The following is a 48,015-nucleotide window of genomic DNA, read 5'->3' as shown; positions in this document are numbered from 1 at the left end:
GCGAGGAAGCTGTGCCACGTCGTCTACGCCGTCATGCGCGACGGGAAGCCGTACGACCCGGCCAAGTAGCCCCGGTTGGCATATCCGCCCTAGCCGCCATCGCATCTGCGATGCGCCCCATTGCGCCCAAAAGCATTCGATGTTCGGCTGTCAAAGTGCGTTAATCGGATAAACCTACTCGGCTTCAAAAAACTTCGGATTATCCCTTGACTTCATATAGCTGGTCTCCTTTCTTGAGCGAAGCGGGCCCTTCCCGCCTCATTGTTTGCTTTCTGCCGCCGAAGATGTCGGCAGCTTGGTGCCTTTTCGATGTCGGACTGCGCTCTTTGGCTGGCCTTATTGGTTCCCGCTCAAGTCGGCCGCAACGATAGCGACGGCAACAGACTGGGGGTTGCCCGACGGCGCACCGGTTTCGGGGTCGCAGCCCTGTACGGTCACGGTCGCCGATCCCTCATGGGCATCCGGCGCTTCGCACCATTCGACGACCTCGCCGGGGGCGATAAGCCCGGAGCTGTACAGCTCGACGCCGTCCTGCGAAAGGGTGAACGTTTGCGAGAACTTGTTTTCCGCCACATTCGACACGTTAACGCGCACTTTTCCATCCGATAGCTTGGGCTTTGCCGACACGGAAATCGTCATGCGCGACTCCTCCGCCTGGCGGTTGAGCTCGGCAATAACTTCTTCGTCGCTTTTGCCCTCGTGGGCTTGCACAGTCGCGCCGGGGTCGGCCTTAGGTTGAGAGAATTGCCACATCGCGCAGCTGCCGATGGAAAGAAGCAGGAGAAGGAGCAGTATCAGAATAATGATGCGCCGCTTCTTTTTGCGCGAGTTATCTTCTTGTTCCGTTTCGCTCAATCCCCCACCCATTAAAGCACAGTTGCTTTTCGAGAAACCGCATGTGAGAGCCACGTCTTCGAGATTCGTTCATTCGGCCCCGAAACAAGGGGCATCGCGCACCTCGAGCATTTCCAAATCCCACTATTGGTTTTGCGCCTGGATTATGGCAGAGCAACTCCCTCACTGCAAGAACTTCGTCTGCTAGCGGTATGCCAGCCATACAAAAAGCCCATATTGCTCTGGTGATTCGCGCACTATTTCTGTTCAGCGGCGCTGCAGCGAGGCGATTACCCTAGCAGAAAAGCTAATCGCGATGCGACACGTAATACCCCGCGTCCTCCACCGCACGTTCGACGGCGTCGCGGTCGATAGGGGCTTTCGCCAAAATGTGAGCCATGCCCGACCCCAGGTCGACCCTCGCCCATGTCCCCGGCTGCGCATTGAGGGCGTTCTGCACGCGCCCGACGCACTTTTTGCAGGTCATCCCCTTCACCTTAACGTCAAGCGAGAAGGGATAATTCGCCTCGTCAGTGTCTTCCACCGTAACAGCAGCCACCTTCTTCGCCTTGGGAGCTTTCGGGCCGCCGCCGCAGCAGTCATCCTTGAGCGAGAACACACGGTAGGCTCGGCGAAGCGCGAAGACCATAAGGATTGCGATAGCGACGATGAGGATCAAGGTTGGTGCGTTCATGCAGCAGCTCCTCCGAAAGCCTTCGCTTCTTGATACGCAAGAAGTTTCCCGTTTGATACTTTCGACAGTGTAGCACGAGAAGTTAGCGAGGGAAAACCGTCGCGAAAGAAGACGCCACAGAGTATCCATTACCCTCTAGGGGTATATGAGAATGCACGAGCCAGCAGTGGTTCGGCGCCGAGGGGCGCAGAAGGCGGTTGAAGCTCCCGACCGACTATTCCCCCAGGTCCTCGGCGAACCCTACGCGGTAGTTCGCGAACACCACCCCGTCACCTGCCTGTGTGGCGTCCAAATCGACATCGGCCGCTATCGCGAAATCGCTGTCGCCCTCCGCATCGTGGAAAATCTGGCGCACATGCCATACGTGGGCCGACTCCTCGTCGGACTCGTCGAGCACGAGATAGGCCTTCGAGCGCGCATCCGCATCGAGAAGCACCTCTTCGTGTGCGTCGTAGAACTCGTCGAGCGCCACCGCCCAAGCACGCTCGCCGAAGCCCCAGTCCGCATCCATCTCGCCAAGCGTCGCAACGTCGCGGTGCGCCGCCGCACGCACACGGCTGAACAGGGCGTTCCGCACAAGAACGGTAAGCCCGCGACGATCGCGTACCACCGGCTCGTCCTCGGGCAAAGGCGGCGCGGCATCGAGCGCGGCGCCCGCGTTTTCCCACTCGTCGACCAAGCTCGAGTCGACCGAGCGCACGATAAGCCCCAGCCAAGCGACGACGTCCTCGAGCCGCTCGTCGCGCTTGCCCTCGGGAACCGTGCGGTCGAGGGCGCGAAACGCCTCGGACAGATACCTGAGAAGGGCACCCTCGTAGCGCGTGATCCCCAGCTTCTGGATATACCCCTTGAAGTCCGCGGCGCTCTCCAGCATGTCGCGCAGCACCGACTTCGGGCGCAGGCAGAAGTCGCGCGCCCACGGCACGCCCTCGCAGTATTTCTCGAAGGCGGCATCGAGCAGATCTTCGAGGGGCTTTTCGTAGGTCACGTCCGCGATACGCTCGAGGCGCTCCTCGTATTCCACGCCGTCCATCTTCATCTCGGCCATTGCACGGTCGCGCGCACGGCGCTCCTGGGCGCGCAGCACCTGGCGCGGGTCTTCAAGCGTCGCCTCGACCATCGACACCACGTTGAGCGCATAGTCATCATCTTCAGGGTCCAAAAGTTCCAAAGCCGCAAGCAAGAAGGGTGAAAGCGGCTGGTCGAGCGCGAAGTCTTCAGGAAGGTCAACCGTCACATAGTAGCTCGCGCCCCCGTCGGGCAGATCCTCTTTCACGACCACGCCCGCGGCGATGAGCGTGGCGAACACCTCGTCGGCACGCTGCGAGAGCGCCACCTTCTCCTCGTCGGTTTGCAGCGAGTCGGCAATGAGCTCCTCCACGCGGGCGCGGGCGTCGCCCCCCTGCTCCACCTCGGCGAGCACCATCGAGTGAGTGACGCGCATGCGGGGCGTAAGCTTCTCGGGAACTGATTCCACCAGGCGGTTGAAGGTGTCCTCGTTCCAGTTGACGAAGTTCTCGGGCGGTTTCTTCTTCTTGATCTTGCGGAGCTTCTTCGCATCGCCCGCAGCCTTCACCTCGGCCTTGTGGTTCTCGATCTCGTGCTCGGGCGCCTCGGCGATGACCACGCCTTCGGTATCGAAGCCCGATCGCCCTGCGCGCCCCGCGATCTGGTGGAACTCGCGCGAGCGCAGACGGCGCATCTTGTGGCCGTCGAACTTCGTGAGCGCGGTGAGCACGACGGTGTGGATGGGCACGTTGATGCCCACGCCGAGCGTGTCGGTTCCGCAGATGACGGGGAGAACGCCCTGCTGGGCGAGCTTTTCCACCAGCAGGCGATAACGGGGCAGCATCCCTGCGTGATGCACGCCGACACCGCAGCCGAGCAGGCGCTTCAACGTCTTGCCGAACGCGGTGGTGAATCGCGCGCCCTTCATGGCCTCCTTCACCGCCTCGCGCTGCTCCTTCGTCGCCACGCCGTAGCTCGCCAGCGCCGACGCGCTCGAGAGCGCCGCGTCCTGCGAGAAGTGGACGATGTAGAGCGGCCCCTCCCCTTTTCGCAGCGCAAGCTCGACCGTGCCTTCAAGCGACGTGAGCGCATACTCGTAGGAAAGCGGAACCGGGCGCGGCGCGTCGATGATGCGAGAGACGTCCTTGCCCGTCTGGCGCTCGAGCAGCCCTGCAATCTGGTCAACGTCGCCAAGTGTGGCGCTCATCAGCAGAAACTGCACATTGGGAAGCGCAAGCAGCGGCACCTGCCAAGCCCAACCGCGATCGGAGTCGGAGAAAAAGTGGAACTCGTCCATGGCGACGCTCTCTATGGGGGCGTCCTTTCCCTCGGCGAGCGCCTGATTCGCGAGGATCTCCTCCGTGCAGCAGATGACCGGGGCCGACGTGTTGATGTGCACATCTCCCGTGATCATGCCCACGTTCTCGCGGCCTAAGATGTCCACCAGGTTGAAGAACTTCTCGCTCACAAGCGCCTTGATGGGCGCCGTGTAGTAGGAGCGCTCGCCGAAGCACATCGCGATGAAGTGCATGCCGAGCGCGACGAGCGACTTGCCCGAGCCGGTCGGCGTTCCCAAGATCACGTGATCGCCGACCATGATGGACATGAGGGCCTCTTCCTGATGAGGCCACAGCTCGATACCGCGCGACTCGACCCAGCCAATGAACGCCTCGTAGGCCTCTTCCTCTGTCAGGTTAGGGTTCTCGTCGTAGAGTTTGCATGCCAGCGCACCAAGCTCGCCGGGCTCATGCGCGCGGGACGCGTCCGCAAGCTGCGCGACCTCGCTCTCGGGAGTCGTGACGTGGACAGATACGCCGTCGTTGGTTCGTTCAGACAAAAGTCGCTCCTCGTACAGGTTCGCCCGCGCGACAAAACGGGCGGACCTGCTGGCCCGCCCGACTCAGTCACCGCGAATTCGCATTCAGTTCTTCGAAGTGTAGCGCAGCGCAGCCGAATGATGCTAACACTGCTCAAGAATGGCACGCAGATACTGCTTGTAGCTCTCCGCGAGCGACTCCGGCCCCTCGATGCGGACCATGCCGTTGCACCGGACAAGCCATCCGTAAAACGCAGGGCCCTCTTCAACCCGGGCCTCGATGCGCGCCGTGCCGTCACCGAGGTCGGTGGAGGCGACGTCGCGTCCGAAGCGGTCGACGACGGCGTTCATGGCATGGCCATCGGCGATAAGCGTCGCGTCGACGAACGCACCGCCAGCCGCACCGACGACCGCATTGTTGAGCCGCTCGACCGAGAAATCGCTTTGGCGGGGAACCTTCGCCGCCCGCTCCTCGGAGACTTCCACGTAATCCATGCGCCCGACGCGAAAGCCCTCGAAGGTGTCGATTTCGGGATTGTAGGTGACCAGGTAGTACACGCCTTGGTTCACGATGATTTCCACAGGCGTCTCCACGTAGCGCTCGCCGCTGCGGCGCATGACCTTCTCTTTCGCGGCGTTGTAGCTGAAATAGCGGAACGACACCTTGCGCTTGCCCGCGATCGCCTCCAGGATGCGGTCGACATTGTAGAGCAGCGAGTCGCCCTGGATTTTGATGCGCCCGCTTACGGAAAGGTGACGGTCAAGCAGGTCGCGCTCGCGCTTGGGCGCGAGACGCTTGATCGAGCGAACGAGCGCGTCGGACTTGCGCTGCGTCAAATGGCGCGAACTCTGCACGGCGTCCACGATAAGCATCAGATCGTCAAGCTCGATAGATCGCGTGACAAGGGCGTACTCGAGCGGCGCTCGCTGAAACGTCTGGATATCGAGGCCGAATTCCCGCAGCGACTCGATGTCGCGATAGACCGACTTGCGCTCCGCCATGATGCCGTGAGCCTCGAGGCGTTCGAGAATCTGCGCCATGGTCAAGCCGGCGACAGCGTCGGTCTCCTCCACGAGCATCTTCGCAATGTAGAGGAGCTTGAGTTTTTGCAAATTGGCCGCCACGGGACACCCTCCCTTTTATGCCTCAGTTACCACACTGATTATACTTCTTTGTTTCCCCAGGTAAACTAGCATTCGTTACAAAAATCACGTCGATTATGACATTTACCCGTCCCAAAGTTGTCTCAGAAGACGTCAAATTATCGGAAAGGGCGCAAGCGAGCAAGGTCGGCTATAATCGCAAGGCAGATGCAACCGGACGACGACTTGGATGTGACTTCATGAACGCAGGCACCCTGGCAGGCAACGATTCCCTTCGCGCGGCGCTGCGCCACTACGACGAGGTCCGCGAGACCTACCTTCGCGCGCTCGCCGAGCATGGCGTGGAATTCGCGCCCGCAGGCTCCTCCGATGCCGAGATCGCCCAACTGCGAGACGAGCTTGCGCAACGCGGAGCCGAGTTCCGTAACGCAGGTGCGTCAATTCGCATGGGCTGGATCTCGAAGGCATGCATCGAGTGCACGGGAAACAAAGGCTCCGAAACGTTTTCCACCACGTTCAGGTGCCATCGCGACTGCTATTTCTGCTTCAACCACAACCAGGCGGACTACGACAAGTTCGTCCGCGAGGGCTGCCCATGGGAAGAGGGCCTCGCCCGCGCCGCCGAAACCTACAAAAACGGCCTCGCCGTCATCGGGCTCACGGGAGGCGAGCCGCTTTTGAGCTTCGACGCGTCGATCGCGTTCCTCAACCGCGCGCGCGAGCTTTTCCCCGAAGCGCACAAGCGCATGTATACCTCGGGCGACCTGCTGACGGAGGACATGGCGCGAGCGCTGCGTGACGCGGGGCTGCAAGAGATCCGCTTCAGCGTGAAGGATTTCGACCCCGAGCCCATGCAGCAGCGCGTGCTCGACGCGATGCGCCTGGCGAAGCGCTACATTCCCGACGTCATGGTGGAGATGCCCATCATCCCCGGCACCGAGGCGCGCATGAAAGAGCTGCTCGCGAGCTTCGAGGAGATCAGCATCCGCGGTATCAACATGCTCGAGTTTTGCTTCCCCTTCCACAGCTGGGACGAGTTCGCGCGCCGCGGCCTTGTCGTGCGCAACCCGCCCTTCGATGTCATGTACGACTACGGCTACTCGGGCGGCCTTCCCATCGCCGGCAGCGAGCAGCTTGCGCTCTCGCTGATGATATGGGCACACGACCAGGGGTTCTCGTTTGGCATGCACTACTGCTCGCTCGATAACAAGCATCGAAGCGAGATGCGGCAGCGAAACGAGCGCGCTGCCCATGTGCACCCCTGCTTCACCTTCGACGAGGGGGACTTCTTCCTGAAGACGGCAAAGGTGTTCGGCCCCGACCGCGAGGTGGCGCGCCCCGTCCTCGCCACGGCCGGCTGCGATACGATGGTCGACAGCGATGAGGAGGACTCGACGACCTTTCCCTTGCGCTATCTGGAGTTTCTGCGCGGCGTGAGCGTCACGCCGGCCGTTGCGTATGCCGTGCTCGAATCGGACGAGAACGGCTCGTATATCCAGGAGCTTGACCTGCGCGTAGCTGAATAGCGCGCTTGGGATGCCCCGCAGCCTCCGTAGCCCAAGAACTAGAGAATACGATGATCCACCGGTGCAAACGCGTCGCCAAATGCCGCTTTCGCACCGGTGGACCTTGGTGGCTTCCTACAGCGCAGCCTCGATTGCGGCGAGCAGCTCGTCGTACTCCTCGAGCGTGGGGACATCGGGGTTCTCGGCCTTCGTCGACGGCGCACCCTTGAACAGCCAGCCCGCCTTGCTTGCGCGAATCATTCCCAGGTCGTTGTACGAATCGCCTGCAGCGATGGTTTCCATCCCGCAGCTCTGCAGCGCGCGAACGGTCGTGAGCTTCGTCTGGTCGCAGCGCATCTTGTAGCCGGCGATGGCGCCGTCCTCGCCCACCTCGAGCGAATTGCAGAAGATGGTGGGCCAGCCGAGCTTGCGCATAAGGGGCTGCGCAAACTGTTCAAAGGTGTCAGAGATGATGATGACCTGCGTCTTCTCGCGCAGCGCATCGAGGAACTCGCGGGCGCCCTCCATTGGGTCGATTGTGGCGATCACGTCTTGGATCTCGGCCAGACCAAGTCCATGCTCGCGCAGGATGTCCAGGCGGAAGTTCATGAGCTTGTCGTAGTCGGGCTCGTCGCGCGTCGTTCGCTCAAGCTCGGGGATGCCGCTCGCCTTGGCGAACGCGATCCAAATCTCGGGGACGAGCACACCTTCCAAATCCAAGCAAACCACGTTCATAGGACATCCTTTCCTTATGCAGGCTCAAGGCGTTGGAGGATTCCAGCGCGACGGAGGTTAGGGCCCGCAGCACGCGACGTCGCGAGCTGGGAGGGCACTGCCCTATGATAGCCTATCGAAAACGTCGGCATTCAAGCAATCGGCTGGACGGCGCCCGCATACGACGTCGATGGCGCTTTGCATCGTTCGCTCGCGAAGCTCAACTGTTCGGGGTGCCGTCCCGCCGCCCGCCTCGAACCGTGCAACAAGGCCAATCCTGTCGTAAACGGCACGAGCGAGGTCATTTCCCTCATATCACTTGAACTGCCAGGCAGACCGTGCATAATGTTCAATTCGAATGGCTTCTACGATATCCCACATACCCTCTTCAACTGCACGGAAAACATGGGGGTCTCCTCGCTGCGCAAGTGGCAGTGGGTTCATTTCGCAAGCTCAATTGAAGAGGTGGCTGGCATCCTAGTTCCATGCTAGCCGTATCATTTCTCCGAGTTGCCAGGAGCACAAGCAATTATGAGCATCCTCGACAAACAATACCCGACGAGCGTTTATCGGCTCACCCTCGCCACAGCCGCCGCCATCTGGGGCCTCGGCTTCGTGATCGGCAAAAGCGCCATCGCCACCGTTGGCGCCACCTGGTTCACCGCCATCCGTTTCTTTGGGGCGGGCATCGTTTTGCTCATCATTTTATTTCCCCATATCAAGCGAAATTTCTGTCGAAAGACACTGAAGGCGGGCATGATCATAGGTGTGGCCACGTTCCTCGGGTTCTGGACTCAGTTTCTGGGCCTGGGCATGACGACACCATCGAAGAACGCCTTTTTGAGCGCATGTTATTGCCTTACTGTGCCGTTCATCTGGTGGGTGGTCTCGCGCCGCCGCCCGTCCGCCAAAGTGTTTATCTCCGCGGCAATATGCGCCATTGGCATCGGGATGGTGTCACTGACCGACAGCTTCTCCATCAGCCTGGGAGACGGCATCAGCATTCTCTCGGCGTTCCTCTACGGCGCCGAAATCGTGATCATCGGTCTGGTCATGCGCGACAACGATATCCTGACCACCACCGTCGTCCAGCAATTCACCAGCGGCATCTTGGCCCTGCTGCTCGCTTTGACCACGCAGCCCATGCCAACGGCGGCGCAGGTGACCACTCCCGAGTTCATCGGCGCCATGGCCTATGTTGCCGTCCTCTCGGCGGCCTTTGGAGCCGTGGCGCAGAACACAGCACAGGCACATGTGTCCCCTTCCGAGGCGGGCCTGCTCTGCTCGCTTGAAAGCGTGTTCTGCGCCCTGTTTAGCGTGGCATTCTTCGGCGAGGCGCTCACGCCGAGAATGGCGTTGGGATTCGTGCTCATCTTCGCCTCCATCGCGGCAACTCAGCTTGGCGACAAGGGAGGCGGCGCCGCTGCTGCTGCCGCCGACTCCGCCCTCGACGAGTCCGTCGCCGACGGGCCAGCGGCCACCACAAGCTGGGAATCCAGCGAGCCCGTCAAACGGAACCGTGGAAGAATCGCCCGCTGAACTGCGAGTATCGCAGCTAGCAAGGCACCTTTTGGCTACTAAACGAGAAACCCCGCATTCTCGATGCCAAGTCCGCGATTGGCCGCGGAGCATAGGTCATGATAGCGGTTAAGCCCGACGGCGAAACACGAGATAGCTATTCAGGGCGCCCGTCCGGCCGTCCGCTTCGAACCGCGCAACAAGGCTTGCCCAGCCGTCGACGACACGAGAGAGGTCGGCCACTTCCCCATCCGAGAAGGTGTGGCAATAGCGGTATGCATGCTGCCTGTTCTGCCATCCAAGCAGGTAGTCGCCCTCATCGAGCGCGGGCAGCCCATACTCCACGCGAGCTTTCGCCGTCGTTTCTACCGCCTTTGCTGCAAGCTCGGGACTCTTCGCGAACTGCCAAAGCGACACCGCCACGTGCCCGCCGGGACGCACGCTCTTGACGAGCGCCCGCAGAAGCGCCGCCCGCGAATCGGCACCAGGAATGTGGTGGAAGAACCCGAAGCACACCGCCATATCGACAGGCGGCGCTTCGATTGCGCGCTCAATCGAACCGTCTATCAGCGAGTTTGCGATATCAAGCTTCTGGAAGGCAACGTTGTCGGCGTCGCCCGCGAGCCCGTCGCGCGCAAGCTGCTCGCAATCGTCCACCGCGAAGTAGGCTATCGCCGCACCGGGCAGCGCCTCTTGCAGAAAGCGAAGGAAGCGCCCGTTGCCGCACGCCACATCGAGCACACGCAGCGGATCGCGAGGAATTTGGCCGGCGGCGAAAGCGGCGCCTTCGAGAAGCGCGCCCTTTGGGAAAGCCGCACTCGCATCCGACGACGGCTCAGCACCGATCCCCATCTCGTTGAGGCAGCGCCTCCAACCCGCCCACGAAGCGCGGCGGGTCGACGAGAACGACGAGGCGTTCTCGCGGTAGAAAGTCGAGGTTATGTCGCACAGTTTTCGGGCGGTTTCAGTATCCATAAGTCATCCCGTGCATTGTATCGCTTCGCGACGCAACGCGCCGTCCGCAGCGGGCCGACGATCCGCCAGCGCGCGCCGGGTCCGCATAGCGTACAATGCCGCTTATGCAGAAAACCCTCGAAACCATATTGTCAGCCCTGAAAGAGCAGGGCCAGCCGCTCGACGCGAACGCACTCGACCGGATTATCCGCGCGCGCAACCGCGAGCTACGAGGACCCGTGCGCGCGGTGGCAAAGAAGAAGCTCCTCCCCTTCTACCAGCAAACGAAGAAACGCAATCCCGACCTGTGGCGCAGCTGGGGCATCGACGACGCACTCGAAGCGCTCCTCGTGCGCACCCTGCGGATGAAGCCCATGCGCACCGCATCGGGTGTGGCGACCGTCACGGTGCTCACCAAGCCGTGGCCCTGCGCAAGCGCCTGCCTCTACTGCCCGAACGACATCCGCATGCCGAAAAGCTATCTGGCAGATGAACCTGCCTGCCAGCGAGCCGAGCGCAACTGGTTCGATCCCTATCTTCAGGTGGCGCTGCGGCTGCGCACGCTCGCCGACATGGGACACACGACCGACAAGGTCGAGCTCATCGTCCTCGGCGGCACCTGGACAGATTATCCGCGCGCATACCGTTTTTGGTTCATGCGCGAACTTTTCCGCGCGCTGAACGAGGCATCGGACGCAAACGTGCAACGGGCGAGCATCACCGAGCGGCGCGCCTTCTACGAGCAATGCGGCATCAAAAGCGAGAGAGACGACCTTGCCGCATTTACTCGCGACGAGCAGGCGCGGGTCACTTGCGGCGAACTCACCTACAACCAAGCAGTCCGCGAACTCTACGGGGACGATGCGGGGTGGCGGCAGGCGAGCAACAGCCAGACGGCCGCGCTCGCAGACGTCACCCTCGAGCATGCGCTCAACGTGCAGGCCGCGCATCGCTCGGTGGGACTTGTCATCGAGACGCGCCCCGATTGCATCACCCCCGGAGCGCTCACCGAGATGCGGGCACTCGGCGCAACAAAGGTTCAAATCGGCATTCAAAGCCTTGACCAGCACATACTCGATGCGAACCTGCGCCGCATCTCCCTCGATCGCATCGGGCGCGCCTTCGAGCTCGCAAGGCTGTTCGGCTTCAAAATCCATGCGCACTTCATGGCCAACCTTTACGGGGCCACGCCCGAGAGCGACGTCGCGGGGTACCGTGCGCTCGTGACCGACAGGCGCTTCCTCCCCGACGAGGTGAAAATGTACCCTTGCGCGCTCGTCGACGGCACGGGTCTTGTGGAACACTGGCGAAACAGCACGTGGAGACCCTACGCCGAGGAGGAGCTTATTGGTGTTCTGGTTGCAAACATGCAGGTCACGCCTCCTTACGTGCGCGTGTCGCGCATGATCCGCGACATCTCCTCGCACGATATCATGGCGGGCAACAAGAAGGTGAACCTGCGCCAGATGGTCGATGGCGAGCTGGCGCGCCGCGAGGCAGCGGTGGCCGAAATCAGGACGCGCGAAATCGGCACGCGCGGGGCAGACTTGAGCAAGCTTGAACTCGCCGAGTTCCCCTACGAGACCACCGTATCGAGCGAGCGTTTCCTGCAATGGGTAACGCCCGAAGGGAAAATTGCAGGTTTCTTGCGCTTGTCGCTGCCGAAAGCCGATGCGATCGCAGCTGCACGCGCGGAGGCAGAAAACGAGCGCGGGGCGATCGGCTCAACGGGGTGCGAGGCAATGCCATTCGAAGGCAAGGCCACCTCTCACCAGGCCTCACGAGATATTACGCCCGCAAGCGCAAGCGCGCAAGCAGAACGCTCCACCCATGACGCCTTCCCTCTAGCTGCAGGCGAGGCCATGATCCGCGAGGTACACGTGTACGGCGCCGTCGCTGCGCTCGGACATGCAAGCACGGGCGCGCAGCACACGGGGCTGGGCCGCAAGCTCGTCGCTCGGGCATGCGATATCGCGCGAGAGGCAGGCTACGAGCGCATAAACGTCATCAGCGCGGTGGGGACGCGCGAATACTATGCGACCCTCGGCTTCGAGCAACACGGCCTCTACCAGCAAAAAGAGCTTTAAGTTTGCAAAGCACGCAGGGGCAGCCCCTTGCGACCGTCGATTCCGCAGCTCTTGATGCCAGCTCCTCCCAAGAAGCGGGAAAGAGACGCTCGCCCAACCTTTGTCCCGCGCCCGTGGCAAGCCTACCGTGCCCGCAGTTCCCAGAAGGCAACGGCGCTGGCTGCAGCCACGTTCAGTGAGTCGACGTCGTGCGCCATGGGAATCTTCACCGTGTAGTCGCTTGCGCCGATCGTGGCTTGAGACAAGCCCTCGCCTTCAGTTCCGAGGACGATCGCGAGCTTCTCGCAGGAGCGAAGCGCCTTATCGTCAAGCGAGATGGACTCGTCGGACAGGGCCATCGCCGCGACCTTGAACCCCAGGTCATGAAGGAGCGGAACCCCCTCCCCCGCCCAAGACCGAATGCTTCCGATCCGCGTCCAGGGAACCTGGAACACCGTCCCCATCGACACGCGCGCGGCACGGCGGAAGAGCGGGTCGTGGCACGACGGGGTCACAAGGACCGCGTCGACTCCAAGCGCGGCGGCCGAGCGGAAAATCGCCCCGATGTTGGTCGAGTTCCCAATGTCCTCGAGCACCGCCACTCGACGTGCACCCAACCTGCCCAGCAGCTCGGTCACACTTGGTAAAGACGGGCGCTCGAATACGGCAAGCGCGCTTCTGACCACCTCATACCCAGTGATTTCCTTGAAGAGCGCCTTCGGCGCGACGTAAATCGGCGTCGAGGCATCTACCGCAAGCGCTTGTTCCATAACGGGCATCGTGTCCTCAAGCAGCTTTTCGGGCAAAAGCATCGCGCGCGGGACGGCGCCAGCAGCCATCGCGCGCTCGATCACCTTGAGCGACTCGCCGATGAACAGCCCTCTCTCGCGCAGTTCCGCGTCGGCCGTGCGGGTGAACAAGGAGAGGTCCCCGTCCCTCTCGACATCCGCGTTGCCCGTCTGCTCCAATGCGATTATCGGCATTGCTCTCCCCTCTTGCGACATCGCCTACCGGCCACCAATCCACGCCTCCCACGAGGCTGCCTCGCGTTGCGCCTGCGCGTAGCCCGCATCGTAGGACGCGCAGAGCTTCTCCCAGTTCGTCTCTTTGTTGTCGACGGGCATCTCGTCGGGATAGAAAACGCAGGCCAAGCCCTCCTGCTCGAGCCGCTCAACCTCGTCGCACAGAGCGTTATAGCGAGATGGCCTCTCGATGGTGCGCTCGGCAACCAAGGGATGGTTCCGAAAAGCGGCGCGGAACACGGCGCGCGGCAAAGCGCCAAGGGGCTTTTTGCGATATCCCCGCGGCTGCGTTCTCACAATGAAGAAGCGCTCGAAACCGTCACGACGCGCCGCATCAAGACAGATTCCCCAGCTCGTTCCCATTCCGCCGTCCATATAGGTGCGGCCGTCAATCGTCGTCGGAGGCATGAACAGGGGCATGGTCGAACTGGCGCGCACGCGCAGCATCATGTCGCGCATCGTCGGCATATCCGCTTTCGTCCACGCCACGGTCTCGCCGGTTTCCCAATCGAATCCCTCGATGTGCACCTCGGCCTTGTTCGCGAGGAACGTGTCAAAGTCGAAGGCCATCACCTCGTCGGTGCCCGCCAAATCCTCCGCGATTCCCTCATAGAGGTGATGCGCGTTGAAAAACCCTCTGCCAGATAGGAAGCTACCGACACCTCCGAACTCAGGGTCGCGCACCAAATCGGTGAACGAGGCGCGCGAGCGCTCGATATCGCGCGACACGTAGTTGACCGTATGGCTTGCCCCGGCGGAAATGCCGTAAACCTTCGGGAAGTTCAGCTCGCGCTCGAGCAGCGTCGTCACCACGCCTGCCGTATAGCTTGCGCGCATGCCACCGCCCTCGAAGATGAGCGCGACATCGTCTATGTTGGGTTCGTGTTGAGACATGGCAGGGATTATACCCCGACGAGACCCCGATTGTTGGCTGCATCCATGCGATTGGCCGCGCTTGCGAAACCTCTATTTGCTGCTTTCAGATGCGGTGCCGCTGGAAGCAGACGACGACCCCGATGCGGAGTCCTGGCTAGACGAGGTATTCCCGCCGCTCGTGCTCCCCTGCTCCCCCGATGAGGATGTGCCCGCATTCGGGCTTGAGGAGGTCGAGGTGCCGCTTTGCCCCTGGCCGCTTTCTTGTGTCCCCGATTGAGAGGACCCTGACTGATTTTGTGAGGTCGAGCTGTTAGCATCCGAGGAGTCGCTTTTCGTCGTATTCGAAGCTGCGCTCGACGCGGACGCGTTCTGGGAGTCGCTACTCGTTTCGGACTCAATCGCATGCTGCTTGTCCGCCTGTGCATCTTGCTGCGCGTCCGAATCCTGGTTCCCTCGGACAACCTGTTCGATTGCCGCTGGCTTCGCGCCAAGACCCTGGCCTTGCGTGGTCAGCATGACAAATCCCGCGCTCACCGCCACCGCGACGAGTGCGGACACTATCGACACGGCGATCACGCCTCGCTGCATGCGCTTATCATGCTCGCGCTTCTCGCGAACATGCTGCGCAGTGATGTCCCCAGCGAGCGACTTATCACCCAGGTGAGGCGTCGCCGTGGCGCGGCCGGGCACTCCCCCAGCAACCACACGCCCCGAGGCGAGCTGATCGACGGCCCTCATCGAAGCGCCCGCAAACTCAGCTTGTTCGGTTTGCCCCGCTTTCGGGCCGTCGGCTCGCACATCTTCTTCCGTCGAGGCTGTGCCAACCTCCTCCGCCCCAAATGGGACCGCCTCTAAACCTTCCAACCCCTCAGCGTCGCCAACGCCGTCAGTACTCGACTCCTCATCCGAGCCGTGCATGCCGCGCAGCTTAGTCGCCGACTGCTCCAGGAAGCGCTTGTATACCTGCGACGCGACCGTCGAGACGACCGAGCCAACCGCAACGCCGATCACCGACCCTGCGATGCCAATCTGCGCCGACAGCAGCATCGACGTCACCGCGGCAAGCGCGCCCGCCGTAAGCTGCGCGCCAGAGAGCCCCTCGAACAAGCTCTTCGCCGTGAATGATGTGTCCTTTGCCCGTTCAGCCATGTTCAACCTCGTGCTTATCATCTTCTCGCTTGCTTTCCGAAGGTAGAACATATCCTCCTCATGTGGTGGGAATTTGAACCAGGGGAACTCTTCGCCAGATTGATACCCAACCCTCACAGATAAGTCACTTTCGCCCCGCTGCAAGGCTCTACCGCGATCGAAGCCGCCAAGAAAGTTACCTAAGCGTATACTTGCCGTAGTGTTTCCGATTGAAAGGATTCTCGATGGAAAAGCCTATTCTTTATTACTGGGCGCCCTGTTCAACCTGCTCGGTGGCGGTGAACCTCGCCGATGAGCTGGGGATAGAGCTCGACAAGCGCGACGTCGAGCAGGAAGCCCCCTACCAAGAGCTGCTTGCGCTCGGCGGCGACGCAAACAAGATTCCCTATCTCTACGTGGGCGGCGAGCTTATCGAAGGACAGGAAGCAGTGCTGGCGAAACTCGAGGCCATGAAATAAAGGGCCTCATCGCCTTGTGCCGAGCGGCCATCCGAGAGTGCGCTTCCCACCTCGGGCGGCCGCTCGGTTTTGTTCCACCGGCCGCCACCGGCCTGCCCGTTTTCCCGCCATTGTGCTAACCTCCGAACATAAGTTGCAGCTCTCCCGTTTGGAGGTATCTATGAATCAAACCGAAGGCCCTATCGCCTACACCGCCATCCCCGACGAGGTCACCCGTAATGCGCATGCGGCCTTTGCCTCGGACCCAGCCGCGCGAATCGCAAAGAATGCCGTTTCCGCAAGCCCGATCCGCAAAGTCGCTCGCGTTCCCGAGGCGCTCAGCCTCGATGCGGGCACCTTCGATGTCCAACTCTCCCAAGGCGACATCACCAACCAGAAGCGTTCGGGCCGTTGTTGGATGTTCGCAAGCTTGAACACCATGCGCTTTCGCATCATGAAGAAGCTGAACCTGAAGACGTTCGAGTTATCGCAAGCCTATCCCCTCTTCTGGGACAAGTACGAGCGCGCCAACTGGTTCTTCCAGAACATCATTGCCACCGCAGATGAGCCTGTGACCTCGCGAGATGTTTCGTTTCTTCTCCTTGACCCGCTCTGCGACGGCGGGCAGTGGGACATGTTCCGATCCATCGTGAAGAAATACGGCGTCGTGCCGAAGGACGCCATGCCCGAAACGCACTGCTCGTCGAACACGGGAGATATGGATGCCTTCCTTACTCGCTTCCTTCGCGCTGGCGCTAAAGCGCTTCGCGATATGATCGCGGGCGGTGCCGACAAGGAGACCCTTGCCGCAAAGCAGGCTGAGCTTCTCGAGCAGTTCTACCGAATGCTTGCAATTTGCCTCGGCGAGCCGCCGAAGTCGTTTGAAGCCCGTATCCGCGACAAGGACGACAAGCTGGTCGTTTTGGGGACCTTCAGCCCAAAGCAGTTCTTTGACGAATACGTAGGCATGAACCTCGACGACTACATCTCGGTCATCAACGCTCCGACCGAAGACAAGCCGTACTATCGTTCATATTCCGTAAGGTTCCTTGGTAATGTTGCCGAGGATGGCGGGGTCCACTACGTGAACCTTCCCATCGAGTCCCTGAAAAGAGCGGCTATCGCCCAGCTCAAGGACGGTCTTCCCGTATGGTTCGGCTGCGATGTCGATCAAAACTACTTGCAGGATGACGGAATGATGGGTATCGGTACCATGGATGCCGACGGGCTGTTCGGCGTGCCGGTAATGGCGGGCTTGGACAAAGCGGCTCGACTCGATTATGGTGAATCGCTCATGACACATGCGATGGTGTTTCAGGGAGTGAACTTCGACGGCGAGGGTAAGCCCACGCTTTGGCGCGTCGAGAACAGCTGGGGCAAAGACCACGGCCACGATGGCTACGACCTCATGACAGACGATTGGTTCTCGGAGTACGTCTATCAGGTTGTCGTTGACAGGAAATACCTTACCAATGACGAGCTTGCAGCCTACGATAGCGACCCCGCTATCCTTGCACCTTGGGATCCCATGGGCGCTCTTGCGTAATATTTCACCAGCTTGATTCACGATTTCGACACAATTGTGATGTTAGTGGTGACAAACCGAATCTGGCACTATTACAATATGGCCACTCTTTGCACTGCATTGCCGCACAACCGTTGCGACAAGCTTTTACAGCGCAAACTGATCAGGCCGTGGCGTTGAGCTATGGAGCCGGGCCGGCGGGGACGTCGGCAGCAGATGCACCTTTGAGCGCGCCTGCGGGACAGTTGCCGTTCCGCAGGCGCGTTTTGTATTTTCCGAACGCGAGCGCGGGTAGCTAAGAGACACTGTTCCCTACCCAAGGAGTTCGAATCATGGCAGAAAACATCGAATCCAACCCTATTAATGATGAAGACCCGAAGTCTCGCAAGGACAGCCGCATTCCGGATAGGCAAAAAGTTACCCGGCAAGTCGCCACTGTCGGAGTGGGCGGAAATATCTTCCTTGCAGCCTTTAAGCTGTTCGCGGGCATTTTCGGCAATTCCACCGCGATGATATCCGATGCGGTACACTCGCTTTCGGACGTGGTCGCGACCGCTATCGCCTTTGCGGGAGTGAGGCTTGCTGAGCGCGACGCCGATAGCGACCACCCCTATGGACACGAACGGTTCGAGAGCGTCGCCTCCCTCGCTTTGGGGCTTATTCTCCTGTTCACCGGCTTGGCAATCGGATATTCAAGCCTGGAAAGCATCGCAACGCGGTCTTACCTCGACGCGGCAACGCCAAGCCTGATTGCACTCATCGCGGCAACGGTCTCCATCGTCGCCAAGGAGGGCATGTTCTGGTACACCCGCCATTGGGCGCGGGCCATCAACTCGAGCGCGTTCATGGCCGATGCATGGCACCATCGATCTGACGCGCTCTCCTCTGTTGGAGCGCTTGCCGGCATCGGCGCCTCGATGCTCGGATTTCATGCAGGAGACGCAATTGCCAGCTTGGTCATCTGCGTCATCATATTGAAGGTCGCATTCGATGTCTTGAAGGAATCGCTTAGCAGCCTAACTGATACCGCTTGCGATTCGGCATTCGAACATGAGCTCGTAGATGTTATTAGCAGCACGCCGGGTGTCATCCGAATCGACGATTTTCGCACGCGAAAGTTTGGAAACAAGGTATATGTTGACGCAGAAATCGCCGTTGATGGTTCTCAAACGCTTACCCAAGCTCATGAAATCGCTGAAGCCGCTCACGATGCCGTTGAGTCTCACTTTGACAATGTGAAACACATTATGATTCACGAGAACCCTGCATAGAAACTCTGATTTCAACCTTGGCGTAATCTAGCAATTGAGTCTTTTGAGGCCGTCACGTTCTTCGTGGCGGCCTTATCTATCTTGAAGCTTAAACATTTCTAATTGATTAATCGCAATTCATACGATGTGTCGCATAATGCGGATCGTCTTCCCAAAGTCGAAGCTTCCCCACCGCTCTTGTTTTCGCTAAATCGATAATTCTCTGGTTTGATGATCCTTTAAACCTGAGCGTGATGTCATGTTTATCTTGTTCGAATGGGCCATCCACCAATATATCAATGAGGGACATAATCTCCTGGGTTTCCTTGCAGCAGCATCGTGACTTAGCGTCGAGAAGATTCTCGTATAGCTCCCCCGTGAAGCACCAGATGGATTTGTCGGGGTAGTGTTCTTTCACTCTTCGAAGAAACGGCAACAGTCCCGCTTGATTTTCGGGCTCCATCGGCTCACCCCCCAGGAGAGTTAGGCCATCAACATATGAAGCGCTCAAGCTATCGAGTATTTTGCCCTCAACCTCACGAGTAAATGGCTTACCTGCCGAGAAATCCCACGCTTCTGAGTTAAAGCAACCAGGGCAGCCTCGACGACAGCCGGATACGAACAACGTCGTACGAACACCCTCTCCATTTGCAATATCGAAGTATTTGATTGTGGAGTAATTCATTTATTCACCTCTCCCTTGGTCTCTCTGGATTATCTCATTTCTTCGCCTCTTCTGTTGTCTCGATTCTAAGTCCATTTCTAGTCGAAACTCATTTCGTTCTTCTTGACCTTTTTTCTCCCTATTATGCCAAGACTCTACCTTCCATTGATTCCTGTCATCTCGAATACGCTAATGAGCAATCAAAGTGTCGCTGTGCAGTCGCTGCACATCACTAAACCTGCTCCACCTATCTTATGCTTGACATTGTGCGATCCCCTACTGTGCAGCCACTGCACAGTGCTTAACTACTCGTTATCAAGCAACATTCGAAATTGAGATTTCAGTTACTGTGCAGTAGCTGCACAGTAACGCATAAGACAAATAATCAACAAGAATGCGATAAGTTGCAGACACTGAATGATGTAGGAGTAAATTTCTTGCAATTAGTAAAAATAGTAAGCGATAACACTTGTAGTATAAAAATGAAGCGTATAGAATGATGCAAACGACAAAGTGTGCAGCGACTGCACAGAGCCAAAATCAAACGAAACACAAACACAGCAATGATAGGATACGGCATGTCGAAAGATCAGTCGGAAACGAAAGAGGTCAAAATGGCCACCAAAGGTAAGTCGAAAGGCGGAGAAAAGCAACAGCAATCGCTTTCTCTGGGCAGGGAGACCGTAGAAGAGCTCGAAAGAGAAGCAGAGCGACGCGGCCTCAACAAATCTCAACTTGCCGATTTACTTCTCAACGGACAGCTGACGCAATCCGCAGAAAAGCCGACTATTATTTCGATCATGAGCTACAAAGGCGGCGTTGCAAAAACCACGACTTGCACTTGCCTAGCAGTTTGCCTTTCCGAAATGGGATACAAAGTCCTAGTGATCGACATGGACGGCCAGGGAAACGTAAGCCAGAGCCTTAGAGTGTATGACCCTCGCTCAGAAGAAGCCTGCATCGCAGACGTTCTTTATCAGACAACACCGAACGGACAAAGAAAAAGCCTTCGGGACGTCATGAAGCCGACAGATTACAGCAACGTCTTCTGTGTTCCTTCGAATTTCCGTTTCGCAGATGCAGATACCCGCCTCAAAGCAGAAATCGCTGGCGGCGTCGATACGCGACTGTGCTATGCAATTGAAGACCTCGTTGAGGAAATGGCGAAAGAAGGCGAGGATCGTTTCGATTACATTATCATCGACTGCGGTCCGCGCTTGGATATGACGACCACGAACGCAATCGTAGCGCTTGAAGCCGGAAACAATGCTTCGCACATTATCATCCCCATCAAAGTTGACGGTTTTGCGATTGCAGGACTTTCGCAGACGATTGATACCATTAACAGGACCGCAAAAGAACGCCGCCGACTCCCGCAGCATTGGAAGATTCTGCAAACGATGATCGAACGAAAGACCTCTGCCTACAAAGTCGGATGCGAATTGCTTAAAGAAGCAATTCCGAACGCAGAGTACTTCAATACCAAGATTGAGAAAAGTACAGTGGTCCCAGAGGCAAGCCTTGCAATGGAACCGTTGATTACCTACGCGCCCGACAGCAAACCTGGAATGCAATATCGTTTGCTCGCTCAAGAAATCGAGGAAATGAATGCCTAAGAAAAAGCTGCAAGCGGCAATCGCTCGGAATGGGGGAGCAGTGGCAAATGTTGTCACGAAACATGAGAAACTCTCTGAAGAAGAGCTACGAGTTGCCGCATTTAATGCAAGAGACAACCAGAATGCATCGATTACTGACAAGATGGCCAACGATAATCGACGCAATACGCTACTGAGCGAGATGGGGTTTGACTGGTTTGACATCGAAGACATCAAACCAAATCCGAAAAATGCCTACAAGATAACGGAAGAGGATGTAAAAAACCTCGCAGGATTAATCTACAACAGCAAGGAAGTTGAGCCCCTCATCCTGCGCGAAACCGAAAACGGCGTTCAAATCGTCGATGGCGAAAGACGCTGGCGCGCCTGCAAGCTTCTCGCAGAAAAGTATGGCGACGCATGGCGAATGGTTCCCGGCCGCTGCCACAAACTTGGGTCGCTGAGCGATGAGCAAGCAGAGTTCATCATGCACTCAAGCAACATGGGGCAGAGAAACATCACGCCTTCCGAGCGAGCCCAGGGTTTCAAGGTGCTTGCCGACAAACTCGTCGAGTGGAGAAAGGACGACCCAAGCCTGAAGGGCCGCAATACCAAAACAGTTCTCGCAGAGCATTTCGGAGTGTCGGAAAGAACAGCGCAAGTACTGCTAAACATTGCACGCAATCTGGCAAAAGAGGGTAACGACCTACTCGACGAAGGCAAAATTACCCAGACTCAAGCAGAAGCAATCTCCAAACTACCAGGAGACAAGCAAAATTTCGTAATCGAATCAGTTAAATCAAACAACTACGACAGTGATGAGATAACAGCACTTGTGCAGGAGATCAAAGAAACTGATCTTCCGGTAGACCCAGACAAAAGCAACGAAACAGCATTAAATCAAAGGCAGGTAACTTCCTCAAACCAGCATCCAAGAAAGCCGAAGGACATCAACGGATATCTCAAGACAGCTAAAAACGCTCTGCGAAAGGCTGACAAAGTCTCAGGAGAGGCAGACTATAAGCTAATCGGTGAGATTAAGAAGCTACTAAGAGAGATAGAACAGCAACAAGAAGCACTCGATAAATTGAGGTAATCATACGACCCAACTCGAGTTGAGAGAATAAAGGGGTGAAAGGCGGACTACAGATAAACACGTATGACAAAAAATTGCATAGTTGCTGAGAATCTTGTTAGGCTTGTTTTCATGTTGTTTGTTAAAAGAGACTTCTTTCTCTCGGTTACATGTGTTCTGTAAGTCATGGTTAGGCCAGGTAGTGATGCTGTTCGGCCTATTGAATGCGAATGCGCGATTGGTTGTCAATCGCATCTGTAACAGCTTTTCATTTTCCAGATGCGATTGACCGATGCTGCATAACACAATTCTTCTATGTTGTTGCACAACAAAAGGAACTGCTATTTGCAGCTTCGGAAGTGAACTGAAGTGCTGTCGTCTTGCTCGCGAAAGAACGCTCGCAACAGTTCTCAATGAACAACCAACCCTTTGAGCGATTTCGTTTTGAGTGAAATCGCCGCTTCGATAAAGATTGGTAATCCTTTTATCTCTTAAGGCCCGGCGCGACGCAGTGGCCTCTTTCGCCTTTTCCCGAATGATTGAACGAGTTGACGTGTGGAATTGAATCCTAATCTTCTCTTGCTCGGTTAGAGCGAGCATCTCCACTATTCTTTTTGCGCTCAATACGTAATAGCCACGTTGACCCCGTACATTCACAACTCGATCGACCGAGCGAACAACACTATCGAGCTCAGCTTGCGAAAGAGGCTGCGTGAAATGTGAGTTGAATGTGCAAAGCTGCCGAGAAGCATCGTTCGGCCCGACAAGTTGAACAGCAGTGTTGTAGAAAACAAAGCACATGAGCTCACGCGAGCCTTCGCAGTCGAAATTTCGAAGAGTTTGCAGGGAAATCACATTAGCTAAACGAGACCGCAAAAGCGGACTGTCGTCACCGTGTTTCTTCGAGAATAATGCGTTTGTCGAATGCCTCATCTCGGGCGAGACGACATGCTTTGCAAATCCACCAAGTTTAGCGTTAAGTTTACTCAGATCATAGTAAGAGTCGCTTGACGACAAAAGGCGAGCGTAACGCTGGGCAACAGGGTTGAAACTTCCCGGCACACGCGAGACACGAGTGAAGTCGAACACCTTCTTATCAACATCAATGCAATCAATCGGCTCCATGAGGCGGGAGAGGGTTCCTGATAGTTTTTGCTGAACTAGTTGGAATAAACTGAGCGCCTTCTCGTTGACAGGACCGTTGGCAGAGCATCGATAGGGGATGGAGCGGTTCAAGACATAGTAAAGGTGCAGACCGCGACCGGAATCGACGGTGAGCGTTGGACGAGGAAGCTTCTCAATCCGTACAGCCTCGCTGATGATTTCAAGTGCATTACAAATCGCGTTGTCGGTTTGCGAGCGAGATGATCCGTGGCAATCAAGATCGAAGAAAAGAGCGTTGATCTGCCTGAGCGAATCGAGACGACGTCTATCTCCGGAAAAACCGTTAACGGAAACATAGAGCGACCCATTGCTCGGCGCGCCGATGAAAGAAAGGTGCGAGTGCTTGTGCATTGACTCACGCCAAGTGCCGTCAATGCAGGTAGCAAGGGCATAAGAGCTGTTGCGGTCGTCGTGGAAGAGGGCACGGAAAAACGTGTCCCTCTCATCGAGATCGCAATGCGAAGAGTCGCTATGTGAAAACCCTACCGACACAATGCACCTAACCAACGGTCGAAGCAATGCCCCAACCGTTAGACGAGCGAACAATTCCTTATGTCGATATGGAAAAGTGACGAAGAGCACGCGCGTATTGCACGTATATCGTCTAAGTGATAAAATACTCATTGCGACGTGAGTGATTTCGGTCACTTATCAAATCCCCCTCAGTTGGCGCTGAAGGGGATTTCTTTTTCTTATCGACCGAATGCTTTCGCATCCAACTTACAGCGAGAGATTATAACAAGAAACATAGAAAAGTCCACCGTTATTTGTTAGCGACGGCAGGAAAACGCCTGATGCAGAGTCGCTATCAGAAAACATAACAAGAATTAACGCATAAAGCAATGAAAAGAAATAACGGGCCTGACTAGCAGGAGGCGATAAAAGAAAAAGAATTTGATGAGGGAAAACTGGGGAAAAGAACGCTAAGACGTTGTTGCTCAACAAAAATGATCAGAGATCAGGTTGAGAGAATCGAACTAAGTCTAGAGATTCAGGAGTATAAGAGATTCTCCATAATTCCTTCACATGTCAAATCATGGCAGCGGACGGTAAGGTAAAGGACCGCAGGGGGCATTCGAGGTACAATAGATTGAGTTCGAGCAAGCTGCCAGGAAAGGAAACCAATGGCTGCCTACGATTTTGAGGGCCATATAACCGACATCCCCGACTATCCGGAAAAGGGAGTGGTGTTCAAGGACATCACGACGCTGTTGAAAGAGCCCGAAGGGTTCCATGCCGCAATAGATGCGATCGCCGACCATTTCAAGGACGCGGGGGTTACGAAAGTAGTCGGTGCTGAAGCGCGTGGGTTCCTCATCGGGGCGCCGGTTGCGTACCGTCTTGGCGCAGGATTCGTGCCTGCGCGCAAGCCGGGCAAGCTGCCTCGTGAGGTCCGAACGGAAAGCTATGAGTTGGAGTACGGCACCGATGAGCTCCAAATGCACGTGGATGCTCTCGACGGGGACGACGTGGTGTTGATCATTGACGATTTGGTGGCTACCGGCGGCACGGCGGTCGCACAGGCTAAGCTGGTCTCGCAATACGGTTGCAAGCTGGCGGGTATGGGCTTTCTTATGGAGCTGGAATTCCTTCATCCGCGCGAGGCTATTGCGAAAGAGACCGACGTTGACGTGTTCGCACTTGTCCAGGTGAAGTAGGGAAGTACCATTCCTGCGGCAAGCTGAGTCTTCTCGGAGATCAGGTATCAATAGGATTTTCAAACAATAAGGCCTCAATGCGAGGCCTTATTCCTGAAATAGAAATGATGAGGAGCCTGTATTCTTTTACGAAAGAGTTGCGTCGACCGCTCTCATGACGGCTCCGCGCATCCCTGCGTCCTCGAGCGCGGCGACGCCCTTGATCGTCGTGCCGCCAGGGCTGCAGACGGCGTCCTTCATGGCACCGGGGTGCGTGCCCGTGGCGAGATGAAGCTCTGCCGTTCCGGCCATCATCTGGGCGGCGAGGCGATAAGCAGTCTGACGTGGGAGCCCGTTTTTCACGCCGCCGTCGGCAAGCGCCTCAAGGAACATGGCGGCGAAAGCGGGGCCGCAGCCGGCAAGAGCGCTCGCGACGGAGAGCAGGCGCCCGGGAAGCACCTCGATAAGCGCGATGGGAGAGAAAAGCCCAACGAAGGTTTCCCATTCATCAGCGGCGAGAGAATGCCGCTCTTCGCAGGAGACGACTCCCTTGCCGATGGCGATCGGTGTGTTGGGAATCGTGGAGAGATGTCGCGACCCCTCGCCGAGCAGGTCCTCGTAGAAATCGAACAGAAGGCCGGCGGCGACGGAGACGACCGCCTTTTCGCGAAGGGCCTCGCTAACAGGGGAGAGGACATCGCCGACAAGGTGGGGCTTTACCGAGATAACGACGAGGTCGCAGTTTTCGACCACTTCAGCAGGCGATTTGAAAGCGCGAACACCAAGCGGCTCGCAGCGCTTCTCGAGCGAATCGAAATGTGCGGCGCACGCGCAGATGCGAGACCCATCGACGCCAGCGAATTCGATAAGGCCCTTGGCCATGGCGCCCGCCATGTTCCCGAAACCGATAAATCCGATGCGTGCCGATTGAGCGTCCATGATGCCCCTTTCAACGGGAAAGATGAGTTTTCGCCATTGTAGCGCAGCTTGTTGGATGAGCGATTCGCGCGATATTCGAAGCAGACGAAAGCGTCAAAATAGTGCGGCATGGCATGAAGGAGCGTATCGAACGCGGCTGCGGCTCCTCTATAACCTAACTTTTGCAGCTAAAGAGGGCTGTTCTCCTACACTGTTGAACTTCGCCCTTGGCCCTATCTATCTTCGCCGGAATCCCGTTGGACAGCGCGTGTCTGGTTCGACGCCCGTTCGGCAGTTTAATATTCGCCCATCGCGCATGAAGCGCCGGTGCATCTCGTTGCTACGGCCGGCCCCTCCGTTTCGGCTGTCTTGCGACGTGCATGGCGGCTTCGCCGCCGCACGAAAAAAATCCGCGGTTGGGGGCCAACGCCCGTCGAGCTCGGGGTTCCGGGAAAGACCCGGCTATGTCGGCGGCGCGCCCGCTAGGCCTTCTCCGCCATGCGGCCCACGGCCCAGCACCAGCACGCCAGCTCGCGCGCTATCGCGACGTTCGCCACGCTCGACTGCTTGCCGGCGGCGTCCATCGCGCGCCGCCTGTCGACCAGCCTCCTCACGCCCGCGTTGGCGTGCCGGCGCGCATCGGGCGGGACGGATTGGCCTTTGACCGGCCCCTTCGGCGCGCGCGACGCGCTTTTGTAGTGCCATGCGGCCTCGACCAGCAGTTTCCTCAGGTGCTTGTTGCCCGCCTTGGTGATGCCGCCGCGGCATCGGGACTCGCCGCTCGAGTGCTCGGAGGGCACCAGCCCGACCCATGCGGCGAAGCCCGACGCCCTGGCGAACCGCGAGAACCCGTCGGCCTCGCAGGCGATCGAGGCGGCCGTCACGGCGTCGATGCCCTTCAGGCACCTCAGCGCGTCGCACGCCGGCTTCCACCTGGGCGCTTGCGCGAGCGACTTCACCTTGGCCTCCAGCGCCGCCTTCTCGGCGTCCGCCCGGCGGACGCACTCGCAGTAGTGGTCGAGCGTGGCCATCGCGGAGGCGTCTCCCAGGTCGATTCGCCCGACCCATGCCCAGAAATCCCTGGTCCAGCGGCTCTTCCGCTGGCCGGCGGCGTTCCTCTCGTCGTAGACGTGCCCGTGCCTGAGCAGGAACTTCGACAGGCGCTGCTTGGCGCGCACGGCATCGTCCCGGGCATCCGCCAGCGCTCGGGTCAAGTCGCGCGCCTCCTCGCACTCGGGATCGGGCACGTGCACCTCGGCGACCACCCCGAGCGCCAGCTGCACGGCCAGGAAATGCGCGTCGCGGCGGTCCGCCTTGCGGCCGCGGTCGGCGGCGGGCCTGTGCATCTTCGACACCGCGCCGATGGCGCAGTCGGCGCCCATGGCGCGCAATTCCCTGCACAGGTGGAAGCCGGTGACGCCCGACTCGTAGACGCATTTCGCGGGCTGGGGCAGGGACTTTATCCACGATGCGAGCTCGCCGGGCTCGTACCCGAGCGATTTCCTCTCGATTTCGCCCGTGACCGGCACGAAGGCGCAGGCCTTTATCGAGCGCGCGTGGACGTCGAGCCCTACGAAAGTGGTAGCATTGTTCATCGGAAGCCCCTTCCATGAGTGCGGCGTGGCCGCTGGCGGTTTGGACACCACTATTGTCGGCCTAATCCGCGGATATGCATGCAGGAGGGGCTTCCAACTTTTTATGTCCTGCTCATATCGTCTTGATTGCATCAGGGGCAACTCGAGCCTTTTAAGAGAGTTCAGAGCAGCGCAATCCGTCAGAGAGCATATTTCAGAAAACATGAGAGCCACTTTTCGCTCCCCTATACCCCCCCCTGAAATTATCAAAATAGGAGGAAATCAAAAATATTTCGATATCCTCCTATTTGATGTCAAATTACCCCACCTTTTGTCAACAATTTCGTGACGTGGGGTGTTCCTTTTACCTGAAGGCGAGTGCGGTCACGGCGCATAAGCATGCGCATGTCGCATTCTGCCCAACCAGGCGCAATACTTATCGCTTGGCAACCGATGCGCATATATCGCGTCCGGCAAGCCACGCTCACGCAAAACGCGCCAGCAACAACGCTTATCGTTGCTCCAGATATGCGATGATCTCGTCGTTGCCCTGAATAAGCTGACCCGCGTCGTGCAGATACGGAATAAGATTCGCATCGCCACCCAAGGCAAGCAGCTCTTCGTAAGGTGCCACTTGCTCAACATCGCGTTTATCCAGCTCAATGCCCTTTTCGTTGGCGTAATTCACCACAACCGAACACGTTGCACACGGTGCCCAGTAATACAGAATCGGTGCAGCCATACTTATTAGCGCCTCCTGTTATTCGCAGAATCAATCGCAACCCTTGAACAAAAGCCAAGAATCGCCGTCTGACATGAGTATACGGCGCAAACGCCTTTGCGGCTTCTGGAATCGCGCTATCGCGCCCTTTCTCCTCTTGACAGGTTACAGTGGCTCTGTATAAACTGTATTAGCATGCATAGTACAGTTAATACAGAACGAACACTGAAAGGAGGTCTTGCCCCATGATTGCCGTTGATTACCGCGACCAACGACCGCTCTATGAGCAGGTGCGCGATGCGTATCGACGCCAAATCCTTGCCGGTCTGCTTGAACCAGGCACTGAAATGCCTTCGGTACGCAGCTTAGCTGCGCAGCTTTCCGTAAACCCCAACACCATTCAACGCGCCTATCATGCGCTTGAAGCAGATGGCTGCATTTGCTCTGTTAAAGGCAAGGGCAGCTTCGTGTCGTACAGCTCCGAAGCATCTCAAGCACGAAAAAACGAACTTCTTGCCGCTTTCGATGAAACTGTGCAGGAACTTCTCTCGATAGGAGTAGACCCCGAAACCTTGATTGAGCGCTTAAACGGAGGTGGAAATTGTGACTGAATTCGCCGTACAAACGCTTCATCTAACGAAGCGATTCGATGATTTTGTTGCGCTGAACAGCGTTGATATGCACGTCCCCACAGGATCGGTCTACGGGCTGGTTGGTCCAAACGGCGCAGGAAAAACCACGCTGCTGCAGCACATTGCAGGCATCTATCGCAAAGACAGCGGTGATGTGCTGGTATTGGAACAACCGGTGTTCGAAAACGTTGCCATCAAAGAGCGCATTGCGTTTGTGCCCAGCAGCTTCTACATTCCCGCGCGCGCCACGCTCAAAAGCCTGGTTTCTCTGCACGAATCAATAACGCCCCGCTTCGACAGGGGGCGCTTCGAAACGCTGCTGAGCAACCTCAATCTGCCCCTTACCCTGCCCTTCCGCAAGTTCTCGAAGGGCATGCAAAAGCAAGCGATGCTTCTGCTGGCGCTGGCATCGCGCCCCGATGTTTTACTGCTGGACGAGCCGATGGACGGACTTGATCCACTGGTAAGAAAAACGGCGTGGAGCATTGTCCTGAGCGACGTTGCGGAATTCGACACTACCGTTATAGTGAGCAGCCACAACTTGCGCGAGCTCGAAGGCGCCTGCGATCACTTGGGAATCATGGCAGAAGGTCAAATCATAAGCGAGCACGACCTGCTTTCGCTTGATGGTTCGCTGGTAAAGGTACAGCTGGCGCTGCCCGATGGCGTAGAGCTTGCGGGCGTGGACGTGCTGCACGAAAGCGCCGAAGGACGCCTGCGCACCCTTATCGTGCGCGGCAATGCTGATCAAGTGCGCACGGCGCTTTCTGCGCTGAACCCCGTGCTGCTTGAGATTATCCCGCTGTCCCTGGAAGAACTGTTCCTGCATGAGCTGAACGAGGTGAGCCCCCATGTCAAGAATATCGTTTTGTAATTTCGCTTTGGCAAAAGAGCTGTTCAAGCGAAATTGGTACGTGAGCGCTCTCTACCTTTTGGGATGGCTTCTCGCGCTGGTGCCCACCATTTCCCGCATGCGCTACACCGTTTACGTGTACAGCCTGGATCCAACGAACAGCCTTTCAAGTTACCTTCCCCTGTTCTTAACGTTTTCGGCGTTCTTCACGCTAGCGTACTGCGTGGTAGCTACCTGCGTGAACTGCGATTATCTGTTCAAGCCGGAAGCCGCGCGGTTTTACGGAGCAGGCGCGCTGCGCAGGTCAACGCTGCTGCTTACAAGCTTTGTTGTTACCGTTTTGCCTGGCCTTGCAGTAAATGTGATTGCGGGCTTGCTCTTTACGTTTGCGGAGTTGTCGGCTGGCTTCGAACTTTGCCTGGGTCCCACGCTTGTGGCATCGGGCTGTCTGCTTGTTATCATCCACAGCGGCCTGTGCCTGCTCTGTGCGGCGCTTTCGAGCTCGCGCTTGGTGTTCATCATTGTCACGCTTATGCTGCACGGCTATGCTTGCGTTGTTGATTTCGGCTTCAAAACGGCAACCGACCTGTTCTCCTACGGTGTTACTGGCAACCTGAATCCATCAAGCATCGCGTTGATCTTCTCGCCCATGGCGCAGATGGAAACGCAGTTCGTGATGCCAACCTGGTATGCAACCCGGTATGACTTTTGGGGCATGCTTGCTGCCTACGCGATTGTTGCCGTGATTGCCGTTGCCGTGGCCTGCGTGCTCTTCAAGTACCGCCGCGTGGAAGAAGTAGGCGAAGGCGTTGCGTTCAAAAAGCTGCGCCCTGTGTTCAGCATTATGTTCAGCATTGCATTCGGGCTGGGATTTGCCCTGGTCGGATGCGCGTTTTCCTATTACGACGGCAGCGCAGCACAGCAAGCGAATAATCTTGGCCTTATGGGTGCGCTGATTGGCTTCTACCTTTTGGGTGCGCTGGGCTCTTACGCGGTTCTGGAAAGCATCATGGCGAAATCGGCGCGCGTTATCAAGCGACGCCTTCCCGGTCTGGCGCTGGTGGCGCTGTTATGCGTGGGCGTGAGCGCAGGTGCTTATGGAGTAGCCAGCTGCGAGTCGAAATATGTTCCCGCGGAATCCGACATAGAGAGCGTTTTTGTAGACGGTTTAGACTTTGTCGCAGATAACCCCGAAAACATCAAAACCGTCACCGACCTGCACCAATCGATCATCGATGAACACGAATCGCCCACGCAGAAAGGCTTACCGTCGGCAAATGCCACCTATAGCGGCAAATACATATATGAAGGCACCACCCGTCTTGATGCTTCGAGTTATTACCGTTCCTACGTGAGCTTCGATTACGAAATGAAAAACGGTGACGTAATCAAGCGCGGTTACGACATATACCTGCTCAAAGACGAGCTGAATGACCCCGCATCGTTCCCAAGCAAGATTGCCTCCTTTGCATCAAGCGATGCGGCACGACAAAACCGCATTGATTGGCTTTACGATTTGGCAGAATCTCGCCCCACCGCTGTTGTGGGAAGTGTCAACCTTTACCACGGAAAGTACGGAGGCGTTGAGATCCTTGAGGACGAAATCACGCAAACCGACGATGCCCCCGGAAGCCTTGACGTGACCTTGACCGGAAACGAGCTCAAGGAGCTCCTGGACGCCGGCATGGCAAATGAGCTGCTGACCAGCGCTGCTTATGACCCCGGCCTTGCCATATGGGCACAAGGGAAGGACAACGCAGAGTACTGGGAAAACGTTATCGGGTACCTGAATCCCGGAGTTTACGCGTATGACAGATACGGCGAAGGCGCTATCGACAGGTTCCAGATTTACAGTGCCGTGAACCTCTCGTTCCAGGAAACGCCGAAAGCGCTTGCGTGGATTGCGCAGCACTACCGCATTGATCTTTCGGAAGCGATGCAGCAACTGTAGGGCCCGCAAAGCCGCCCTGTCGCCGCACAGAAAACGCCCCACATACTCACGTGTGCGGGGCGTTGTTGGTTCCTTCGCTTTGGGAAGAACGTTTAGTCCAAATGGCTTTCGTGTTGAACACGCGCCGCTTCGCTGTAATTTTCCTTATAACGCACGTCAATAAGCTCTGTCACAATAGAAACAGCCAGTTCATCGGTGGTTTTTGCGCCAAACTTCAAACCGATGGGTCGCTTGATGCACGCCCAGCCTTCTTCGGTGGCGCCCAGCCCAATAACCAGGTCGTGAACCGTTTCGTTCTTACCCTTGCAGCCCATCATGCCCACGTAATGCGTGTTGCATGCCACGCCCCACGCGCAGCTCTGCGGGTCGTACATGTGGCCGCGCGTAAGCACGTGCACGTAATCGGCGGGGTCCGCAGCGTATTTCTGCAGGTCATCGAAGTTACCGCCCTCGAACAAAATGCGCTGCACGCCTGGGAAGCGCTCTTCATTCAAGAAAGCAGGGTCGTAATCGGCAACCGTCACTAAAAAGCCCAGAGGGGTTGCAAGCTGCGCCACTTCGCAGGCAACATCCTAAGCGCCCAGCAGCCAAACACGCTTCGCCTCGAACAGCGGCGTGGCTTGCCAAATCAAGCCATCGAACTGCTCGTTGTGCATAGCGGGGCCGCGCGTTACATCCTTCATCTGCATCAAATCGCGCCCCGAGTACTCGTGTGCGCACACGATTTCCTTCGCATCGTTGGCAAAGAAAATGAAAGAGTCGCCATTAGCGGAGCCCTTGTCGCCGAACTTCTTCGTGACTTCGTTGTCCACGTTTGTCACGGCAACGGCTGGATCCAGAACAATCTTGAATCCCAACCAAGCCAAGTCGCGCTCATCAATAGCACGCAGCGCACGCTCAAACACCGGAATGTCTGCAGCGGTCAGCTTTGCAGCGATTTCGCACAATCTATCAGGCTCAACAGACGAAAACACTTCAGGATCAAGCTCGGGCACCTGACCCTTCTGCAGGCATGCTATAACCCGACTTTTGCAGCTAAAGAGGGCTGTTCTCCTACGCTGCCTTGGACATGGCCGGCAGCAGCGTGGTCATGTCGTTGCGGTTGCCGGGGAAGAGCTCGTAGCCCAGGGGCAGGCCGTCGGAGTCCAGGAACAGCCCCATCTGCGCGATCGGATTGGGCCTGTGCTCCTTGGACACGCCCCTCATCCTGAAGCCGTCCTCGCCTTCGCGCTCGAAGTAGTAGTTGGTGACGTCGTAGTACAGGCAGGTTGTATCGCGCGGGCCGCGCGCGGCCTCAAGGGAGGCGTTCATCGAGCTCGCGAGCGCGTCGGCGCTGGCGTCCAGGTAGGTCAGGCAGCGGTAGACGTCGTCGGCCGTGAAGCCGCACTTGCGGGGGAACCTCTCCCTGGCCTCCCAGGCGGCGTGCTTGGAGGAGGGGTGGGCGATGCGGTCCCACACGAGAAGCTCCAGGATCCGGCAGGGGTCGTAGGAGAACCCGCGCGCCGTGCGCTTGCGCTCGAAGAACGACCAGATCCCGAGGTCGCGGTGGAGGTAGGCGGAGGGCACCGCCGCGCCGAGCTCGACGCGGCCCTCGGCGCGCGTGCCTATCTTCTTGGAGGCGGTGAGCTCCACGGCGATGGGCGCCTCGGCGCGCGCGGCCTCGGCGGTCATGCGCCTGCACTCCTCCTCGAAGTGGGCGACGGGGTCGCCGAGCTCCGCCTCGAGGGCGTCGACGTAGCCGAGGCTTTTGACCGTCCTGGCCCTGTTCTTGCCGCCCGCGTCGCGGTAGCCCTGCACGATCGTGAGGTATGTGCGCCCGTTGGGCTTCTTCGGCTTCCTGAGGTACATATAGCCGTCCTGAACTGGGTTTGCACGATGCCTGGTTATACCATACATCGCCATACAACGGCATATAAGGTCGTAAAAACTTGACAAAGAGACGATATGAGCAGGACATAAAAACATTGAGAGCCCCTGTTGTATGCGAATCCGTGGATTAGGCCGACAATGTGAGTGTCTAATTCAAAAGTGGCGGCCACGCCACAAGCATGGAAAGGGGCTCTCTCATGTTGAATACTACCACCTTCGTCGGCCTCGACGTGCACGCGCGATCCATAAAGGCCGTCGCCCTTGATGCGATGACCGGCGAGGTCCGCTCGGCCACCTTCGCCTACAACGCGGCAGCCGTCGCAGAGTGGGTGGGATCCCTCGACCCTGCCGCGAAGTGCGTCTACGAGTCGGGCGTGACCGGGTTCGACCTGCAGAAGAAGCTCACGGCGCTGGGCGTCGACTGCGTCGTCGGCGCGGTCTCGAAGATGATCAAGCCATCAGCTGACCGCAAGAGGAAAAACGACCGCAACGACGCGGAGTTCCTGGCGCGCATGCTGTCGGTCGGCAACGTCGTGGAGGTATGCGTGCCCGACGATGAGTGCGAGGCGGCGCGCGACCTGGTGCGCGCGCTAGACGACGCGCGCGAGGACCTGAAGCGCTGCAAGCAGCGGCTGTCGAAGTTCCTGATGCGGCACGGATACGTGTTCAACGAGGCAACCCCGACCGGGCGCAGGAAGGGCAACTGGACCGTCGCGCACTGGGCGTGGATAAGGTCGATCGAGTTTCCCAAGAAGGCCGACAACGACGTCCTCGCGTACTACGTCGATGCCGTCAGGCAGGCGATGGAGGACAAGAAGAGGCTGGAGAAGCTGGTCGAGGCAGAGGCGTCCAGACCCCGATGGAAGAAAAGAGTCGACTCGCTGCGCTGCCTGAAGGGCGTCGACGCCATGACGGCCGCCGACATCGTGTTCGAGGCCGGCGAGTTCTCCAGGTTCAAGAACGCCAGGTCGTTCGCCGCTTGGCTCGGGCTCACCCCCTCCGAGCACTCCAGCGGGGAGAGCGCGAGGCAAGGCGGCATCACCAAGGCCGGCAACAAGCACCTGAGGAGGATTCTCGTCGAGGCCGCGTGGCACTACATAAGCGCCAGCCCGCATCCGAAGGACCTGGCCAAGGGCCAGGCACCCGACCCCGCGGCGAGAAGGCACGCGGCCAAGGGCATCCGAAGGCTCGTGAAGAGGCGCGAGGAGATGCTGGGGCGCGGCGTCCACAAGAACAAGGCCAACGTCGCCACCGCCCGCGAGCTCGCGTGTTGGTGCTGGGCGGTAGGCCGCATGGTCGAGAACGGCTAGCCTTCGGGAAGGCCGTCCCGACATAGCGCGATCCATCCCATCCTGCGGTCTGATCCGAGGCCGTTGGGGCGAACCCCAGGCTCTTTTTCTGCGAGCGCCCAAGGCGCCACCCGCGACAAGAGACTGTCGAATCGACCGAGGTAACCCCAGCCGTAGCAACGGATTGCCCAGCGCAGAGATGCGCCACGGGCGGATATTAAACTGCAAAGACGAGCGTCGGAGAGACACGCCCAGGTCGCCGTAGGAGGGTTGAGATAGAGGAAGGGCCTGGCCCCGGTTCAAAAGAATCGAGGCCAGGCCCGGTTTTGCCTATTGACAATGTCCTGCTCATATTAAAAAGCCCGTTGAACTGGGCGGACGATCTGGAATCTATTCAGTTATGCTGCAAAAGTCGGGAGATGAGTTTTCGCCATTGTAGCGCAGCTTGTTGGATGAGCGATTCGCGCGATATTCGAAGCAGACGAAAGCGTCAAAATAGTGCGGCATGGCATGAAGGAGCGTATCGAACGCGGCTGCGGCTCCTCTATAATGGCTACTCGAAAAAGAGAAAGGCTCACCTATGAAGTACAAAGTGCGTTTCATCAAGGATTCCAAGCGGTCGGATGTGTCCTTCGTCTTTGAGGAGACCGAGCTCGAGGCCGAAGACGAGGCGGCGGCGCGCGTCGCTTACGAGGCCGCGAAATCAACTGCCCCAGAAGGCGCCCTGCGCATCGATTTGGTGTGCGGCGAGGGCTACAACTGGGAAAAGGTGGCAGAAGACACCCTGTAGAAAGAGCCATCTCGCCCGGTGAGCGCGATCGGGTGTCAGTTGCGCGCACCGCTCACCGACGCGAAAGGCGTCCAACCGTGCTTTACACGGACTTTACAATTACAAGATGTTTCCCAGACACGCCCTCCCTAATGTGTTCATAGGCCTCGGAGGGACGGGTTGGGCTTGCGCCCTTCGAGCGGAGAGAAAACTCGAAGGGAGAACAAAGACGCATGGATCCGGCAACTTTGGTTGTGGTGGTGCTCGTCATCGTCACGGCTCTCATATTCGACTTCACGAACGGATTTCACGACACCGCCAATGCCATGGCAACCTCCATCGCCACGGGCGCGCTCAAGCCGAAGACCGCCGTCATCGCAGCGGGAACGCTCAATCTTATTGGCGCATTTCTGTCGACTGAGGTGGCGAAGACCATCTCGGGCGGCATCATCAACGAGCAGCAGGTCACCATCAGCGCGGCCTTCATTTTTGCCGGACTGGTCGGCGCAATCATATGGAACCTCATCACCTGGCTCGTCGGCCTGCCGTCGAGCTCCTCGCATGCCCTGTTTGGCGGCCTGGTCGGTGCTGTCATCGTGGGTGCAGGCTTTGAAGGCGTGAATTTTGCCGCGGTGCTCACCAAGGTGCTCATCCCCGCGCTTGTAAGCCCGGTGGTCGCGGGGCTTGCGGCCTTCTGCGCGGTGAAGCTCATCTTCTTCGTGGTGCGCAAGATGGAAGAGGGGCAAATCGAGTCGGGATTCCGCCACGGCCAGACGGTGACGGCGTGCCTCGTCGCGCTCTCCCATGGTACCAACGACGCCCAAAAGACGATGGGCATCATCACGCTGACGCTGATCGCCGTGGGCTTCCAGCCTTCCGGTTCGGGTCCTGAGCTGTGGGTCGTCGCCATCTGCGGTCTCGCCATCGCTTTTGGCACCTACATGGGCGGCTGGCGCGTCATCCGCACGCTTGGCAAGGGCCTGACCGAGATCTCGACTCCGCAGGGTTTCGCCGCAGAGGCGGCTTCGGCGACTACGATTCTCGTCTCCTCTCACATGGGCTTTGCGCTCTCGACCACGCAGGTGTGCTCCGGATCCATCATCGGCTCGGGTCTTGGAAAGAAGGGCAACAAGGTGAACTGGGGCGTTGCCGGCAAGATGGTCATCGCGTGGCTTGTCACCTTCCCGGCTGCCGGTATCGTGGGCGCCCTTGCTTGCGCGCTCGCAAAGACGGGGCTTTGGGGCACCGTCGCGGTCGCGTTCATCGCGTGCGCCGTTGCGTTCATCATCTGGCGCATGTCCCGCCGCAACCCAATCAATTCCACGAACGTCAACGAGCGAGCCGATGTGAAGGTCAACGCCAACACGAACGCGAAGACCGTCGCTGCAGCTGCCTAGCAAGGAGGAACTCGTCACATGCTGACTCAAGAAATCGTTAGTTTTATCACCGTTCTCGTCGTTGCCGTTTGTGTTGCGTGCTCGATTAGCGTACTGTATGCATCAGGGCTGCGCTTGTGGGCGCGCGCCGACGGGGACGTGGAGCGCGAATCTCGTTTGATGACCCGTCTTGCCTCGGCCGTCTGCTTCGCCGCCTGTGTGGCCATCGTGCTGTTCGCACTGTGGCTTATGATTCCGATGTTCCACTAGCTGGAAGAGAAACGGAGGCCTCCTATGGCGAGCATTCTCGTTGGTGTTGATGGAAGCGAGCGCGGTCGTCGCGCACTGGATTGGGCGGTCGCGCGTGCCGAGCGCACGGGTGCAAGCTTGATGCTTCTCGCGGTCGTGAATTCTGCTGAGGCGAAGAAGCTTGGTGCCGAGGCCGAGATGGTGCACACCACCGTTGAGGCGGCGCTTCGCGAGAAGAAGGAAACGCTTGCCGCAGAGCATCCCGGCGTTACCGTGGACACGAAGATCGTCGATGGCCCTACCGTGGAATCGATTGTGGAGGAAGCTGCCAACCACGACATGGTGGTTTTGGGGTCGCATCACGGGGCGTCTATCACCGAGACGTTTGGCGGCGCGACCGGCCTGCGCGTCTCTGTGCAGGTGAAGATTCCCACGGTTGTCGTGCCGTGCGACTGGGATGTGACCTGCGCTGGCAAGTCTGGCATTGTTGTGGGCGTGGGTCCCGACAACGTGTCGGATGCCGCGGTGGCGTTCGGCGTCGGCGAGGCGATCGATTCCGCCCAGCCGCTCGAGCTGGTAAGCGCATGGGGCATCCCCGCCTGGATGTCGCGTCCCGCAGAAGGCATGGGCGGCGGCCTTGAAGAGGTTGGCCGTCAGCGTCAGGCAGAAGTCGATGAGTTCGTCGCGCGCATCACGACCGCAAACCCCGCGCTCGAGGTGGCGGGCCGCTCGATCGAGGGGCCTTCTCCCACGCGCGTGCTTTTGGATGCGTCGAAGGATGCGCAGCTGCTCGTTTTAGGCACGCATTCCCGTGCCGCGCTCGGCCGTGCGCTGTTCGGCTCGGTCACGCATAGCATGCTTTTGAACCTGGCCACGCCGACGGTCGTCGTGCCGAAGGCCTAAGGCTTAAGACAACGCCTGCGCGCAAGCTGATTTCGCCCTGACAGGCCCGCAATCGCAGCTCATCGCTGCCGGTTGCGGGCCTTTTTACGTGAAAATGAGCACGTGTAGCGTGCCCGTAACACACACGTATGCGAAGTGTAGGATAATAAGGCTCGCAACCATAAACCACAAGCTGGAAATCACGAGGCTGGCCGCGAGGCCCGGGTGAGATAGAGGGGTTTCTATGATTAAGCTTTACGATGGCGGAGTGTTCCTGCGCGAAGGAACCGAGATCGTTCCCGAAGCGGAAGCGGCGGCGCGCGGCATCTCGAAGACGCCCGACGAGGCGCGGCGGGAGACGATTGCATACTCGATTTTGCAAGCGCACAACACCTCGGGCGATCCGAGTGCGCTGAAGATCCGCTTCGACGCGATGGCCAGCCACGACATCACGTTCGTCGGCATCATCCAGACCGCGCGCGCATCGGGCATGACGGAATTCCCCCTGCCCTACGTGCTCACCAACTGCCACAACTCGCTGTGCGCCGTGGGGGGCACCATCAACGAGGACGACCACGTCTTTGGTCTTTCTGCCGCGAAGAAGTACGGTGGAATCTTCGTTCCCTCGCATATTGCGGTGATCCATTCGTTCATGCGCGAGAACTTCGCCGGCTGCGGGAAGATGATCTTAGGCTCTGATTCGCATACGCGCTACGGCGCCCTCGGCACGATGGCTATCGGCGAAGGTGGCGGCGAGCTGGCGAAACAGTTGTTGCGCGATACCTACGACGTGGCGTACCCCGGCGTTGTGGCAATATATTTGGAAGGTGCCCCGCGCCCTGGCGTCGGCCCGCACGACGTGGCTCTCGCCATCATTCGCGAGGTGTTCGCAAGGGGATATGTGAAGAACAAGGTGATGGAGTTCGTGGGCCCGGGCATCGCGTCCATGACGACCGATTTCCGCAACGGCATCGACGTCATGACGACCGAGACCACGTGCCTGTCCTCTATTTGGGCCACCGACGAGGACACCCATGCGTTCCTCGCAGCTCACGGGCGCGGCGAGGAATACAAGCAGCTCGCCCCGGGAGACGTGGCATACTACGATGGCTGCGTGCACGTGAACCTTTCCGAAATCCTTCCCATGATCGCGCTGCCGTTCCACCCGTCGAACGGCTACACGATCGCCGAGCTCAACGAGAACCTCGAGGACATCCTGCATGAGGTCGAGGTCGAAGCGGCGCGCATCGGCGGCGATAAGGTCAACTTCAGCCTGCTCGACAAAATCGAGGGCGGGCGCCTGCGCGTGCAGCAGGGAGTGATTGCCGGCTGCTCGGGCGGCAACTACGACTCCGTCGTTCAGGCGGCCCGCGCGCTCAAGGGCGCCAACACCGGTTGTGGCGAGTTCTCGCTGGCGGTCTATCCCACAAGCCAGCCGGTCGCGCTTGAGCTGACGCGCCGCGGCTACATCTACGACCTCATGGAGGCGGGCGCCATCGTGCGCACCGCGTTCTGCGGCCCGTGCTTCGGCGCCGGCGACACGCCTGCGAACAACGGGCTTTCCATCCGCCACACCACGCGCAACTTCCCCAACCGCGAGGGCTCCAAGCCCGGTAACGGCCAGCTCTCGGCGGTCGCGCTCATGGACGCGCGCTCCATCGCGGCGACGGCGGCGGCGGGCGGCATTCTGACTCCTGCGACCGACCTTCCCGACGAGACATGGGACGAGGCGTGCGAGTACACCTTCGACAGCGCGCCCTACGACAAGCGTGTGTACTGGGGATTCGGCAAGGCAAAGCCCGAAAGCGAACTTGTCGAGGGACCGAACATCAAGCCGTGGCCTGCGATGGAGCCGCTCGGAGAGAACATCCTTTTGAAGGTGTGCTCCAAGATCATAGATCCGGTGACCACCACCGACGAGCTCATTCCTTCCGGCGAGACGAGCTCATTCCGCTCGAACCCGCTCGGCCTGGCCGAGTTCACGCTCTCGCGCCGCGACCCCGAGTACGTGGGGCGCTCCAAGCGCGTCGATGCAGTGGAGAAGCGCCGCGTGGCGGGGGAGAGCCTCATCGAGGCCGATCCCGAGCTCGCCGTCGTGTTCGCGGCGCTCAACGGAGCGGGCGTGGACGCCGATGCATCCCGTGTGGAGTACGGCAGCATGATCTACGCGAAGAAGCCTGGCGACGGAAGCGCGCGCGAGCAGGCGGCGAGCTGCCAGCGCGTGATCGGCGGGCTTGCGAACATCGTTGAGGAATACGCCACCAAGCGTTACCGCTCGAACGTGATGAACTGGGGCATGGTGCCCTTCCAGCTTGAGGGCGAGCCGCCGTTCGAGGTGGGCGACTACGTGTACGTTCCGGGCATCCGCGAGGCGATCGATGGTGATCTGTCCGACATCGCTGCGTGGGTCGTGCATGCGGGCGAGGCGCGCAAGATCTCACTTTACGTGGCGGATATGACCGAAGAAGAGCGCGCCATCGTGCGTGCCGGCTGCCTTATCAACTATAATCGTACGCGTCGCGAAAAAGAGTAGGGCTTCGTGCGGGCGGTTTCGCTCGCTATAGGCCATAGTTGCGCGGCGGGGAAGCCGCGTGATGGAAAGAACACCGAACACGGGGCATAGCTGAGAAGCGGCCCCGTGTTTTCGGTTGGAAAGGGTTTTCATGGAACGAGAGAGGTTTGGTTCGCGCCTGGGGTTCATCCTGGTGAGCGCGGGCTGCGCCATCGGCTTGGGGAATGTATGGCGATTCCCCTATATCACCGGCGAGTACGGCGGTGCGGCGTTCGTCGTGCTGTACCTGATATTTCTCGTGATATTCGCGCTGCCGGTGCTCGTGATGGAATTCGCCGCGGGCCGCGCAAGCCAGCGCTCGATCGCACGCAGCTACGATGAGCTCGAGCCCGAGGGCGGGAAGTGGCATCTCTTCAAGTGGGTCGGCCTTGCGGGCAACTACCTGCTCATGATGTTCTACACGGTGGTGGCGGGCTGGATGCTCGCCTTCATGGTGAAAAGCGCGATGGGCGAGTTCAACGGCGCGAGCACCGAGCACGTCGCAAGCGTGTTCGGGCAGCTTCTCGCTGACCCCGTTCAGATGACGATTTACATGCTGATCATCGTGGCGATCGGCGTGATCACGACGCGCGCGGGCGTGAAAAACGGCGTCGAGCGCGTGACGAAGGTGATGATGGTCGCGCTGTTCGTCGTGCTTGTGGCGTTGTGCGTGCGCGCGGTGACGCTGCCGGGCGCTGAAGAGGGCCTCGAGTTCTACCTGATGCCCGACTTCGGGAAGCTCTTTGCGGGCAACACGCCCGCCGAGCAGTGGGCGACGTTCGGCGATGCGGTGTATGCAGCCCTTGGCCAGGCGTTCTTCACCGTGTCGGTGGGAATGGGCTCGATGGCGATCTTTGGCAGCTACATCGGCAAGGACCGCCGCCTCACAGGCGAGGCCGTGCGCGTGGGCGTGCTCGACACGCTGGTAGCGCTCATGGCGGGGCTCGTCATCTTCCCGTCGTGCTTCGCCTTTGGCGTGGAGCCGGCTTCGGGGCCGTCGCTTGTGTTCATCACGCTGCCCATCGTGTTCAACGCGATGCCTCTGGGGCAGCTGTGGGGCACGCTGTTCTTCCTGTTCATGAGCTTTGCTGCGCTGTCGACGGTGATTGCCGTGTTCGAGACGATCATGGCGTTCTCTATGGACCAGTGGGGCGTGCGCCGCGAGAAGGCGTGCCTCGTGAACGGCGCGCTCATCGCGCTTCTGAGCATCCCGTGCGTGCTCGGGTTCAACGTGCTCTCGGGTGTTGCCATCCCGGGCATCGGTGACATCCAGTCGATCGAGGACTTCCTCGTGTCGAACAACATCCTGCCTTTGGGCGGCCTGTTCCTCGTGATGTTCGTGACGAGCAAGCGCGGATGGGGATGGAAGAACTTCCTCGCCGAGGCGGACACGGGCGAAGGCCTGCGCTTTCCCGCCTGGTCGTACCGTTATATGAAGTACGTGCTGCCTGTGGGGATCGTCATCATCTTCGTGTTGGGGTATGCGCCCATCGTAAGCACGTGGCTGGAGATTTCATAGCGATATATCTTTCCGCCAGAGTGTCCTGTGCCAGGTTTTGATGAGGTCTTGCGACCTGCGGTTTTGCGATCAGCTCGGCGGTCGAGATGCTGGGGGTCGACGAGGGCCTGTGCGTTCAATGCATGCTCATTGGGCTTTACGAAAACGAGCGGGCGACCATAGACGCCGTGCGCGCATTCGCAGCTGAGCAGGGCTATGCGCCCGACTTCTCCGAAACCGAAGCGCAGCGCGAGTGGGCGGAGCGCTGGTTCTTCGATGCGAACTCACCTGTGACGCGCCCCGTCGTGCGAAGCTAGACGGCGAATCCCCAAAGGCGGCGCGTCGCGTCGCGAGCGGACCTTCTTATCGAGCGGAACAGGGAGAGGATTGGATCGTCGCTCTTCTCGGAAGAGCCGCTTCTCGTTCCCCGAAGCAGGACGGCATCGTCGGTTCCGAGGATGTAGCTCCAGTAGAAACCGTCGTAGATCATCCACGGGCTTTCCCCGCGCTCGCTGTAACGGGAGCCTTCGCCGATGGTGGCGTGGGGCGCGATCTTGGCCGCGGCGACTCTGAACCTGGCGGCGGGAAGGTCGCGCTTCCCGGAGACGTACTCGATTTCGCACCAACCCGTGACCAGGTTGCAGCGTATGTCTATGTTGCCCTCGAGGGCAGGCCCCCACGTCCAGAACCGCGCCCACGTCGCCTTCTCGCCGATGCCTCTCGCAATGGGCTCCTCCTCGGAGACGGGCGCGGGGAGAAAGCCCACCTTGGGTTCGCCATCGGCGCCGGCATCCCATCGGGCGTAGGCGAAGCGGCCCCCGTAGAGCTTTGCGATCTGTTCGTCTTCGCGTGCCGCGAAAAGGCGCTCGAACGGCTCCGCCTCTGCCCGCGGGACGAGATAGCCCCAAAGGTCGGGGCACGCGACGTCCACGAGGCTCTCCGGCCCGTATTCGGTCGGGTAAAACGTGCCGTCCGCCTGGCCCTGAAGCACCTCGATCGCGTCGAGGACAGCGCCGTCTTCCCAAAACCAGCTGTCGCGCAGGCACAGATACGCTCCCATTGCTATTCTTCCTGCTGTTTGGCGGGGAGGGGCTTGTCCCACTCGGCGGTATCGGGATTCCACGCGGCCGTGAAATCGTCGTCCATTCCCTCGCAGGTGAGGCTTACGCCCTCTGCGGAGGGCTCAGGCTTCGGCTCGAGGAAAAAATGAAGTCCGCCTCTGCCGGTATCGAGCTTGAAATGCAGGAAGAACGAGAGCCCCGTAGTCTTGAACCCGCAGTACACGTCGAGAATCTCGGCGTCTAGAGCGTGGTGCATGTTCTCGTAGCTGAACCTGAGCTTCGGCGGGATGGCATGGGCAGGCAGCGCCTTGGAGAGGATGCCCGCGATGGCGTCGGCGATCATGCCGTCGTGCTCGTCGCACCAGTCGCGGTTCTCCGGCGAGGCCTCGTCGCCGAACATCCCGTTTGATGCGGCGTCCTTGCGGTGCCAGACGTCGTAGTCGAGGACGAACGGCAGCCCCTCGAACTTGTAGTCGTGGCGGCTCATGTCGAGCTTGAGGCCATGGGCCTCGGAGAGCAGCATGATGGCCGCGTGCAGGTCGAGCAGGTAGCGTTCGGCAACATCGGCATCGCAGCCGAGCTGCGCTTCCAGCTCGCGGTAGGTCGTGGTGTTGAAGCCGTCGGGCGCCTGCTCGAGAGCGAAGAGGATCGCCTCCGCATCCCTGCGCGTCTCAAGGTCGATGGACATCAGCTCGTCCAGTCCTTCTCTGTCCATGTGCGTTCTCCTTGTGATTGCCGCTTTCGGTTCGAGCCATGCCAGCGGCTTCTCTGCTGCGGGCGTTCTCGTCTTCTTTGGCTGACATTATCCCACCGCGTTGCACCTGCCGCCACATCGTGCAGCGGCCAAGATGAGCCCGAGGTTCAGACGATGGAGATGCCGCGGCTGCGCCCCGAATCGCGGCATCGATTCAGCTCATAAGCAAGCCACCCGAGACTACTTACTTTATTCATCGATGGCGTAGACCTGTGGCCTGCGGTTTTGCAGACGACGCAAAAGCCGCCCGCGTTGATTCACTCGTGATTGTAGCTGGCGGCTTGCGTGCAAAAAGACACTTGAGTTTTAAAACGGACGTTTTCCGTACTATCGAGCTTCTGAAGAGTGCTCGCCGCGCCCCCCCCTCTTTCAGAAAGGAGATGGGGGCAAAGCTATGCCGAAGCCTGATGGAGCTCCTGATCAGCGCACACGCAAAATATGTGAGACACGAATGGATTGGGCACAATTTCACCTACTACTTCGAAGACAGGCTACGCTACATGTGGTTCGCATTCGCCACATACATGGACAAGAAACACGTCGCTATTTGCGATTACTGCGGCAAGCCTTACATGAGAACGCGGTCGAATCAGAACGCTGCCCTGGCGAATGCACCCGTAAGGCGCACAAGCACTAAGCCCTATTAGTTAGCTTTGGATCGAAATGCAGATATCAAGTCGAGGCGAAACGTACTTTTCCATCGATTCAGCCAACACGCGAGTAAATTGCTCCTTGAGGCGGGTATGCATCTTAGTCTTAACGAAACTACAGGGAGCGCTACCTAAAGCCAAATGTCTTGTCGTCGTTGCTAAAGTCGTAGAGGATTATCAACCAATAGTCCACCGTCCATGAAAGGAGGAGTCTGAATGTCGCTTGGCTACATGGGAACGTGCACACTCATGGTGGAAGATGACGATCTCGCAATCTATACCTATCGCGGAGAAGATTGGAATCTGCCCGAAGAATTGCGAGCTGAAATTGAGGCTGCAGAAGGAGAATTCTCAATTGAGAAGCGATGCTTTGAGAAGCCAACGATCCGCACCCGCATCCATCGACTTCCAAATGGTAAGAAGAAGACCGAAGTAAAGAAGATTCTCCACACAGTGGATTGGGGCAAATATCTTGAAGACGGCGGCATCGTCGTCTTCAAGCTCTGCGGCTTAGATGGTTACTCGAGTGAAAAGGGACATCGTCCTGGACACATTCTCAGCTGCCTGCTCGGCCATCTGTTTCGCGAGTATCAGGAAACGGGAGACATTCCGAAGAAGGCGGCGTTTGTAAAATAACTGAAGGCGCTGCAGCGGTCGCGGCGCAGTCCCTAGACAGAATGACAATAGCCGAGCACCGGGAAGACGAACTGCCCGGGGAACGCTATGGGGCATTACTGCGAAACGGGATGAACCCTTGAGCTAGCCTACAGCTTTCATTCAGCTAGGTATTCGACCAGCGACGAGGCAATCTTCTTAAAGCCGCCGCTCAAATCCAGTTGAAAGATGGATCCGGAAGAATCCTGGCAAATAATCACGCCGTCAACGTAGGTATCCTCTATCACGTAGCTATAGAGACCGAGCGCTTTGTAGATCGACCGCATATCTTTGGTTACGCTTACGACGTTCAGCCTTTTAGAGTCTATTAAGCTGGTCAACTCATGACCATCCGTCTCGATGCAACCGTATTCCAGAAGTGCGCTTCGGAAATCTGGCGAGAAACGTAGGCCAAGGGCCGACTCTGCCTCAGCCACGGCTGCTTCGGAGGCGGGCGCAAAGCCTGAAAAACCGGGCAATTCAGCCAGTCCCTCGATATTGACATCCATACCTTTGCTCCTCATCCAGCAACTATCGAAGCGTAGTCGCGCCAGAACTGCTTCTTCTGCGTTTCGAAAGCCGGCCTGTCAATTTCGCTCGATTTACCTGCAGTGTTCAGGATCTGCGCTACGCCCTTACCCCTATGCTCCTCCATGCTCAGCACGGCAAGTGTCCCATCGGCCTTCTGATTGATGTGATGGAGCTCATAGGCGTTTCCGCCGGAATCGAGTGGCGGCTGTCCCTTCTGCATGCGCTGCAGATTCGTCAGACCTTTCTCATCGATTCTAGTGAGGTCTATGTCCTGGACCAAAGCGGTTTTACCACTAACCTTTGCGGTCTTGAGCCCAGCATCTTTGTAGATGTTGTACTCCTCAACGCTCTTGAACTGCCTGATCACGTCGAGCGGATACTTGGATTCGCGCTGGATTGCCGCCGCCTCACCCATGGTTAGACCGTTGAGGGCTGCGCCCTTGAGTCCGGCGGCTTCCGTCGCTCCGCCCCCAAGAGTGCCCATCATCGCTCCGACTTTGAGGCCTTTGCTCCCGCCTAGAGCAGCGGCCTTGACGGAAGCCTCAACGTCACCGTCCGTCAGGATTGCGGTAGCGGCGCCCGAGGTTATCGCCCCGATGGCGGCACCGGAAAGCGCCGCTTTTGTTCCGGTGCTGGCCGCGATCGCGAACACCATACTGCAGGCGGGCGCGGCCCCAGCGGTTGCTGCGGAAACGGTAACGCATACCAGGATAACGCCGCCGCCTACGGCAACGTTTCGGATTATCTGATCATATGTATCATCGTAACCCTGGAAGGCACGAACGGTGGTCTGGCCGCCATCGCCTAATGTATAGACATATTTAGAGCCCTGGAACTGGTTTTGAAGCTCTGCGATGGTGTAGCCGAAGAAAACGGTAGATTGAGAATTGTATGTGAGCTCGTCGATGTATTCCTGGGAGATATACACAGCCTGTACGTTCTCGACAAACGAGCCGTCCGGCAGGCCCTGGCTCAAGACCTGCTCGTAAACCGAGTCCCAGATATACTCCGGGAGGCCCTCTTCGCTCATCTTCGCGAACTCGCCACCTTGTGCTGCTGAAACCTCGAGATTGACATGCTGTGTTTCGAGGCTGCTCGAGTCGGCGGAATCCTGGCGAACGGGAATGCTGCATCCTGAAAGAGCGAGAGTCCCAGACATCAAGACGGCTAGAAGCTTCTTCCTCATTTGTCATCCTTGTCGTCGTCAGCATCGAATCCAGCCGAACCGCCTTCTAGGCCGATGGTCGATTGCGACTCAAAGGGGGTGACGGTTCTGGCGAAGCGGCGTTTTACGAGAATAATTACCGCGAGGACGATCAGCGCTGCGCTGAAGAGGAGAGGCGGCATGTTGAATCCGGCGCTCTTGGCAGCCGATGCAGAAGACGAATCGCTCGATGGGGCTTGCTCGGAAGAATCGGTCTGATTCCGCCGCGTTATGGATCCGTCATCGTTTATCGCTGCGCCCTGGTTGACCGCATCCTCGATCTGCGTTGTCGAATAGCCTGCGGCCGCATAAGTCTTCAGACTGGGGTCGCTGCCAACGTAGATGGTCTTCTCGGTCGTCTGTCCCGTAGAGGTGTTTTCGGTGGAAATGGTGTAAATCCCCTCGTCGGTGTATCGGTCGCCATCTTTAGCGGGTGCGTTGGATCGAACGTCGAACGACTTACCGGTCAACACCTCGCGTTTAACGTTGACATTCAGATAGCGGGAGCGAGCCAGGTCTATGACGAAACCATTAGGAGCCACCGATTCATTGGTCAGCTCGGATCCGCTTTGCGCATCGAAGAGGAACGGCATCGTGTTTCCGTTACGAACGGAAAACTTGAATCGAATGGTGTAATTGCTGTAGTCGGGGAAGATGGAAGCTTCAGGCACGAATAAGAAACCGCCCACCTTGTGGACGTCATTCTTAATCTCGTAGTCTAGAACGACCTCGTAATCGCCTTCCTCGAAGAGGTCGACTCGGGTGTTTGCCCCAGCTGCGACGCCCGCTAGGTAGTCGTTGTACACCTGCGGCTCTGAGGAATTGTTCTGATAGTCGGTCTTTCGAACGATGAGAGTGCCACGGCCAAAACCTGGCGAAGACTTTTCGATCTGCATCCCTTGGTCGTAGCCGTTTTCGTCATTCGCTATTGTCAGCAACGGGTTCCCGTTTAGGCGGTTGATGTCTTGAGAGAGCTCGAACTCCAGCGACACTTTGTCGCCGACGGTTTTCAAGAAAGTTGCCGACTCGCCACCACGTTGCACGGACGTAAAGCCCTTGACGTTGAAAGATCCCAGCTGCCAGCCGAAATGAGGGTCGGATTCTTTAATCTCGTTGCTTTCGGAATAACCTGTGTCCAAACCGGCGTTGACCACCGAGCCGAGAGCAAAGCTTTGTTCGCCCGCAAGCGCCATAGACGGAATGGCCAGCAAAAGCAAGGCGGCAAGAACCAAAGAGGCGAAAGCCTCGAAAGCGCGAACTAATCTGCTGGTTGGCATGGCGCTCCTATCTTTAAGTCGTTGCATTTTTAAGCCTTTTATCGAATGCTTATGGATGCAATGCAGATTCTGGCGGGCAGGGTTGCCGACATGGCCGATGAGAGCCTTGCTTCTCGTAAAGGAGTCTGGCAACCTGCCCCATCCG

At 58.5% G+C, this 48,015-nt stretch carries 43 protein-coding genes and 1 riboswitch; of the genes, 21 read left to right on the top strand and 22 right to left on the bottom strand.

All coding sequences use genetic code 11. From position 1 onward, the window contains the following. Positions 1 to 336: 336 nt before the first annotated feature. From ACMRQN_RS05645 to ACMRQN_RS05630, 4 genes are all read right to left on the bottom strand, one after another. Positions 337 to 855, bottom strand: coding sequence for a hypothetical protein (locus ACMRQN_RS05645; protein ID WP_418734171.1), 519 nt, complete (start codon positions 853 to 855; stop codon positions 337 to 339). A 286-nt stretch (positions 856 to 1,141) separates the two neighbouring features. Beyond that, positions 1,142 to 1,528: a heavy-metal-associated domain-containing protein gene (locus ACMRQN_RS05640; protein ID WP_418734170.1), complete on the bottom strand. Its 387-nt coding sequence runs from the start codon at positions 1,526 to 1,528 to the stop codon at positions 1,142 to 1,144. A gap of 214 nt (positions 1,529 to 1,742) precedes the next feature. After that, the gene (locus ACMRQN_RS05635; RefSeq protein ID WP_418734169.1) at positions 1,743 to 4,373 is read right to left on the bottom strand and encodes a DEAD/DEAH box helicase; all 2,631 of its coding nucleotides are present in this window, start codon (positions 4,371 to 4,373) and stop codon (positions 1,743 to 1,745) included. Between the two features lie 123 nt (positions 4,374 to 4,496). Further along, positions 4,497 to 5,477, bottom strand: a complete 981-nt coding sequence (locus ACMRQN_RS05630; RefSeq protein WP_418734168.1) for a helix-turn-helix transcriptional regulator — start codon at positions 5,475 to 5,477, stop codon at positions 4,497 to 4,499. Positions 5,478 to 5,695: 218 nt separating this feature from the next. Here ACMRQN_RS05630 and ACMRQN_RS05625 point away from each other — a divergent pair, with 218 nt between their 5' ends. Further along, positions 5,696 to 6,982, top strand: a complete 1,287-nt coding sequence (locus ACMRQN_RS05625; protein WP_418734167.1) for a radical SAM protein — start codon at positions 5,696 to 5,698, stop codon at positions 6,980 to 6,982. Positions 6,983 to 7,096: 114 nt separating this feature from the next. On the opposite strand, the gene thrH is transcribed toward ACMRQN_RS05625, so the two are convergent. Beyond that, positions 7,097 to 7,696, bottom strand: a complete 600-nt coding sequence (thrH, locus tag ACMRQN_RS05620) for a bifunctional phosphoserine phosphatase/homoserine phosphotransferase ThrH (protein WP_418734166.1) — start codon at positions 7,694 to 7,696, stop codon at positions 7,097 to 7,099. 510 nt (positions 7,697 to 8,206) lie between these two features. On the opposite strand from thrH, the gene ACMRQN_RS05615 reads away from it, so the two are divergent. Further along, entirely contained in the window at positions 8,207 to 9,214 is a 1,008-nt protein-coding gene (locus tag ACMRQN_RS05615; RefSeq protein ID WP_418734165.1) for a DMT family transporter, read from the top strand. 108 nt (positions 9,215 to 9,322) lie between these two features. Here ACMRQN_RS05615 and ACMRQN_RS05610 read toward each other — a convergent pair whose 3' ends face one another. Continuing rightward, positions 9,323 to 10,168, bottom strand: coding sequence for a class I SAM-dependent methyltransferase (locus ACMRQN_RS05610; protein WP_418734164.1), 846 nt, complete (start codon positions 10,166 to 10,168; stop codon positions 9,323 to 9,325). A 128-nt stretch (positions 10,169 to 10,296) separates the two neighbouring features. Between ACMRQN_RS05610 and ACMRQN_RS05605 the strand changes: the two genes are divergently transcribed. Further along, positions 10,297 to 12,234 carry an elongator complex protein 3 gene (locus ACMRQN_RS05605; protein WP_418734163.1) on the top strand — a complete coding sequence of 646 codons (1,938 nt, stop codon included), beginning with the start codon at positions 10,297 to 10,299 and terminating at the stop codon, positions 12,232 to 12,234. Between the two features lie 122 nt (positions 12,235 to 12,356). On the opposite strand, the gene ACMRQN_RS05600 is transcribed toward ACMRQN_RS05605, so the two are convergent. The 3 genes from ACMRQN_RS05600 to ACMRQN_RS05590 all read right to left on the bottom strand — a co-directional run bounded on the left by ACMRQN_RS05600 (position 12,357) and on the right by ACMRQN_RS05590 (position 15,260). Next, positions 12,357 to 13,196, bottom strand: coding sequence for a TrmH family RNA methyltransferase (locus tag ACMRQN_RS05600; RefSeq protein ID WP_418734162.1), 840 nt, complete (start codon positions 13,194 to 13,196; stop codon positions 12,357 to 12,359). Between the two features lie 24 nt (positions 13,197 to 13,220). Beyond that, positions 13,221 to 14,129 carry a patatin-like phospholipase family protein gene (locus ACMRQN_RS05595; RefSeq protein WP_418734161.1) on the bottom strand — a complete coding sequence of 303 codons (909 nt, stop codon included), beginning with the start codon at positions 14,127 to 14,129 and terminating at the stop codon, positions 13,221 to 13,223. A 72-nt stretch (positions 14,130 to 14,201) separates the two neighbouring features. Beyond that, a complete protein-coding gene (locus tag ACMRQN_RS05590) occupies positions 14,202 to 15,260 on the bottom strand; it encodes a hypothetical protein (RefSeq protein ID WP_418734160.1) in 1,059 nt (352 codons plus the stop codon). 224 nt (positions 15,261 to 15,484) lie between these two features. On the opposite strand from ACMRQN_RS05590, the gene ACMRQN_RS05585 reads away from it, so the two are divergent. The 3 genes from ACMRQN_RS05585 to ACMRQN_RS05575 all read left to right on the top strand — a co-directional run bounded on the left by ACMRQN_RS05585 (position 15,485) and on the right by ACMRQN_RS05575 (position 18,493). Continuing rightward, complete coding sequence (locus ACMRQN_RS05585) at positions 15,485 to 15,718, top strand: glutaredoxin domain-containing protein (protein ID WP_417048910.1); 234 nt, start codon at positions 15,485 to 15,487, stop codon at positions 15,716 to 15,718. A 160-nt stretch (positions 15,719 to 15,878) separates the two neighbouring features. Beyond that, entirely contained in the window at positions 15,879 to 17,243 is a 1,365-nt protein-coding gene (locus ACMRQN_RS05580; RefSeq protein ID WP_418734159.1) for an aminopeptidase C, read from the top strand. A gap of 128 nt (positions 17,244 to 17,371) precedes the next feature. Further along, positions 17,372 to 17,469: riboswitch (NiCo riboswitch) on the top strand. A gap of 85 nt (positions 17,470 to 17,554) precedes the next feature. Beyond that, positions 17,555 to 18,493: a cation diffusion facilitator family transporter gene (locus tag ACMRQN_RS05575; protein WP_418734158.1), complete on the top strand. Its 939-nt coding sequence runs from the start codon at positions 17,555 to 17,557 to the stop codon at positions 18,491 to 18,493. Between the two features lie 106 nt (positions 18,494 to 18,599). On the opposite strand, the gene nrdG is transcribed toward ACMRQN_RS05575, so the two are convergent. Then, positions 18,600 to 19,157 carry an anaerobic ribonucleoside-triphosphate reductase activating protein gene (nrdG, locus tag ACMRQN_RS05570; protein ID WP_418734157.1) on the bottom strand — a complete coding sequence of 186 codons (558 nt, stop codon included), beginning with the start codon at positions 19,155 to 19,157 and terminating at the stop codon, positions 18,600 to 18,602. Between the two features lie 557 nt (positions 19,158 to 19,714). On the opposite strand from nrdG, the gene ACMRQN_RS05565 reads away from it, so the two are divergent. Further along, positions 19,715 to 20,752, top strand: coding sequence for a ParA family protein (locus ACMRQN_RS05565; protein ID WP_418734156.1), 1,038 nt, complete (start codon positions 19,715 to 19,717; stop codon positions 20,750 to 20,752). Continuing rightward, positions 20,745 to 21,827 (top strand): ParB/RepB/Spo0J family partition protein, encoded by a 1,083-nt coding sequence (locus tag ACMRQN_RS05560; RefSeq protein WP_418734155.1) that lies wholly within the window; start codon positions 20,745 to 20,747, stop codon positions 21,825 to 21,827. The genes ACMRQN_RS05565 and ACMRQN_RS05560 overlap by 8 nt, the downstream gene beginning before the upstream one ends. Here ACMRQN_RS05560 and ACMRQN_RS05555 read toward each other — a convergent pair whose 3' ends face one another. Continuing rightward, the gene (locus tag ACMRQN_RS05555; RefSeq protein ID WP_418734154.1) at positions 21,828 to 23,462 is read right to left on the bottom strand and encodes a hypothetical protein; all 1,635 of its coding nucleotides are present in this window, start codon (positions 23,460 to 23,462) and stop codon (positions 21,828 to 21,830) included. It lies immediately after the preceding gene. A 632-nt stretch (positions 23,463 to 24,094) separates the two neighbouring features. Here ACMRQN_RS05555 and ACMRQN_RS05550 point away from each other — a divergent pair. Then, entirely contained in the window at positions 24,095 to 24,628 is a 534-nt protein-coding gene (locus ACMRQN_RS05550; protein ID WP_296062298.1) for an adenine phosphoribosyltransferase, read from the top strand. A gap of 126 nt (positions 24,629 to 24,754) precedes the next feature. Here the strand turns inward: ACMRQN_RS05550 and proC are convergent, their stop codons facing one another. The 3 genes from proC to ACMRQN_RS05535 all read right to left on the bottom strand — a co-directional run bounded on the left by proC (position 24,755) and on the right by ACMRQN_RS05535 (position 27,841). Next, entirely contained in the window at positions 24,755 to 25,546 is a 792-nt protein-coding gene (proC, locus tag ACMRQN_RS05545) for a pyrroline-5-carboxylate reductase (protein WP_418734153.1), read from the bottom strand. 461 nt (positions 25,547 to 26,007) lie between these two features. Next, entirely contained in the window at positions 26,008 to 27,120 is a 1,113-nt protein-coding gene (locus ACMRQN_RS05540) for an IS110 family transposase (protein WP_418734152.1), read from the bottom strand. 490 nt (positions 27,121 to 27,610) lie between these two features. Next, positions 27,611 to 27,841, bottom strand: a complete 231-nt coding sequence (locus tag ACMRQN_RS05535; RefSeq protein WP_297151486.1) for a glutathione S-transferase N-terminal domain-containing protein — start codon at positions 27,839 to 27,841, stop codon at positions 27,611 to 27,613. A gap of 224 nt (positions 27,842 to 28,065) precedes the next feature. Between ACMRQN_RS05535 and ACMRQN_RS05530 the strand changes: the two genes are divergently transcribed. The 3 genes from ACMRQN_RS05530 to ACMRQN_RS05520 are packed head-to-tail and all read left to right on the top strand — an operon-like array spanning position 28,066 to position 31,256. Next, a complete protein-coding gene (locus ACMRQN_RS05530; protein WP_418734151.1) occupies positions 28,066 to 28,431 on the top strand; it encodes a GntR family transcriptional regulator in 366 nt (121 codons plus the stop codon). Beyond that, positions 28,424 to 29,326 (top strand): ABC transporter ATP-binding protein, encoded by a 903-nt coding sequence (locus ACMRQN_RS05525; RefSeq protein ID WP_418734150.1) that lies wholly within the window; start codon positions 28,424 to 28,426, stop codon positions 29,324 to 29,326. Before ACMRQN_RS05530 ends, ACMRQN_RS05525 begins: the two co-directional genes overlap by 8 nt. Further along, positions 29,304 to 31,256 (top strand): hypothetical protein, encoded by a 1,953-nt coding sequence (locus ACMRQN_RS05520; protein WP_418734149.1) that lies wholly within the window; start codon positions 29,304 to 29,306, stop codon positions 31,254 to 31,256. Before ACMRQN_RS05525 ends, ACMRQN_RS05520 begins: the two co-directional genes overlap by 23 nt. Before the next feature lie 92 nt (positions 31,257 to 31,348). Here the strand turns inward: ACMRQN_RS05520 and ACMRQN_RS05515 are convergent, their stop codons facing one another. Genes ACMRQN_RS05515 through ACMRQN_RS05505 form a run of 3 tightly spaced genes read right to left on the bottom strand, consistent with a single transcriptional unit; the run spans position 31,349 to position 33,104 of the window. Beyond that, positions 31,349 to 31,813 carry an XdhC family protein gene (locus tag ACMRQN_RS05515; protein ID WP_418734148.1) on the bottom strand — a complete coding sequence of 155 codons (465 nt, stop codon included), beginning with the start codon at positions 31,811 to 31,813 and terminating at the stop codon, positions 31,349 to 31,351. Positions 31,814 to 31,828: 15 nt separating this feature from the next. After that, complete coding sequence (locus tag ACMRQN_RS05510) at positions 31,829 to 32,251, bottom strand: hypothetical protein (protein WP_418734147.1); 423 nt, start codon at positions 32,249 to 32,251, stop codon at positions 31,829 to 31,831. Between the two features lie 58 nt (positions 32,252 to 32,309). Beyond that, positions 32,310 to 33,104: a hypothetical protein gene (locus tag ACMRQN_RS05505; RefSeq protein ID WP_418734146.1), complete on the bottom strand. Its 795-nt coding sequence runs from the start codon at positions 33,102 to 33,104 to the stop codon at positions 32,310 to 32,312. Between the two features lie 218 nt (positions 33,105 to 33,322). Here ACMRQN_RS05505 and ACMRQN_RS05500 point away from each other — a divergent pair, with 218 nt between their 5' ends. The 8 genes from ACMRQN_RS05500 to ACMRQN_RS05465 all read left to right on the top strand — a co-directional run bounded on the left by ACMRQN_RS05500 (position 33,323) and on the right by ACMRQN_RS05465 (position 42,056). Beyond that, complete coding sequence (locus ACMRQN_RS05500; RefSeq protein ID WP_418734145.1) at positions 33,323 to 34,435, top strand: IS110 family transposase; 1,113 nt, start codon at positions 33,323 to 33,325, stop codon at positions 34,433 to 34,435. A 559-nt stretch (positions 34,436 to 34,994) separates the two neighbouring features. Further along, the gene (locus tag ACMRQN_RS05495) at positions 34,995 to 35,204 is read left to right on the top strand and encodes a hypothetical protein (protein ID WP_418734144.1); all 210 of its coding nucleotides are present in this window, start codon (positions 34,995 to 34,997) and stop codon (positions 35,202 to 35,204) included. Positions 35,205 to 35,416: 212 nt separating this feature from the next. Continuing rightward, positions 35,417 to 36,580: an inorganic phosphate transporter gene (locus ACMRQN_RS05490; RefSeq protein WP_418734143.1), complete on the top strand. Its 1,164-nt coding sequence runs from the start codon at positions 35,417 to 35,419 to the stop codon at positions 36,578 to 36,580. An 18-nt stretch (positions 36,581 to 36,598) separates the two neighbouring features. After that, positions 36,599 to 36,829 carry a hypothetical protein gene (locus ACMRQN_RS05485; RefSeq protein WP_296062310.1) on the top strand — a complete coding sequence of 77 codons (231 nt, stop codon included), beginning with the start codon at positions 36,599 to 36,601 and terminating at the stop codon, positions 36,827 to 36,829. Positions 36,830 to 36,853: 24 nt separating this feature from the next. Beyond that, positions 36,854 to 37,711: a universal stress protein gene (locus ACMRQN_RS05480; protein ID WP_418734142.1), complete on the top strand. Its 858-nt coding sequence runs from the start codon at positions 36,854 to 36,856 to the stop codon at positions 37,709 to 37,711. Positions 37,712 to 37,934: 223 nt separating this feature from the next. Continuing rightward, positions 37,935 to 40,223: a hydratase gene (locus ACMRQN_RS05475; protein ID WP_418734141.1), complete on the top strand. Its 2,289-nt coding sequence runs from the start codon at positions 37,935 to 37,937 to the stop codon at positions 40,221 to 40,223. Between the two features lie 130 nt (positions 40,224 to 40,353). Continuing rightward, positions 40,354 to 41,760 (top strand): sodium-dependent transporter, encoded by a 1,407-nt coding sequence (locus ACMRQN_RS05470; RefSeq protein WP_418734140.1) that lies wholly within the window; start codon positions 40,354 to 40,356, stop codon positions 41,758 to 41,760. An 86-nt stretch (positions 41,761 to 41,846) separates the two neighbouring features. After that, entirely contained in the window at positions 41,847 to 42,056 is a 210-nt protein-coding gene (locus tag ACMRQN_RS05465) for a hypothetical protein (protein ID WP_418734139.1), read from the top strand. Here ACMRQN_RS05465 and ACMRQN_RS05460 read toward each other — a convergent pair. Continuing rightward, positions 42,053 to 42,799, bottom strand: coding sequence for a hypothetical protein (locus tag ACMRQN_RS05460; protein WP_418734138.1), 747 nt, complete (start codon positions 42,797 to 42,799; stop codon positions 42,053 to 42,055). The genes ACMRQN_RS05465 and ACMRQN_RS05460 overlap by 4 nt on opposite strands. Before the next feature lie 2 nt (positions 42,800 to 42,801). Then, on the bottom strand, positions 42,802 to 43,515 hold the full coding sequence (locus ACMRQN_RS05455) for a hypothetical protein (RefSeq protein ID WP_418734137.1): 714 nt from the start codon (positions 43,513 to 43,515) through the stop codon (positions 42,802 to 42,804). A 905-nt stretch (positions 43,516 to 44,420) separates the two neighbouring features. On the opposite strand from ACMRQN_RS05455, the gene ACMRQN_RS05450 reads away from it, so the two are divergent. Further along, a complete protein-coding gene (locus tag ACMRQN_RS05450) occupies positions 44,421 to 44,840 on the top strand; it encodes a hypothetical protein (RefSeq protein ID WP_418734136.1) in 420 nt (139 codons plus the stop codon). Between the two features lie 137 nt (positions 44,841 to 44,977). Here the strand turns inward: ACMRQN_RS05450 and ACMRQN_RS05445 are convergent, their stop codons facing one another. The 3 genes from ACMRQN_RS05445 to ACMRQN_RS05435 form a co-directional block, all read right to left on the bottom strand. Next, on the bottom strand, positions 44,978 to 45,367 hold the full coding sequence (locus tag ACMRQN_RS05445; protein WP_418734135.1) for an SMI1/KNR4 family protein: 390 nt from the start codon (positions 45,365 to 45,367) through the stop codon (positions 44,978 to 44,980). Between the two features lie 11 nt (positions 45,368 to 45,378). After that, positions 45,379 to 46,575 (bottom strand): HNH/ENDO VII family nuclease, encoded by a 1,197-nt coding sequence (locus ACMRQN_RS05440; protein ID WP_418734134.1) that lies wholly within the window; start codon positions 46,573 to 46,575, stop codon positions 45,379 to 45,381. Continuing rightward, positions 46,572 to 48,015: hypothetical protein (locus tag ACMRQN_RS05435; RefSeq protein ID WP_418734133.1), on the bottom strand; the 1,444-nt coding region annotated here is incomplete at its 5' end. The genes ACMRQN_RS05435 and ACMRQN_RS05440, both read right to left, overlap by 4 nt.

Origin of the sequence: Ellagibacter sp., from assembly GCF_048412355.1 — a bacterium.
Classification (GTDB): Bacteria; Actinomycetota; Coriobacteriia; order Coriobacteriales; family Eggerthellaceae; genus Ellagibacter.
The sequence above is the reverse complement of the archived record's forward strand: the minus strand, read 5'-3'. Positions and strand labels throughout refer to the sequence as shown.

Excerpts from the sequence above, each read along its gene's own strand:
- ACMRQN_RS05585 (WP_417048910.1), top strand. The coding sequence starts at position 15,485 with ATGGAAAAGCCTATTCTTTATTACTGGGCGCCCTGTTCAACCTGCTCG.
- ACMRQN_RS05575 (WP_418734158.1), top strand. The coding sequence starts at position 17,555 with ATGGCAGAAAACATCGAATCCAACCCTATTAATGATGAAGACCCGAAG.
- ACMRQN_RS05490 (WP_418734143.1), top strand. The coding sequence starts at position 35,417 with ATGGATCCGGCAACTTTGGTTGTGGTGGTGCTCGTCATCGTCACGGCT.
- nrdG (WP_418734157.1), bottom strand. The coding sequence starts at position 19,157 with ATGAATTACTCCACAATCAAATACTTCGATATTGCAAATGGAGAGGGT.
- proC (WP_418734153.1), bottom strand. The coding sequence starts at position 25,546 with ATGGACGCTCAATCGGCACGCATCGGATTTATCGGTTTCGGGAACATG.
- ACMRQN_RS05565 (WP_418734156.1), top strand. The coding sequence starts at position 19,715 with ATGTCGAAAGATCAGTCGGAAACGAAAGAGGTCAAAATGGCCACCAAA.
- ACMRQN_RS05480 (WP_418734142.1), top strand. The coding sequence starts at position 36,854 with ATGGCGAGCATTCTCGTTGGTGTTGATGGAAGCGAGCGCGGTCGTCGC.
- ACMRQN_RS05595 (WP_418734161.1), bottom strand. The coding sequence starts at position 14,129 with ATGTCTCAACACGAACCCAACATAGACGATGTCGCGCTCATCTTCGAG.
- ACMRQN_RS05540 (WP_418734152.1), bottom strand. The coding sequence starts at position 27,120 with ATGAACAATGCTACCACTTTCGTAGGGCTCGACGTCCACGCGCGCTCG.
- ACMRQN_RS05440 (WP_418734134.1), bottom strand. The coding sequence starts at position 46,575 with ATGAGGAAGAAGCTTCTAGCCGTCTTGATGTCTGGGACTCTCGCTCTT.
- ACMRQN_RS05550 (WP_296062298.1), top strand. The coding sequence starts at position 24,095 with ATGGCTGCCTACGATTTTGAGGGCCATATAACCGACATCCCCGACTAT.
- ACMRQN_RS05505 (WP_418734146.1), bottom strand. The coding sequence starts at position 33,104 with ATGTACCTCAGGAAGCCGAAGAAGCCCAACGGGCGCACATACCTCACG.
- ACMRQN_RS05600 (WP_418734162.1), bottom strand. The coding sequence starts at position 13,196 with ATGCCGATAATCGCATTGGAGCAGACGGGCAACGCGGATGTCGAGAGG.
- ACMRQN_RS05460 (WP_418734138.1), bottom strand. The coding sequence starts at position 42,799 with ATGGGAGCGTATCTGTGCCTGCGCGACAGCTGGTTTTGGGAAGACGGC.
- ACMRQN_RS05495 (WP_418734144.1), top strand. The coding sequence starts at position 34,995 with ATGAAGTACAAAGTGCGTTTCATCAAGGATTCCAAGCGGTCGGATGTG.
- ACMRQN_RS05615 (WP_418734165.1), top strand. The coding sequence starts at position 8,207 with ATGAGCATCCTCGACAAACAATACCCGACGAGCGTTTATCGGCTCACC.
- ACMRQN_RS05535 (WP_297151486.1), bottom strand. The coding sequence starts at position 27,841 with ATGGCTGCACCGATTCTGTATTACTGGGCACCGTGTGCAACGTGTTCG.
- ACMRQN_RS05475 (WP_418734141.1), top strand. The coding sequence starts at position 37,935 with ATGATTAAGCTTTACGATGGCGGAGTGTTCCTGCGCGAAGGAACCGAG.
- ACMRQN_RS05465 (WP_418734139.1), top strand. The coding sequence starts at position 41,847 with ATGCTGGGGGTCGACGAGGGCCTGTGCGTTCAATGCATGCTCATTGGG.
- ACMRQN_RS05470 (WP_418734140.1), top strand. The coding sequence starts at position 40,354 with ATGGAACGAGAGAGGTTTGGTTCGCGCCTGGGGTTCATCCTGGTGAGC.
- ACMRQN_RS05580 (WP_418734159.1), top strand. The coding sequence starts at position 15,879 with ATGAATCAAACCGAAGGCCCTATCGCCTACACCGCCATCCCCGACGAG.
- ACMRQN_RS05485 (WP_296062310.1), top strand. The coding sequence starts at position 36,599 with ATGCTGACTCAAGAAATCGTTAGTTTTATCACCGTTCTCGTCGTTGCC.
- thrH (WP_418734166.1), bottom strand. The coding sequence starts at position 7,696 with ATGAACGTGGTTTGCTTGGATTTGGAAGGTGTGCTCGTCCCCGAGATT.
- ACMRQN_RS05590 (WP_418734160.1), bottom strand. The coding sequence starts at position 15,260 with ATGGCTGAACGGGCAAAGGACACATCATTCACGGCGAAGAGCTTGTTC.
- ACMRQN_RS05445 (WP_418734135.1), bottom strand. The coding sequence starts at position 45,367 with ATGGATGTCAATATCGAGGGACTGGCTGAATTGCCCGGTTTTTCAGGC.
- ACMRQN_RS05560 (WP_418734155.1), top strand. The coding sequence starts at position 20,745 with ATGCCTAAGAAAAAGCTGCAAGCGGCAATCGCTCGGAATGGGGGAGCA.
- ACMRQN_RS05610 (WP_418734164.1), bottom strand. The coding sequence starts at position 10,168 with ATGGATACTGAAACCGCCCGAAAACTGTGCGACATAACCTCGACTTTC.
- ACMRQN_RS05530 (WP_418734151.1), top strand. The coding sequence starts at position 28,066 with ATGATTGCCGTTGATTACCGCGACCAACGACCGCTCTATGAGCAGGTG.
- ACMRQN_RS05625 (WP_418734167.1), top strand. The coding sequence starts at position 5,696 with ATGAACGCAGGCACCCTGGCAGGCAACGATTCCCTTCGCGCGGCGCTG.
- ACMRQN_RS05640 (WP_418734170.1), bottom strand. The coding sequence starts at position 1,528 with ATGAACGCACCAACCTTGATCCTCATCGTCGCTATCGCAATCCTTATG.
- ACMRQN_RS05500 (WP_418734145.1), top strand. The coding sequence starts at position 33,323 with ATGTTGAATACTACCACCTTCGTCGGCCTCGACGTGCACGCGCGATCC.
- ACMRQN_RS05450 (WP_418734136.1), top strand. The coding sequence starts at position 44,421 with ATGTCGCTTGGCTACATGGGAACGTGCACACTCATGGTGGAAGATGAC.
- ACMRQN_RS05455 (WP_418734137.1), bottom strand. The coding sequence starts at position 43,515 with ATGGACAGAGAAGGACTGGACGAGCTGATGTCCATCGACCTTGAGACG.
- ACMRQN_RS05520 (WP_418734149.1), top strand. The coding sequence starts at position 29,304 with ATGTCAAGAATATCGTTTTGTAATTTCGCTTTGGCAAAAGAGCTGTTC.